This is a genomic window from Haloarcula sp. CBA1129 (assembly GCF_008729015.1).
Taxonomy (GTDB): domain Archaea; phylum Halobacteriota; class Halobacteria; order Halobacteriales; family Haloarculaceae; genus Haloarcula.
The window spans coordinates 2,465,522-2,521,980 of record NZ_RKSM01000001.1 but is presented as its reverse complement, the minus strand read 5'-3'; the positions used below and the strand labels follow the sequence as shown (position 1 = coordinate 2,521,980).

General features: G+C 63.3%; 54 protein-coding genes and 1 tRNA gene (2 of these 55 running past the window's edge). 23 read left to right on the top strand and 32 right to left on the bottom strand.

Annotation, left to right across the window (positions count from 1 at the left end):
* Both pepF and Har1129_RS12695 read left to right on the top strand, forming a co-directional pair.
* Positions 1–1,546, top strand: partial view of an oligoendopeptidase F gene (gene pepF, locus Har1129_RS12700; protein WP_151100997.1) — the 3' portion only. 245 nt of this gene lie to the left of the window's left edge; only the last 1,546 of its 1,791 coding nucleotides appear in the window; the start codon falls outside the window, past its left edge; the stop codon is at positions 1,544–1,546.
* A 139-nt stretch (positions 1,547–1,685) separates the two neighbouring features.
* Complete coding sequence (locus Har1129_RS12695) at positions 1,686–2,906, top strand: proteasome-activating nucleotidase (RefSeq protein WP_151100996.1); 1,221 nt, start codon at positions 1,686–1,688, stop codon at positions 2,904–2,906.
* A 30-nt stretch (positions 2,907–2,936) separates the two neighbouring features.
* Here the strand turns inward: Har1129_RS12695 and glpR are convergent, their stop codons facing one another.
* From glpR to Har1129_RS12670, 6 genes are all read right to left on the bottom strand, one after another.
* A complete protein-coding gene (gene glpR / locus Har1129_RS12690; protein ID WP_151100995.1) occupies positions 2,937–3,710 on the bottom strand; it encodes an HTH-type transcriptional regulator GlpR in 774 nt (257 codons plus the stop codon).
* Between the two features lie 199 nt (positions 3,711–3,909).
* Positions 3,910–4,083 carry a hypothetical protein gene (locus Har1129_RS20620; RefSeq protein ID WP_191906165.1) on the bottom strand — a complete coding sequence of 58 codons (174 nt, stop codon included), beginning with the start codon at positions 4,081–4,083 and terminating at the stop codon, positions 3,910–3,912.
* 2 nt (positions 4,084–4,085) lie between these two features.
* Complete coding sequence (locus tag Har1129_RS12685) at positions 4,086–5,216, bottom strand: ABC transporter ATP-binding protein (RefSeq protein WP_151100994.1); 1,131 nt, start codon at positions 5,214–5,216, stop codon at positions 4,086–4,088.
* A 6-nt stretch (positions 5,217–5,222) separates the two neighbouring features.
* Positions 5,223–6,143, bottom strand: coding sequence for a carbohydrate ABC transporter permease (locus Har1129_RS12680; protein ID WP_151100993.1), 921 nt, complete (start codon positions 6,141–6,143; stop codon positions 5,223–5,225).
* On the bottom strand, positions 6,140–7,078 hold the full coding sequence (locus tag Har1129_RS12675) for a carbohydrate ABC transporter permease (RefSeq protein WP_151100992.1): 939 nt from the start codon (positions 7,076–7,078) through the stop codon (positions 6,140–6,142). Before Har1129_RS12675 ends, Har1129_RS12680 begins: the two co-directional genes overlap by 4 nt.
* A 26-nt stretch (positions 7,079–7,104) precedes the next feature.
* A complete protein-coding gene (locus tag Har1129_RS12670; protein ID WP_151100991.1) occupies positions 7,105–8,445 on the bottom strand; it encodes an extracellular solute-binding protein in 1,341 nt (446 codons plus the stop codon).
* Positions 8,446–8,802: 357 nt separating this feature from the next.
* Between Har1129_RS12670 and Har1129_RS12665 the strand changes: the two genes are divergently transcribed.
* From Har1129_RS12665 to Har1129_RS12655, 3 genes are all read left to right on the top strand, one after another.
* Positions 8,803–10,017, top strand: a complete 1,215-nt coding sequence (locus Har1129_RS12665; RefSeq protein WP_151100990.1) for a PQQ-binding-like beta-propeller repeat protein — start codon at positions 8,803–8,805, stop codon at positions 10,015–10,017.
* A 42-nt stretch (positions 10,018–10,059) separates the two neighbouring features.
* Positions 10,060–10,530: a pyruvoyl-dependent arginine decarboxylase gene (locus Har1129_RS12660; RefSeq protein ID WP_151100989.1), complete on the top strand. Its 471-nt coding sequence runs from the start codon at positions 10,060–10,062 to the stop codon at positions 10,528–10,530.
* An 84-nt stretch (positions 10,531–10,614) separates the two neighbouring features.
* Positions 10,615–10,968 carry a DUF5811 family protein gene (locus Har1129_RS12655; protein ID WP_151100988.1) on the top strand — a complete coding sequence of 118 codons (354 nt, stop codon included), beginning with the start codon at positions 10,615–10,617 and terminating at the stop codon, positions 10,966–10,968.
* A 55-nt stretch (positions 10,969–11,023) separates the two neighbouring features.
* Here the strand turns inward: Har1129_RS12655 and Har1129_RS12650 are convergent, their stop codons facing one another.
* The 3 genes from Har1129_RS12650 to Har1129_RS12640 form a co-directional block, all read right to left on the bottom strand.
* Positions 11,024–11,218, bottom strand: coding sequence for a hypothetical protein (locus tag Har1129_RS12650; RefSeq protein ID WP_151100987.1), 195 nt, complete (start codon positions 11,216–11,218; stop codon positions 11,024–11,026).
* A gap of 70 nt (positions 11,219–11,288) precedes the next feature.
* Positions 11,289–13,094, bottom strand: a complete 1,806-nt coding sequence (gene infB, locus Har1129_RS12645) for a translation initiation factor IF-2 (RefSeq protein WP_151100986.1) — start codon at positions 13,092–13,094, stop codon at positions 11,289–11,291.
* A 94-nt stretch (positions 13,095–13,188) separates the two neighbouring features.
* Positions 13,189–13,725, bottom strand: coding sequence for a plastocyanin/azurin family copper-binding protein (locus tag Har1129_RS12640; RefSeq protein WP_151100985.1), 537 nt, complete (start codon positions 13,723–13,725; stop codon positions 13,189–13,191).
* 198 nt (positions 13,726–13,923) lie between these two features.
* Between Har1129_RS12640 and Har1129_RS12635 the strand changes: the two genes are divergently transcribed.
* Positions 13,924–14,163, top strand: coding sequence for a PRC-barrel domain-containing protein (locus Har1129_RS12635; RefSeq protein ID WP_004518435.1), 240 nt, complete (start codon positions 13,924–13,926; stop codon positions 14,161–14,163).
* On the top strand, positions 14,164–14,622 hold the full coding sequence (locus Har1129_RS12630; RefSeq protein ID WP_004518436.1) for an NOB1 family endonuclease: 459 nt from the start codon (positions 14,164–14,166) through the stop codon (positions 14,620–14,622).
* Here Har1129_RS12630 and Har1129_RS12625 read toward each other — a convergent pair.
* Genes Har1129_RS12625 through Har1129_RS12615 form a run of 3 tightly spaced genes read right to left on the bottom strand, consistent with a single transcriptional unit; the run spans position 14,619 to position 17,298 of the window.
* A complete protein-coding gene (locus Har1129_RS12625) occupies positions 14,619–14,765 on the bottom strand; it encodes a CopG family transcriptional regulator (RefSeq protein WP_151100984.1) in 147 nt (48 codons plus the stop codon). The two genes, Har1129_RS12630 and Har1129_RS12625, sit on opposite strands and share 4 nt — an antisense overlap.
* A gap of 56 nt (positions 14,766–14,821) precedes the next feature.
* Positions 14,822–15,964: a CPBP family intramembrane glutamic endopeptidase gene (locus Har1129_RS12620; protein WP_151100983.1), complete on the bottom strand. Its 1,143-nt coding sequence runs from the start codon at positions 15,962–15,964 to the stop codon at positions 14,822–14,824.
* Between the two features lie 23 nt (positions 15,965–15,987).
* Positions 15,988–17,298, bottom strand: a complete 1,311-nt coding sequence (locus tag Har1129_RS12615) for a glucose-6-phosphate isomerase (RefSeq protein ID WP_151100982.1) — start codon at positions 17,296–17,298, stop codon at positions 15,988–15,990.
* Positions 17,299–17,423: 125 nt separating this feature from the next.
* On the opposite strand from Har1129_RS12615, the gene Har1129_RS12610 reads away from it, so the two are divergent.
* Both Har1129_RS12610 and Har1129_RS12605 read left to right on the top strand, forming a co-directional pair.
* Entirely contained in the window at positions 17,424–17,966 is a 543-nt protein-coding gene (locus Har1129_RS12610) for a hypothetical protein (protein ID WP_151100981.1), read from the top strand.
* Between the two features lie 95 nt (positions 17,967–18,061).
* The gene (locus tag Har1129_RS12605) at positions 18,062–18,529 is read left to right on the top strand and encodes a DUF5812 family protein (protein ID WP_151100980.1); all 468 of its coding nucleotides are present in this window, start codon (positions 18,062–18,064) and stop codon (positions 18,527–18,529) included.
* Positions 18,530–18,555: 26 nt separating this feature from the next.
* On the opposite strand, the gene Har1129_RS12600 is transcribed toward Har1129_RS12605, so the two are convergent.
* Positions 18,556–18,870 carry a hypothetical protein gene (locus tag Har1129_RS12600; RefSeq protein WP_151100979.1) on the bottom strand — a complete coding sequence of 105 codons (315 nt, stop codon included), beginning with the start codon at positions 18,868–18,870 and terminating at the stop codon, positions 18,556–18,558.
* 101 nt (positions 18,871–18,971) lie between these two features.
* On the opposite strand from Har1129_RS12600, the gene secF reads away from it, so the two are divergent.
* The gene (gene secF, locus Har1129_RS12595) at positions 18,972–19,859 is read left to right on the top strand and encodes a protein translocase subunit SecF (RefSeq protein WP_151100978.1); all 888 of its coding nucleotides are present in this window, start codon (positions 18,972–18,974) and stop codon (positions 19,857–19,859) included.
* Positions 19,856–21,490 carry a preprotein translocase subunit SecD gene (locus tag Har1129_RS12590; protein WP_151100977.1) on the top strand — a complete coding sequence of 545 codons (1,635 nt, stop codon included), beginning with the start codon at positions 19,856–19,858 and terminating at the stop codon, positions 21,488–21,490. Before secF ends, Har1129_RS12590 begins: the two co-directional genes overlap by 4 nt.
* Positions 21,491–21,523: 33 nt before the next feature.
* Here the strand turns inward: Har1129_RS12590 and rnhB are convergent, their stop codons facing one another.
* From rnhB to Har1129_RS12575, 3 genes are all read right to left on the bottom strand, one after another.
* Positions 21,524–22,159: a ribonuclease HII gene (rnhB, locus tag Har1129_RS12585; protein WP_151100976.1), complete on the bottom strand. Its 636-nt coding sequence runs from the start codon at positions 22,157–22,159 to the stop codon at positions 21,524–21,526.
* Between the two features lie 58 nt (positions 22,160–22,217).
* Positions 22,218–23,495, bottom strand: a complete 1,278-nt coding sequence (locus tag Har1129_RS12580; RefSeq protein ID WP_151100975.1) for a tRNA pseudouridine(54/55) synthase Pus10 — start codon at positions 23,493–23,495, stop codon at positions 22,218–22,220.
* Positions 23,496–23,578: 83 nt separating this feature from the next.
* On the bottom strand, positions 23,579–24,691 hold the full coding sequence (locus Har1129_RS12575) for a mechanosensitive ion channel family protein (RefSeq protein ID WP_151100974.1): 1,113 nt from the start codon (positions 24,689–24,691) through the stop codon (positions 23,579–23,581).
* A gap of 89 nt (positions 24,692–24,780) precedes the next feature.
* On the opposite strand from Har1129_RS12575, the gene Har1129_RS12570 reads away from it, so the two are divergent.
* Both Har1129_RS12570 and Har1129_RS12565 read left to right on the top strand, forming a co-directional pair.
* Entirely contained in the window at positions 24,781–25,593 is an 813-nt protein-coding gene (locus Har1129_RS12570) for an undecaprenyl-diphosphate phosphatase (protein ID WP_151100973.1), read from the top strand.
* Between the two features lie 55 nt (positions 25,594–25,648).
* The gene (locus Har1129_RS12565) at positions 25,649–26,515 is read left to right on the top strand and encodes a CheF family chemotaxis protein (RefSeq protein WP_151100972.1); all 867 of its coding nucleotides are present in this window, start codon (positions 25,649–25,651) and stop codon (positions 26,513–26,515) included.
* Positions 26,516–26,884: 369 nt separating this feature from the next.
* Here Har1129_RS12565 and Har1129_RS12560 read toward each other — a convergent pair whose 3' ends face one another.
* The 8 genes from Har1129_RS12560 to acs (Har1129_RS12525) form a co-directional block, all read right to left on the bottom strand.
* Entirely contained in the window at positions 26,885–27,109 is a 225-nt protein-coding gene (locus tag Har1129_RS12560; protein ID WP_151100971.1) for a hypothetical protein, read from the bottom strand.
* Positions 27,110–27,321: 212 nt separating this feature from the next.
* Positions 27,322–27,537 carry a hypothetical protein gene (locus Har1129_RS12555; protein WP_151100970.1) on the bottom strand — a complete coding sequence of 72 codons (216 nt, stop codon included), beginning with the start codon at positions 27,535–27,537 and terminating at the stop codon, positions 27,322–27,324.
* A 48-nt stretch (positions 27,538–27,585) separates the two neighbouring features.
* Positions 27,586–28,059, bottom strand: coding sequence for a universal stress protein (locus Har1129_RS12550; protein ID WP_151100969.1), 474 nt, complete (start codon positions 28,057–28,059; stop codon positions 27,586–27,588).
* A gap of 4 nt (positions 28,060–28,063) precedes the next feature.
* Positions 28,064–29,737, bottom strand: a complete 1,674-nt coding sequence (locus tag Har1129_RS12545; protein ID WP_151100968.1) for a cation acetate symporter — start codon at positions 29,735–29,737, stop codon at positions 28,064–28,066.
* Positions 29,734–30,195, bottom strand: coding sequence for a DUF4212 domain-containing protein (locus tag Har1129_RS12540; protein WP_151100967.1), 462 nt, complete (start codon positions 30,193–30,195; stop codon positions 29,734–29,736). The genes Har1129_RS12545 and Har1129_RS12540 overlap by 4 nt, the downstream gene beginning before the upstream one ends.
* 51 nt (positions 30,196–30,246) lie before the next feature.
* Positions 30,247–32,241 (bottom strand): acetate--CoA ligase, encoded by a 1,995-nt coding sequence (gene acs, locus Har1129_RS12535; RefSeq protein ID WP_151100966.1) that lies wholly within the window; start codon positions 32,239–32,241, stop codon positions 30,247–30,249.
* Positions 32,242–32,311: 70 nt separating this feature from the next.
* Positions 32,312–34,003 (bottom strand): bacterio-opsin activator domain-containing protein, encoded by a 1,692-nt coding sequence (locus Har1129_RS12530; protein ID WP_151100965.1) that lies wholly within the window; start codon positions 34,001–34,003, stop codon positions 32,312–32,314.
* Positions 34,004–34,142: 139 nt separating this feature from the next.
* Positions 34,143–36,086, bottom strand: coding sequence for an acetate--CoA ligase (gene acs, locus Har1129_RS12525; RefSeq protein ID WP_151100964.1), 1,944 nt, complete (start codon positions 36,084–36,086; stop codon positions 34,143–34,145).
* Between the two features lie 165 nt (positions 36,087–36,251).
* Here acs (Har1129_RS12525) and Har1129_RS12520 point away from each other — a divergent pair, with 165 nt between their 5' ends.
* The 3 genes from Har1129_RS12520 (at position 36,252) to glmS (ending at position 40,240) form a co-directional block, all read left to right on the top strand.
* Entirely contained in the window at positions 36,252–37,112 is an 861-nt protein-coding gene (locus tag Har1129_RS12520) for a CheF family chemotaxis protein (RefSeq protein WP_151100963.1), read from the top strand.
* A gap of 147 nt (positions 37,113–37,259) precedes the next feature.
* A complete protein-coding gene (gene glmU, locus Har1129_RS12515; RefSeq protein WP_151100962.1) occupies positions 37,260–38,450 on the top strand; it encodes a bifunctional sugar-1-phosphate nucleotidylyltransferase/acetyltransferase in 1,191 nt (396 codons plus the stop codon).
* Complete coding sequence (gene glmS, locus Har1129_RS12510) at positions 38,450–40,240, top strand: glutamine--fructose-6-phosphate transaminase (isomerizing) (protein WP_151100961.1); 1,791 nt, start codon at positions 38,450–38,452, stop codon at positions 40,238–40,240. The genes glmU and glmS overlap by 1 nt, the downstream gene beginning before the upstream one ends.
* A 320-nt stretch (positions 40,241–40,560) precedes the next feature.
* On the opposite strand, the gene aglF is transcribed toward glmS, so the two are convergent.
* Positions 40,561–41,316 carry a UTP--glucose-1-phosphate uridylyltransferase AglF gene (aglF, locus tag Har1129_RS12505; RefSeq protein ID WP_151100960.1) on the bottom strand — a complete coding sequence of 252 codons (756 nt, stop codon included), beginning with the start codon at positions 41,314–41,316 and terminating at the stop codon, positions 40,561–40,563.
* An 88-nt stretch (positions 41,317–41,404) separates the two neighbouring features.
* Between aglF and aglM the strand changes: the two genes are divergently transcribed.
* On the top strand, positions 41,405–42,712 hold the full coding sequence (gene aglM, locus Har1129_RS12500; RefSeq protein ID WP_151100959.1) for a UDP-glucose 6-dehydrogenase AglM: 1,308 nt from the start codon (positions 41,405–41,407) through the stop codon (positions 42,710–42,712).
* A gap of 5 nt (positions 42,713–42,717) precedes the next feature.
* Here the strand turns inward: aglM and Har1129_RS12495 are convergent, their stop codons facing one another.
* The 6 genes from Har1129_RS12495 to Har1129_RS12470 form a co-directional block, all read right to left on the bottom strand.
* Positions 42,718–43,212, bottom strand: a complete 495-nt coding sequence (locus Har1129_RS12495; protein ID WP_151100958.1) for a hypothetical protein — start codon at positions 43,210–43,212, stop codon at positions 42,718–42,720.
* Positions 43,205–43,678, bottom strand: a complete 474-nt coding sequence (locus Har1129_RS12490) for a hypothetical protein (protein WP_151100957.1) — start codon at positions 43,676–43,678, stop codon at positions 43,205–43,207. The genes Har1129_RS12495 and Har1129_RS12490 overlap by 8 nt, the downstream gene beginning before the upstream one ends.
* 82 nt (positions 43,679–43,760) lie before the next feature.
* Complete coding sequence (locus Har1129_RS12485) at positions 43,761–46,094, bottom strand: STT3 domain-containing protein (protein ID WP_151100956.1); 2,334 nt, start codon at positions 46,092–46,094, stop codon at positions 43,761–43,763.
* 48 nt (positions 46,095–46,142) lie between these two features.
* Complete coding sequence (locus tag Har1129_RS12480; RefSeq protein WP_151100955.1) at positions 46,143–47,138, bottom strand: NAD(P)-dependent oxidoreductase; 996 nt, start codon at positions 47,136–47,138, stop codon at positions 46,143–46,145.
* Positions 47,131–48,063 carry an NAD(P)-dependent oxidoreductase gene (locus Har1129_RS12475; RefSeq protein ID WP_151100954.1) on the bottom strand — a complete coding sequence of 311 codons (933 nt, stop codon included), beginning with the start codon at positions 48,061–48,063 and terminating at the stop codon, positions 47,131–47,133. Before Har1129_RS12475 ends, Har1129_RS12480 begins: the two co-directional genes overlap by 8 nt.
* A 2-nt stretch (positions 48,064–48,065) precedes the next feature.
* Positions 48,066–49,238 (bottom strand): NAD-dependent epimerase/dehydratase family protein, encoded by a 1,173-nt coding sequence (locus Har1129_RS12470; protein ID WP_151100953.1) that lies wholly within the window; start codon positions 49,236–49,238, stop codon positions 48,066–48,068.
* Positions 49,239–49,531: 293 nt separating this feature from the next.
* Between Har1129_RS12470 and Har1129_RS12465 the strand changes: the two genes are divergently transcribed.
* Positions 49,532–49,604, top strand: a tRNA-Pro gene (locus Har1129_RS12465).
* A 51-nt stretch (positions 49,605–49,655) separates the two neighbouring features.
* On the opposite strand, the gene Har1129_RS12460 is transcribed toward Har1129_RS12465, so the two are convergent.
* A complete protein-coding gene (locus Har1129_RS12460; RefSeq protein WP_151100952.1) occupies positions 49,656–51,176 on the bottom strand; it encodes a hypothetical protein in 1,521 nt (506 codons plus the stop codon).
* A 126-nt stretch (positions 51,177–51,302) separates the two neighbouring features.
* Here Har1129_RS12460 and trmY point away from each other — a divergent pair, with 126 nt between their 5' ends.
* From trmY to tgtA, 5 genes are all read left to right on the top strand, one after another.
* Positions 51,303–51,899: a tRNA (pseudouridine(54)-N(1))-methyltransferase TrmY gene (gene trmY, locus Har1129_RS12455; RefSeq protein WP_151100951.1), complete on the top strand. Its 597-nt coding sequence runs from the start codon at positions 51,303–51,305 to the stop codon at positions 51,897–51,899.
* Between the two features lie 127 nt (positions 51,900–52,026).
* On the top strand, positions 52,027–54,135 hold the full coding sequence (locus tag Har1129_RS12450; RefSeq protein WP_191906164.1) for a hypothetical protein: 2,109 nt from the start codon (positions 52,027–52,029) through the stop codon (positions 54,133–54,135).
* 241 nt (positions 54,136–54,376) lie between these two features.
* On the top strand, positions 54,377–54,922 hold the full coding sequence (locus Har1129_RS12445) for an NUDIX hydrolase (protein WP_151100949.1): 546 nt from the start codon (positions 54,377–54,379) through the stop codon (positions 54,920–54,922).
* 44 nt (positions 54,923–54,966) lie between these two features.
* Entirely contained in the window at positions 54,967–55,224 is a 258-nt protein-coding gene (locus tag Har1129_RS12440; protein WP_151100948.1) for a hypothetical protein, read from the top strand.
* Between the two features lie 42 nt (positions 55,225–55,266).
* Positions 55,267–56,459, top strand: partial view of a tRNA guanosine(15) transglycosylase TgtA gene (gene tgtA / locus Har1129_RS12435; RefSeq protein WP_151100947.1) — the 5' portion only. 280 nt of this gene lie beyond the right edge of the window; only the first 1,193 of its 1,473 coding nucleotides appear in the window; its start codon is at positions 55,267–55,269; its stop codon lies off the right edge, out of view.

The following is a 56,459-nucleotide window of genomic DNA, read 5'->3' as shown; positions in this document are numbered from 1 at the left end:
CGAGGACACGACCGACGACACCTATCAGGCGCTGACCGCTCGCTCGCAGTCCCTCTCCTCGGAGGCCAGTTCGGCCGCCTCGTTCCTCGACCCGGAACTGCAGGACTTGGACTACGACGACATCGAGGCCATGATCGACGAGGAGCCGGGGCTGGAACCGTACGAGCACTACTTCGACGACGTGCTCCGGATGAAAGACCACACCCGCTCGGCCGAGGTAGAGAACCTGCTTGCCGAACTCGGCGAGGTCACCGGCGCGCCCGGCGAGGTGTACAACATGCTGGCCAACGCCGACATGGAGTTCCCGACCGTCGAGGACCCCGACGGCGACCAGCAGCCGATCACGCTCAACAACTTCACGACGCTGCAGAAACACCCCGACCGCGACTTCCGCCAGCGCGTCTACGAGGCCTTCTACGACGAGTGGGGGACCGTCCGAAATGCGGTTGGGACGGCCTACAAGAACGCCGTCAAGACGGACGTGAAGATGGCCAGCGCCCGGAACTACGACACCGCCCGCGAGGCCGCGCTTGACGGCCCCAACGTCCCCGTCGAGGTGTACGATACGCTCGTCGACACCGTCCACGACAACCTCGACACGTTGCACCGCCACGCCGACCTCAAGCGCCAGTCTATCGGGGCCGACGACCTCCGTATGTGGGACCTCTACGTCCCGCTCGTCCAAGAGGAATCCCCCGAAATCGAGTACGAACAGGCCTGCGAGTACGTCACCGAGGCCGTTGCCCCGCTGGGCGAGGACTACCAGTCCCGGCTCGCTGAAGGGCTGGACTCTCGCTGGGTCGACGTCTACGAAACCGAGCACAAGCAATCGGGCGCGTACTCCGGTGGCACCTACGACTCCCAGCCGTTCATTCTGATGAACTACCAAGACGACGTGGAGTCGATGTACACGCTGGCTCACGAACTCGGCCACTCGATGCATTCCGAGTACACCAGCGAGGAGCAGCCCTTCGTCTACTCCGGCTACGAGATATTCGTCGCCGAGGTCGCAAGCACCGTCAACGAGACGCTGCTGACCCACCACCTGCTGGACACTGTCGAGGACGCTACCCTGCGCCGACACATCCTCAACGAGTACCTCGAACGGTTCCGGTCGACTCTCTATCGGCAGACGATGTTTGCCGAGTTCGAGCACCGGACCCACGAGATGTCAGAGGCCGGCGAGCCGCTGACGCCGGACCGGCTAGACGACCTCTACGCCGACCTCAAGGGCGACTACTACGAGCCGGCAGTGCTAGACGACCGCATCGCCCGCGAGTGGATGCGTATTCCACACTTCTACCGGGCCTTTTACGTCTACCAGTATGCGACCGGCATCTCGGCGGCCGTCGCGCTCGTCGATGGTATCCTCGAAGAGGGCGAACCAGCCGCACAGCGGTACATCGACTTCCTCCGGAGCGGGTCGCGCCAGTATCCACTGGAACTGCTTCGCGACGCTGGTGTCGATATGGCCAGCCCGGACCCGGTTGAGTCCGCCCTTTCGACGTACGGTGAGTACCTCGACGAGTTCGCCGAGCTGCTGTAGGCTGGCCAGTCGCTATCTGTCTGGCTGTGTGTCCCCTGTCTAACCGAACGCTACAGCCCCGTCTCGACACGGATAACCCTTTCACCCCCTGTGACCCGAAGGCACTTTGTGTCTCAACCGTATAGTACCGACCATCCAAATGTCGCGCAGTCCCTCGCTTCCGGAACGACCACGGTTGGAACTTGATCCCGATATGACGCCTGACGAGCGTCTGGAGGCACTCCGGGAACATTTCAAGGAGATAGTACAGGTCAACGAACAGCTGACCGAGCAACTGGACGCCGCCCGTGACCGACAGCACGACCTCACGGACGAGGTCGACCAGTTGGAACGGGAAAACGAGACGCTCAAGACCTCGTCGCTGTACATCGCGACGGCCGAGGAGCTGACCGACGACGGCGTTGTCGTCAAACAGCACGGCAACAATCAGGAAGTCCTGACCGAAGTCTCGCCGTCTATCCGTGACAATCTGGAGGCCGGTGACCGCGTCGCGATCAACGACTCCTTCGGCGTCAAGCAGATTCTCGACCCAGAGACCGACGCTCGCGCGCAGGCGATGCAGGTCGACGGCTCGCCCGATGTTTCATACTCGGACATCGGCGGCCTCGAAGAGCAGATCCGCGAGGTCAGGGAGGCCGTCGAGGAGCCGCTCGTCAACGCCGACCAGTTCCGCGAGGTCGGTATCGAACCGCCGAGCGGCGTCCTGCTACACGGGCCGCCCGGCACCGGGAAAACGATGCTGGCGAAGGCCGTCGCCAACGAGACCGACGCGACGTTCATCAAGATGGCCGGCTCCGAACTGGTCCGGAAGTTCATCGGCGAGGGGGCGCGACTGGTCCGGGACCTGTTCGAACTCGCCGCCGAGCGCGAACCGGCTATCATCTTCATCGACGAAATCGACGCTATCGCGGCTAAGCGAACGGAATCAAAGACTTCGGGCGACGCCGAGGTCCAGCGGACGATGATGCAACTGCTGTCGGAGATGGACGGCTTCGACGAGCGCGGCGAAATCCGCATCATCGCGGCGACGAACCGCTTCGACATGCTCGACCGCGCCATCCTCCGTCCCGGCCGCTTCGACCGCCTCATCGAAGTCCCGAACCCCGACGTTGCGGGCCGCGAGCGCATCCTCGAAATCCACACGCAGGAGATGAACCTCGACGACGACGTGGATCTGGGTGCGTTTGCCACCGAGACCGACGGCCTCTCCGGCGCGGAACTGGCGTCACTGGCGACCGAAGCCGGCATGTTCGCCATCCGCGACGGCCGAACGACGGTCCAGCAGTCGGACCTCCACGACGCTCTAGAGAAGATCGAAGCCGACGACGACGCAAGTAGCGTGCCGGTCGCGTTCGCGTAGCGTCGGCACGGAAAGGCGATTTTAGAGGACTTACGGGACGGCCAGTAGATTGTCGACCACGATGACGTTGGCCTGTTCGAACACCCTCCGCATCTCGTCGCTCAGCGACACGTCTGTGATGAGCATATCAACGTCGTCGACAGTCGCGAACTCTCTGAAGCTCTGACTGTCCAGTTTGCTGCCGTCAGCCACTAGGATGACGTGTCGACCGCCTTCACAGAGCAGTGTCTTGATGCGCGCTTCGTCTTCGTTCGAGACGGAGAGGCCGCCGTCGCTCTGGACCGCGTCAGTTTCGAGAAACACGATGTCGAAGTTCGTCTTCCGGAGGTACGACTCGGCACTGGGTCCGACAAGCGCGTCCGATGTCTGGCGCAGCGAGTCGCCGACGACCTTGACTTCGCCGCAGGTCTTGCGAAGTTCGAATGCGCTTTCCGGTGAGTTCGTCGCGGCGAGCAGCGACACCTGCTCCGGGATCGCTTTCGCCACTTCGCGTGCTGTCGGCCCCGTATCGAAGAAGACGGCGTCGCCGTCACTCAGCTCGTCGACGGCCCGCTCAGCGATTGCCTGCTTCCCGCTCGGGTTGTCGATACTATCGGCTGTGCTGGACCCGTTGGCCTCTTCTTTCGACGCCGGGAGGGCACCGCCGTGAAACCGTTCGATGAGCCCGTCCTCCGCAAGCGAGGAGAGGTCTCGCCGGATTGTCGCCTCGGAGACGCCGAACTCTTCGGTGAGCTCTTCGACCGTGACCCGATCTGATTTGTTTACTTGTCGAACGATTTCCTTCCGTCGTTCATCAGGTATCATGTTCTATTACAGCAGGCCCAGACCCTACGAGTGAGTGTGGCCTCCGACTGATGTATTCTAGTTGGTGTCATCACTCTCGATAGAATCGGCCCCGTTCTCAGGGCCGGCGTCGCAGTCTAGTGATTTGCGAGATTGCTCGATGGCGTTCAGTGGTATATCACTTCGTATGCAGACGTTCATGAAAAACTCTCTCCTAATACTATTCGCTGAAGACGCCAAACAGCGTCGCAACGACCGTCCCGACACTGCTAACGATTGCACCGCCGTAGACGCCGGTCGCGTAGTTGACTGCTGCCAGCCCTGCTAATCCGAATGCAACTCCGAACGCGAGCAGGCCGGCGGGTGTCATTCTGTCGGTAATTCCAGTTGCCATCGTCAGATTGTCGCCTGCTGTTCGATCTTCGCATCGTACGTCAGTGATTCGCCCGTGGCTGGGTCGAAGTACTGGAGCGAGTCCCTGTCGAACCGGAGGTTCACCGAATCGCCCATCTCGACCGTCGTGTCCGGGTCGACCGCGGCCTTGATGCTCTGGCCGGTGTCGAGTTCGAGTTCGAGCACGGTCTTTTCGCCCTGCGGTTCGACGACTTCCACCGCCGCCGGGTGGACGTTCGCCGGGACGCCGTCCTGATTGAGTGCAATGTTCTCCGGGCGGATGCCCAGCGTCACCCGGTCGCCGAGATACGGTTCGAGCGCGTCGGTGAACTCGTCGGGGACGTTGTGGATCGCGCCGCCGAGGTCCAGTTCGAACTTGCCGGCAGAGGACTCTTCGAGCGTGCCTTCGAGGAAGTTCATGCTTGGCGAGCCGAGGAACCCGGCGACGAACATGTTTCGCGGGTTCGAGTACACGTGTGTCGGTTCGCCGACCTGCTGGATTTGGCCGTTGTCCATGACCGCGATCTGGTCGGCCAGCGTCATCGCCTCTACTTGGTCGTGGGTGACGTAGACCGTCGTCGTCGACAGTTCCTCGTGGAGTTTGTTCAGTTCGGCGCGCATCTGGACGCGGAGCTTCGCGTCGAGATTCGACAGCGGTTCGTCCATCAGGAACACTGCGGGGTCGCGAACGATTGCGCGGCCGAGCGCCACCCGTTGTTGCTGTCCGCCGGACAGTTCCGATGGTCGGCGCTCCAGCAGCTCTTCGATCTGTAACAGCTCCGCGGTCTCCTGTACCCGTTCGGTGATGATCTCCTCATCCGTGTCGTGTTGCTCCAGCCCGAACCGCATATTGTCTCGCACCGTCTTGTGCGGATACAGCGCGTAGTTCTGGAACACCATCGCGATGTCGCGCTCGTACGCGCGGGCGTCGTTGACGATGTTCTCGCCGATGCGGATTTCGCCGTCGGTCGCCCGTTCGAGTCCCGCGATGAGGCGCAGGGTCGTGGTCTTGCCACATCCTGACGGGCCGACGAGGACGGTGAAGCTTTCGTCGGGGATGTCGAGTGAGATGCCGTCGACTGCGGTGACGTCGTCGAATTCCTTTACGAGGTCGGTGAGTTCTACGTGTGCCATAGTTAGTTACTCCTTGACTGCTCCTTGTGTGAGTCCGCTCACGATGTACTGCTGGAAGAACAGGCCGAACAGGATGCCGGGCAACGCGGCGATCATGCCGCCGGCTGCAAGGTGTGCCCAGTCCACGAAGTCGTCAGCCACGAACAGCGAGACGGCAATCGGCAGCGTCTGGGCCTGTTCCGAGGACGTGAGAACGAGCGCGAAGACGAACTCGTTCCACGAGAAAATAAAGGCGAGGATGGCGGTGGCTGCGATGCCCGGCTTCGCCATCGGCAGGATTATTTTGACGAACCCCTCCCAGCGGGAACAGCCGTCGATTCGGGCCTGTTCGTCCAACGATTCGGGGATGCCGTCGAAGTAGTTCTTCATGATCCAGACGGCAAACGGGAGGTTGAAGAACGTGTACGTGAGGATAAGCGTGATACGCGTATCGTACAGACTTCCGGTGAACCCGCCGATGAGCGGTGGGTTCGACATAATCTGGAAGAACGGAACGATGAGCGCGATGGGGGGAATCATCCGCGCCCCGACAATCGACAGCAGCAGCGACTTGTTCCCCATGAAGTCAAAGCGGGAGAAACTGTACCCGGTAACCGTCCCCAAGGTGATACAGATGAGCGTCGTCGTCGTCGCGACAATCATGCTGTTGAAGGTGTAGCTGTCGAACGGTCGGTTCGTGAAGATGTCGACGTAGTTCTGTGCCGTCGGGTTCTGTGGAAGGAACGTGATCGGTAGCGACAACACTTCACTCGACGGTTTGATGCTCGTGATGAAGATGTAGTAGATCGGGAACCAGATGATGAGGACGTACGCGGCAAGCAGTCCGTAGGCCAGCAGTCGCTCGCGGGCGACGGACGGCCACTCGTTCTGTGTCTCCAGTCCCAGCGACCGACGCAGTCGGTTGAGTGGTGATTTCTTCGTGCTCATGCTTCGTAGGGTGATTCGCCGAATATCTTGTACAGACTGGCCACGATGGCGAAGGTCACGGCCAGCAGGACGACTCCGAGCGCAGCGCCGGAGCCGGGTTCGTTGAACACCTGTGCGGTCCGGTACAGCCACGAGGCCCACACTTCAGTCGACTTCCCGGGGCCGCCTTGGGTCATCACCCAGACTAGGTCCAGTGCTCGGATGTCGAAGATGATACGGATGGTCAGTGCGACCAGTATCGACGGTTTCAGGAACGGATACGTGACGTTCCAGAACCGGGACCACCGACTCGCGCCGTCGACTTCGGCGGCGTCGTACAGTTGCTCGGGGACGTTCTGGAGGCCCGCGAGCAGGATGATGATAATGAAGGGAGTGAACACCCAGACGTCGGCGATGATAAGCGCCATCATCGCGAGTGCGCCGTCCGAGAGGAACGGAATGTTCCCCGAGATGATTCCGAGTCGTTGGAGTGCGCCGTTGATTGCGCCGAAATCGGACTGGAACATCCAGCGCCACATCAGTCCGCTCATCACGTACGGGAGAATCCACGGGACGATGACCGCCGTTCGGAACCAGCCCCGCCCTTTCAGGTCCTTATCGAGCAACAGCGCGATGCCCAGCCCCAGCAGGAACGAAATAGAGACGCTGAAACCGACGTAAATGACCGTATTTGTCGTGATCGAAACGAAACTGGGGTTGAACACGCCGAGAGCGGCCTCGCTCCCTTCACGCGCGAAAATCAACCGCCGGAAGTTCCGCAGGCCGACAAACTCCATCTCGTTCGTTATCGGGTTCCGGAACTGGAGGCTGCTGAAAAGCAACTTCGCAGTCGGATAGACGATTATGGCGGCGATCCACAGCAGCGTCGGCCCGACAGTTAACGGGACGAACAGTTTGTCGAGTTTGCGACGCAGTGGGCTCTTTTCGATTGACATAATATGTGAATATTGAGCCGCGTCGATCAGAGCAGGCCGATATCCTGATAGAGGCGCTCGATGTTGTTGTAGGCGTCGTTGAGTGCTGCCTCAGGGTCCTTGTTCCCGAGCAGCGCCGGCGTGAGCTGTTCGTTCAGGTAGTCGTCGACCTGTGGCTGTGCCATGTAGGTCTCGCTCTGTGCGTTTTCGAGGTTGAACCGCATATCTTCGAGCAGCCATGACGGGTACTCGCTCTGGACCTCGTCGTCTTCGTACACCTCGGGGACGACAGCTGGGTTCCCCTCGACGAGCATGTTGTTCTTCGACGACGCGCGGGTCGTCATGAAGCGGGCGAACTCCTTGGCCGCGTCCTTGCGCTCTGAGAACGCGGAGACGCTGATGCCGTTCGTGTCTTGGAAGGTTGCGCGGCTCTCCGGCCCCTTCGGCGGCTTGGCACTGCCGATGCGGTTCTCGTCCCATTCGTCGATGGCGCGTGCCCCGAGCGGCGTCCAGGACTCGACGGTCGCGTACTGGCCGGCGATGAAGTTGTCACCGATACCGCCCTCACCCAGACTGGACATTCCGTCAGGTGTGATGCCGCGCTCGCGGAGTCCGTTGAAGAACTCCAGCACTTCCATACCCTCCTCGACGAACACGGGCTCGTAGCTGTCGTTGAACAGTTGGCCGCCTGCTTGATAGAGGAACTGCTTGAAACTGAACACCGACTTGCCGGACCACGTGAACGCGAAGCCGGACTTCTCGCCCTGTGAGAGCTGCTCGCCTTGGCTAAGCACCTCGTCCCACGTGTCCGGCGGCGCGTCGAAGCCCTGTTCGTTCAGGTACTGCTGGTCGTAGAGGTAGCTCCCCCACTTCCCGAACTCGGGAGCCATGTAGGTCTGCCCGTCGAACTGGACGAGATCGGTCAGTGCGCTGGGGAACTTCCCCATGTGGTCACTCCCGAGACCGAGCGGTTCGAGCCAGTCGGAGCTGACGAAGTCGGCCAGCCACCATGTCGGTCCGTTGAACGCGTCGACGGTGCTGTCTTGGTTCCGCCAAATCGTCGTCAGACTGGTCTTGAGGTTGCTCCACGGGACCTCGTTGACCTCCACGGAGATGCCCGTCTCCTCCTCGAACCGCTCGATGTTGGCTTCCGTTCCGGGGTCGAACTCCAACGACCCTGCGTTGTAAAACACGATTTCGTCTGCCATTGTCTCCGAGCCCGTCCCGGTCGTGGCACCGTCTGCACTCTCTCCGTCGGAGCTCTCGCCGCCGGAGCTACCATCCGTACTTGAATTGGAGTCGCCGCTGCAGCCAGCGAGCGCTGCTGTCCCGATGACACCGGCGCTTTTAATAAACGTTCGACGAGTGCGCTTTGAGTTTTCCTGCATACAAACGCTCACGAGACAGCCATGGATTATAAATTATGGGGGTAATTAAAAATGAAGAATCATCTCATAAGAAGTAAAATAGGCGGCTGAGAACTATTTTGAAAGATTGTAGGCGATTTTGAGACACTAAGAACACTCATATACTATAATTTATGTATAAAAACACTCACTTTCCTGTGATTGATTTCAATCACAAATCTGAATTTGGGTGCGTTTTGAACGACCCGTTCACCGAATCGTGCAGACTCACCGACCGGACTGAGTCGGACTTCAGTCACTCGGTATCGAGATGCCCGACGTTTGTCTTGGCCCGCATGGCCCGCCCGATTTAAGCCACCCGGCCCGGTATCGGTGTGCGTGACAGAACGCGGACGGACGCGGCGAGCGTTTCTGGGGACGCTCGCGGCGACGACGGTCGGGTCGGTCGCGGGGTGTCAGTCGCAGTTCGATCCGCTCGCATCGACGGCCTTGGACGAACACGCCGCGACGCAGTTCCGGCGGGGGCTCCTGAACCATGGGTATCAGGACGCCTCGATTCCGGACGCTGTCGAACGGGTCTGGGAACTATCGACCAATCGCGGGGACCACACTGCGGCAAAGGGAAGTCCCGTGCTGGCACCGACGGGTGACCTGATTCTGGCGGACGATACCGGCCGCGTGCGAGCCATCGCACCGGACGGCGACATCCAGTGGTCGACGGCGATTACGCAGGCGACGCGCGGGAGCCACGGGACGCCGGCCATCGCCAACGACACCATCTACATCGGGGCCTACGACGGCGCGCTGTCGGCGCTGGACCTCGAAACCGGGAAGCGGCGCTGGCGGACGGAACTGGGCGATGCCATCGGCGCGAGTCCGACCTACTACAACGGATCGTTGTACGTCGCTGTCGAGCACGCCGCCCCGAGCGGGAGTGTCGTCGCCGTCAACGCCGCCACCGGGGACGTGCAGTGGCGCGACAGTCGGCCGACCGACCACCCTCATTCGACAGTGGCACTGGACCGCGAACACGGTCGCCTGCTGTTTGGCTCCAACGACGGCTACTGCTACGCGTGGTCGTTCCCGGGCCTAGAGCGGGTCTGGCGCTACGACACCGCTGGCGACGTGAAGTCCCCTATCGCCGTCGCTGACGGGACCGCTATCGTCCCGTCGTGGGCCGAGACAGTCACCGGCGTCGACGTAACTGACGGCACAGAACAGTGGACGTTCGAGGCCGACGCCGACGTGATGTGCGCGCCGGCGGTCCACGACGGCACTGTCTACGTCGGGAGCCACGACGACCGAGTGTACGCAATCGACCTCGCCAGCGGCGAGGAACAGTGGCGGTACGACACCGGCGGCTGGATTATCGGGAGCGTCGTCGCCACTCGGGACCACGTACTCGTCGGGTCTTACGACGGCCGACTGTACGCACTGGAGCGGGACACCGGTGCGGTAGCGTGGACCACGGAAAACCGCGGCCACGTGACGAGCGCGCCACTGGTGACCGCTGACGGTATCTACTACGCGGAGCGTGCAGTCGGCGGCGACCCGAACCGACCGGGGATGCTGTACAAACTCACCCCGACGTAGCGAAACGAAACCCCTTACCCCGCGGACCGTCGACTGTCGGCTATGAGTACCATCCGGGTCGTATGGGGGACTGCGACCGGCCCGACTGCGCTGGCCGCGTACGACGCGGCACTCGCCGAGGCGGGCGTCCACAACTACAACCTCATCTCGCTCTCGTCGGTCATCCCCGATGGACCGGCCATCGAGGTGACCGGGACAGCGCCGGATCTGGGGCCGCCCGGCGAAGCGCTGGAGGTCGTCCAGTCTTCGGCGACTGTCCCGCCGGGCGAGCGCGGTGCGGCGGGTATCGGCTGGGCCCGTAGCGAGGACGGGCCGGGTATCTTCTACGAGGTCGACGGGACCAGCGAGGACGCGGTTCGGATGGAAATCCGCGAGGGACTGGCCGCTGGCCGGGACCTTCGGGACTGGGAGTTCGTCGAGGAGAACGTGTCCGTCGAGTCGGCGTCCGATGACGCCGAGTACGCCAGCGCTGTCGTCCTTGCTACGTACGGCGAGAGCCACCCCGTCGTGTAAGCCACGCGCTTCGACCAGTCCCGGACAGATGTGTGCTGGCCCACGGGTTTTTAGTCCTCCCCCGCATAGAAACAGAGAACGTTCATGTACGGTAATACGTCGTTTGGTGGGGAGACGGAAGAAGTGACGCTGACCACGGAACAGCGCGAGGAACTCCGACGGGACCTCTCAAGCGTCGCCGCCCGGACCCGCGAACTCCTGCCCGGCGAGTTCGTCGTCGGGTCAGAAATCAGCAACAGTACGACGGGGCCGCGGGCCACAATTGCTGTCCAGCCCCCCGTCGGGTCGGTCGTCAGCGCCGACTACACGCCCGAGGACCCGGAAAGCGCGAGCATCTCCGATGCCGAACGCGACGACCTCGCGCAGGGCATCGCCGCCTCCGCCGCCCTGCAGGTCAAGCAGGTGATGGGCGACGACACGTCGCCGACAGCGCAGTAACAGTCGCCGCTCTCAGTTTTCGTCGGTATCGTTCGGTGATCGCTGACTGCCGAGATCAGGCGTGGCCACCGCTGGAGACTGGCGGATTATAGAACAGCGCATAGCCGATGGAGCCGCTGGCCGGGAGACTGCCGGCACTCAGCGCAGTCACGAAGCTAACGGACGTGACAACCGCGCCGAGGAACGCCAGCAGCATTGAGAGGGCAATACTGGCGAGCACGAGGTCGGGCATCGACGGCGGGCCGGACATTCGTGTCTCTACAGAGACATGCCTACTAATTAAATATTATTACTCGCACAAACGGTGCACTGATACCCGCCTACTTCCCCCAGAAGGGGTCGCGGTTTCGGTGCTTCTCCAGATACATCGACAGCGCCTCGCGCTCGTCGACGGAGATGTCTTCTTTGAGTTCCTGCTCCAGAATCTTCGCGTGCTTCTCCGGGATTTCGACCCAGAGGTCGTCGCCTTCCTCGATCTGGCGGCCGACGGTCGGTCCCTGAATCGAGACGGCCATGCGCTCGCCGGCGCGGGCCGAGTCGACATCCTCTCCCTCGTCTTGAATCGTCTTGAGGGTCCCGACGCGGTTTGCCTCGCCGTTCTCCCATCTGACGACGTTGACGTTCCGGCGGAGTTCGCCCGAGAGGATTTCGACGCCGACGACGGCGGGGTCAGACTGGCGGAACGTGTGGTCCTGCAGAATCCGGAACTTCGCGGGTCGGGTGATGTTCTCCAGAATCTGCTCCTGCTGGGCCTCCTCGATGGCGGTGACGTGGTCGTCGTAGGACTCGACGAGCTGGTAGATAACGTCGTCTTCGAACAGCTCCACGTCCTCCTGTTCGGCGAGGTCGCGTGCGTCGTCGAGCACCTCGACGCTGAAGGCCAGAATCGCCTGATTCGTCGGCTCGCCAGCCGTCTCAGCGACCCGAACGTCCCGCGGCGCGACCGCGCCGACCTCGGCGCGCATGACCGGGATCTCTTCCTCTTCGAGCGTGCTGGAGAGCGCTTCCAGCGAGCCGAGCGTGTCGGCCTTGATGACGACCCCTTCTTCTTGGGTCGTCACCTCGATTTCTGCGAGTTCCTCCTCGACTTCGGCGATGACCTCGCTGCGGTCGCGGTCGCGGACGACGCGGATCGGTGCGCCGGCCATCGCGTCACCGAGGTCCGGAGCGGCGATTTTGACGCCGTCGGCGGCGGCGACCTGCTCGACCTGTTCGAACTCCTGTTCGGTCCGGATCTCTTCGAGCGGGCGGGGGCGAAGCAGCGCGCGCACGTCGGTGACGATCGACCCCTGCAGGCCGCCGACGACGATGGTGTCGTCGTTGCGGATGGTCCCGTCGTAGATGATTGCGTCGAGCGTTGTCCCGAACCCTTGGGTGTCTTTCACTTCGAGGACAGTCCCGACACCGGGGCCGGTGGTGTCGATCTCCATCTCCTCTTTCATGTACCGCTGGGACAGTCCCATCATCACGGTCAGTAGGTCCGGGATACCCTCGCTGGTCTCGGCCGAGACCGGCACGACGCCGATGTTGGCCTGGAAGTTCTGGACGCGCCAGTACATGTCCGCCGAGAAGCCGTTATCGGAGAGTTCGCCGATGATCTCGTACAGTTTCTCGTTGAGGTCGGACTGCACGCGGTCGGACTGGGCGTCCATCGTCTGCTGGACCGGCTGGCCCTCGTTGGGGTTCCAGCCCGGAACCGTATCGATCTTGTTCGCGGCGACGATAAACGGCGTCTGCGTTCGCTTGAGTATGTCGATGGCCTCCAGCGTCTGTGGCTGGAAGCCGTCGTTGACGTCGACGACGAGGATGGCGATGTCGGCGAGCGCGCCACCCCGGGAGCGAAGCGTCGAGAAGGAGTGGTGGCCCGGCGTGTCGATGAACAGCAGGCCCGGCAGGTCGAAGTCTGTCGGGTCGACGAGATCACCGGCAATCTCCGAAATTACGTCCAGTGGGACGGCTGTCGCGCCGATGTGCTGGGTGATCGCGCCCGATTCGCCGGCGGTGACGGCCGACCCGCGGATCTTGTCGAGCAGGCTTGTCTTCCCGTGGTCGACGTGGCCCAGAACGGCGACGATGGGCGTCCGCAGGGTGTCGTCGGTGGCTGTGGTGGGGTCCGTGTCAGACATAAATGACTCCAGAAGTTGTCAGAACCGAGTCGGCGGTGGCAGTTAAGTTCGTCGTCATGGGACGCACATGACCGAGCGCGGGGCTAAGCGGGCATCACTCGGTTACAGTGAACGACCCCGTCATGCCGACGCTCTGGTGGGGGACACAGTGGTACTCGTACTCGCCGACGGCCTCGAACGTATAGGCGTACTCGTATCCCGAACTGTACGTCGTTCCCTCATCTCCGGGCGTCCCCGACCAGTCGCTGTCTTCCGGCGTCGCGGTCGGTTTGACGTTGTGGCCGCCGGCTTCCCAGACCCACAGCACGGTGCTTCTGACCGGGACTTCGAACGATTCCGGCTCGAAACTGAAGCTTCCCGGCGCGACGGCGACTTGCTGGTCGGCATCGACTGGCGTTCCGGTGGGTGTCGGTGTGGCAGTCGGTGTCGGCGTTTCGGTCGGAGTGGCCGTCTCCGCTGGTGCCGTCACCGAGTCAGTCGGTGTCGCTGTCGCAGTACGGGTCGGTGCTCGCGTCGTGGTGGCTGTCTCTGTTTGGGTCGACCCACCGCTATCGCCACCACTACAGCCCGCAACGACTCCGGTGACGGCGGCCGTGAGTGTGCCGAGAAACTGACGCCTGTTCCGGTCCATGCGTACCTGTTGGGGGCCTGTCGCTTAGGGCTGCTGCCTGCTGTGAATGGACCGATCCCAGTCACGGGACGGCTCTACCGGTGGTTTCAGCAGTTGTTGACGCATGGTCTCTATCCGTGGCCGTCGCCGTCGGCGACCACTGTTCTCTCGCCGGACATCCCCGTGGCGTTTATGTAACCTCGTTCGGAACAAGGGGGTATGGCTGCAATACTCGCAGAAAACCTGTCGGGGAAAGACGTGATGGGGACTGACGGCGCGGAGATCGGCAGTCTCTACAACATCACGATGGACTTCTCCTCGGGCGCGCTGCACAACCTCGTCATCGACCCCGCGGAGTCGCTCCGCAACACGAACTTCGAGTACAGCGACCAAGGCCGCCTGCTTGTCCCGGTTGAGCGGGTCAAGGCGGTGAAAGACCACATGATCGTCAAACGCTAGATGTACGTTCTTGACTCTTCGGCATTTATCAACGAGTATCACACTGACGAGCAGATAGCGACGATTCCACTCGTCAGAGAGGAACTGGAGGACGAGGCAGCCTACCGCTTCGACGCCCTCGAAGGCTCGGGGATGCACCTTCACATTCCAGAGGACAACACCGTCGAGCGCATCGAGCGCGCCGCCAGCGAAACCGGCGACCTCGCGGAGCTCTCGGAAACCGATATCCGGCTGATTGCGGCCGCGTTCGAACTCGACAGCCGACTCGTCACTGACGACTACGCGATGCAAAACGTCGCGGAGAAACTCGACGTGGCGGTCGAAGTCATCGCCCGCGAGGGAATCTCAGAACAGCGCGAGTGGCTGTTCCAGTGTGCTGGCTGTGGGCGTGAGTTCGACGAGAACCGCGACCGCTGTCCTATCTGCGGTAGCTCGCTATCGCGGAAAAACCCAGCTTAAACGGTCTGTTCGTCCCGGGCTTCGAGCCCGAGATCGACCAGCTGTGACAGTACTTCTTCCTCCGTGATGCCGTAGCGCCGCGCAAGCGTTTCGATAATCCGCGCTTGGTCGTCATCACAGACGATGGTGAACCGCCGGCCCATGCCATCGCCTACAGCGGTAGTTCGCATAAATACCCGTCAGACAGCAGTCAGACGGCTCAAATTGCCGGATTTCCTGTAATCTCGATGTACAATGTGAGGAACTGAATTGCGTTGAACGCTCCGTGAATAAAGATCGGAACGAGGAGATTCTCAGTCTTGAGATAGCTCAGGCCCAGCAGCGTCGAGAGGACGAACACCAGCAGCAGGGAGAGGACAGTCTGTGTCGGCGTCCCGGCAGCGTACTGCCCGAAGTGGACGACGCCGAAGACGGCGCTGGTGAGCACGATTGCCCGAATCTCGCTGAAATCGTCGTAGAGGTACTTCTGAATGATATTCCGGTAGATGAACTCCTCGCTTGGCGCGATAGTGAGAAACGCCAGTGGAATCATCACGAGCAGGAACGACGGGTCCTCGCGGGCCAGTTCTTCGACGCTGCTCCGGGCGGCTTCGAGGCCGAGGGCCTGAATGATGTAACTGAAACCAAAGAGCGCGACCATGAGGACGACGACGCCGCCGACGCTGTAGCCGATGTCGCGGAGTCCGGGTCGACGGAGGTCGAGGTCGTCCCAGCTCCGACCTAGCCGGCCGGCGACGGCTGCTCCGAAGCCGACGAAGCCGACACCGATACCGATAGTGAGCGTGACGTATGCCGGCCCGGTGACGGTCCCGCCGTCAAGCGCCCCGGCGCTGACGAGCCCCGCAAGCGCGGCTCCGAGCACGACGAACTGGGCAAACAGCGTGCCGACGAGAAAGCCGGCCAGACCGATGCCAGTCGCGACCGAGAGCGCTCTGGCGACCGTGTACAGCCGGTCGTTCGGGACGCCAGTCGAAAGCGCCCAGCCCAGCGCGACCGTCACGCCCCCGGCCAGCACTGTGAGATACACGGCGATTCCGACGGTCGCCTCGACGCCGGGACGGAACTCAGGTCCGAAGAAAGCGACGAGCGTCGCGAGCATCGCGATGGCGCTTGCTCCGACCGCGCCGAGACCTGCCTGCCGTCGGTCGAGAGCGCCGTGACGGACAAGTGAGAAGGCAAGCGCGGCGATGACGAACCCGGCGGCAGCGATCTGTCGAGCGGTGACCGGGCCGACCGTCGTCCCCGGTGTCATCCAGCTAACGACGCCGGTTTCCGTGGCGACGAGTACGACGAGACCGATGCCAGCGGCGAGGACACCCCAGTTCGCGGCAGTGTCGTCCATTATCGGCAGTCCGTTGTGCCGGCCTAAAGGGACTCCGTTTCACCGATCCGCAGCCGCTCACGGTCGTCGATAACTGCCGTCTCCTCGGTGTCTTCGCCGCGGATGAGCGCTCGCGTGGCGTTTTTGCCCCACTCGACGGCCGGCTGCGTAAACGTCTCCACCTCCGCGAGTTCGCCGACGAGGACGCAGGCGGCCTCCATCGCGTACAGCAGCTCGCCGAGGTTCTCGGCGTCGAGCCGGTCGATTTCCACTTCCAGCGCCGGCCGGTCGGCCGCGGGCAGGCTCGCCACTGTCGCCTCGTACTCCGCGTCGATGAGGCCGCCGAGGTCGGTCCCGGCGAGATACGACAGGTCCTCGTGGTCCGGGTCGGGAATCGCCACGTCGGCCCGCTCGCGCGGCCGGACGAACGTGACGACCTTGTCGCGGTGGCCGGCGCGGTACAGCTGGAGCTGGGAGTGCTGGTCAGTCGCGCCCAGCGCCCGCGCCGGTGTCTGGCCCCGGCCGTCCTTGCCCAGACTCTCGGCCCAGAGCTGTGCGAACCACTCGCCGAAGGACTCCAGTCGCTCGGCGTAGGGCATGACAGCGTTGACTATCGCGCCCTCCTCTTCGAGTGCATAGGCCATCGCGCCGTAGGCGTAGGCCGGCGAGTCGTACAGCGATGGTGCGAGGTCGTCGGCCGCTGCCCGGCCGCCGGCAAGCAGTCCCTCGATGTCGATGCCGAGGATAGCCGGCGGGACGAGCCCGACCGACGAGAGCGCGCTGAAACGGCCCGGGACGCCCTTCGGCACCGGCAGCGTCGGTAGGTCGTGCTGGTCGGCGAGCGCCCGGAGCGGGCCGGACTCGCCCGTCGTCACGACGATACGCTCGGTCCAGTCGACGCCGCGGTCCTCGTAGGCCTCGCGGACGACGAGGAAGTTCGCCAGCGTCTCCGCCGTCGTCCCCGAACGCGAGACGACGTTGATGGCTGTGTCGGCGAGCGAGAGGCCGTCGAGCGTCCGCCGGACGTGCTCCGGGTCGACGTTGTCCAGCACGACGTGACTGCCCGGGTCGTCGGCCAGCGCCTCGGTGATGGTTTTCGCCCCCAGCGCGGAGCCACCGATACCGACGGTGATGACCGACTCGGCGTCGGCGACCGGGGCGACAGCGTCCCGGATGGTCTCGGCGTCAGTTGCTTCGGGGAGGTTCAGCGACGCGTAGCCGAACTCGTCGTCGTCCCGCCCCTGTTCGATTCGGTCGTGGGCCGCGGCCACTCGGTCGTCTAGGTCATCGAGTGTCGCCCGTTCGACGCCCGGGTCGGCAGCACTGGCAAGCGCGGCTCCGATATCGACGTGCATACTGGTGGTGTCGGCGGGCGGGTACAAACAACTCCCGGAGGGCATGGCGGGCCGCGGAAGGAGTCCGCCGTCGCTACTGGCCGGACAACACCGCGCTTAACCACGCGCTCGCCTAACCCACCGGTATGACAGACGCGACGGCAGAGCAGTCCGTCACAGCCGACGACGACCGGCCCGAACCGTACAACGGGCTCCCCGGTGCGTTCCCCTACGCGTTCCGGGCCAGCGACTCGCTGCTGTTCAAGGCCTACGTCCCGGTCGCGCTGTTGCTGTCTGTGGCGATTACACTCGTATTCTCGTTCGGCCTGATCACGCAACTCGCCGAAACTGGGAGCGTCCGCGGCGGGACGTTCACCTTCTCCCGGAGCTTCTTCCTGTTCATCGGACTGTTACTCGTCGCACCGCTTCTGGCTCCGGTCCTTTCTGTCGCACGCCGCCACCGACGGACTGAATCTTCGGTCGCTTATGACCGTGCCATCGGCCTCTCCGCGTTCCTGTTCATCGGGTCGATATACCTCGCACTGTTGACCTCTGCACCGGCGGAGCTTCGCGAGCCGACACAGAGTGCCGTCGTCGGGTTCTTCTACTCGCTGCCACCGCTTGCCGGCATCGTCCCGCCGCTGCTCGCGACGCTGGGGATTTATCTGACCCACCGGCTGCTGAAGTAGCGCTGCAGGCCCACAGCTGTCAGGTCCCGCGGGACGACACTGGAAGCCGTTCCCGGGTCGAAACGGGCAAGAACGCCCGTCACGAATGTGCGTCTATGACAGAGATCGAAGGAACGTTTCTGGTCACGAACGCCGACGATGCATCGGCGACGCTTCGGAACGTCGCGGACTCGCAGGTACTGACACTGTCGGACAACCCCGGCGTCGAGGCCGGCGAGGTAGTTGAGGGAACGGTCGAACCAGAGCCGCCGATGGAGGTCACCTACACCGTCACCGAGGTTGCCGAGCGGCGACGGATTCCTGTCGAGACGGTCGACCTCGCGCCGACAGCGCAGACGACGGAAATCGCGGCCGAGCAGGCCTCAGGAGAGCTAACGACCGTCGAACGCGCCGGCGAGGGCGAAGTCCATGTCTTGACCGTCCCGGAGGATGAGACGGCCGAGGCTGCGACCGAGGTCGTCGAGGACGAGGCGACCCTCTCGCGGGCGGCTAGGCTCGGCGTCGACCGCGTCGAGGTTCGGACCGCAGAGGGCGTCGTCAGTGTGCGCTATCTGCCGGACTGACGCGCTCTCTCATACGCCCCCGCTTCTTATTCGGTCGGTCCGGCGGCGCTCTGGACCTGCCAGCCACCGGCGATCCCGCAGGCCTCGCGCTCGGTGTAGACGAACGCGGTGTCTTCGGTCACCGCGGACCCGCCCTCGACGGATTCGACTCGCAGCGGGAAATCAAGCGTGTCGCCACAGCAGCCGACGCCGACGAACTCCGTCCACACGTCGCCTGCCGCGGCGGTGTCGTGTGTCTTCCGGAGGTACGCACGGAACGGCGAGCCGTCGATCTTGTCGCGACCCCAGCCGCTGAGGTCCGCCGGATAGGAGAGTTCGATTCGTGTTGCGCTCTCGGGCATAGCTGGATATACGTGATAAACTGCCATAGATGTACGCTATAGCGGGTGTCAGCGACAGTGATTGAGAAGGCTTATTCGCCCCCGTCTCACACCGTTCCGTCATGTTCGAGTTCGAGGTCCCGGAAGTCGATTACACCCAGTACTCGAACCGCCAGCTGGTGGCGGTTCCGCTGGTGGTGCTTGTGCTTTCGCTCGCAATCATCGGTGGATGGTGGGCGGTCACCGGGGCACCAGTCGACCGGGGCATCGACTTCACTGGCGGGACGGAATTAACGATCGGGACAAACGCGACGCTCACAAACGAGGAAATCGAAGCCACATTCGATGAGCCGGTGGTTTCGGTGCAGGGTATCACGACGACTTCGGAGTCCACGTACGAGAACCAGTACGTCGTTACCTTCGACAATTCGACCAACGTGACTTCGGTTCGGTCCTCTGTCCAGTCGGCAGAGCAACTGTCACTGCTGGGGAGCGGAACGACATCACCGCTGTTTGGCGGACAAAACCAGCGTCTTGCAGTCATCGGTATCGGGGTCGCATTCCTCGGGATGAGCCTGCTCGCCTTCGCCTTCTTCCGCACATTCATCCCGAGTATCGCCATTGTTATCTCGGCGTTTTCGGACATCATGATTCCGCTCGCGATAATGAACCTCCTTGGAATCAAGCTCTCACTGGGAATCGTCGCAGCATTTCTCATGCTGATCGGATACTCCGTTGACTCGGATATTCTGTTGAACAATCACGTTCTCAGACGTTCCGGTGGCTTTTACGAATCGACGTATCGTGCGATGCGAACCGGTGTGACGATGACGTTGACCTCTATTGCAGCGATGACAGTGATGGCGGTTGCAGCCACACTATTCGGGATCGGCCTGATGGCCGACATTGGCCTGATACTAGTTCTTGGACTGACAGCAGACCTAATGAACACGTACTTGCTTAACGTTACGTTGCTTCGCTGGTACAAGTACGAGGGGGTAAACCGATGAGCACCCTTCGAGAAAATTGGCGAGTCGCTTTGCTGGTCGTGCTTCTCTTGACCAGTGCTATCGCGCTGTTCGTTCCCGGTGTCCCGCCGGGAACGAGTGCCGATGGACCGACCGGCGAATCTGGTCCAGCAGCGAGTGGATCCGAACCGTTGACGAACCTCAACTACGGTATTCAGCTCAGCGGTGGGACCCGTCTTCGCGCCCCCATCGTCGGCATCACTGCCGAGAACGTCAACGTGACACAGGCGGATTCGACCCAGCTTGAGCAAACAGTGGCCGACGAACTTGACCTCGACACGGTAGACGTCCGGGTCCGACCGATCACCTCTGAACGAAGCGCGGGGGCTGTCGAGGTTGTTACAAAAGACGTCACGCACCAAGAACTCCGAACGGCACTTGAGAACAACGGGTATCAGCCGACCAACGTCCGTGACGGCGTGACCCCGGAGACGCGCCAACAAATGGTTGACGCCGTTGATGAGAAGCTCCGGACCTCAGCGCTCAGCGGTGCGTCAGTTCAAATAGTGAACGTTCCCGGTGGCCAACATTTCATCAGTATTACTGCCCCGGACCGGGATCGAGAGGAACTCGTCGACCTACTGAACGAGCGTGGGACTGTCAAAATATACGCTGTGTATCCCGGCGGTGAAAACGGGACCTTCGTCCGCGAGGAAGTGCTCAAGCGCTCTCAGATGAGTGACATATCAGCTGCTGATAGAGAGGGAATCGGCTGGGCAGTGTATATCACAGTCAGCCCGGATGCTGCCGACGAGTTCGCACAGCGAATGGTCGATGCCGGATTCGGTGACGGAGCTCCGTGTGGAAACTACAACCATTCGGATATTCAGCAAACGACCGCCAGTGGATCAGCCGACCCTGCATTTTCCAACGACGAACCCGGCTGTCTGGTCCATACGTTAAACGGCGAGGTTGTTACGGCCCGGGGCGTGACGCCGGATCTCGGTCAGAGCTTCGCTAACGGCGAGTTCGCCAACGACCCCGTGTACGTGATGCAAACCGGAAGCTCGGAAGACCCCGCTGCAACGGCCAATGAAATCGAACTGAACCTTCGAGCCGGGCAGCTTCCAGCGCCCCTTGACCTCTCCGAAGACTCCGGTTCATCGCTCGACCCGGCGCTTGCCGAACAGTTCAAGCAGAATTCGCTACTGACCGGACTACTGGCAGTCCTTGCGGTCAGTCTTGTGGTCTATGTGCGATACAAACGGGTTGAGGTCGTCGTCCCGATGGTCGTCACGGCGCTGTCGGAGGTGTTCATCCTCCTCGGGTTCGTCGCCTTCGTGCAGTATCCGCTGAACCTCTCACATCTGGCCGGGTTCATTGCGGTCATCGGCACGGGGGTCGACGACCTCATCATCATCGCCGACGAAATCCTCCAGCAGGGAGAAGTCGAGACGGGTCGCGTGTTCCAGAGCCGCTTCCGCAAGGCGTTCTGGGTCATTGGAGCGGCCGCGGCGACGACTATCATGGCGATGAGTCCGCTAATGGTCCTCCCGCTCGGCGACCTCTCCGGGTTCGCTATCATCACCATCGTGGGCGTCCTCATCGGCGTGCTCGTGACGCGCCCGGCCTACGGTGACATCCTTCGGAACCTCGTACTGGACGAGGACTGAACTGTCGGTCGCCGTTTCCGAGACTTACGCGGACTAAAAATCGCCCAGCGTCGCCTGTGACGCCGCCGCCAAGACGTCGTCACACGTCGACCACGACCGGCGAGCACACGCCGGCAATTCGCCGTGATGGTCGACGTAGTCCGCGAGAAACGCCCGCGTCGTCGGATCGCTGGGGTAGCCCGACCCAACGTCGCCGTATTCGTCGGCCAGTTCCCTGACGTGTGCGTCGCGGGCGACCTTCGCGATAATTGAGGCCGCACCGACCAGCGGGTTCGTCTCGTCGGCCCCGTGCTCCGCGGTCACTGTCAGGTCGGTGTCGACCGCGTCCGCGACCCGCCGGCCGAACCGCTCTGCGTCCGTGTCGCCGGCGTCGACCGTGCCCGACAGGCCGTCACGGGCCACCGCCGAGAGCGCCGTTGCCTGCGCGTCGACGGTCAGCGTGTTCATGTCCGTCCCGTCGGCGTCGATGCGGTCGACCGGAATCTCGGCAAGGCCGACAGCGTCGGCCGACTCACGGATTTCGCCGGCGAGTCGCTCACGGCGCTCCGGCTTGATGTCCTTCGAGTCACCGACGCCATCAGGCAGGGCCACGGGGTCGGCTCGGACGGCGGCGGCGAACATCGACCCCAGAACTGGTCCTTTCCCGGCTTCGTCGACGCCAAATCGCATGGCTGTCTTCTGGGTGGCACTGCAAAAACAGCTTCCGGTTGGGCGGCGACCCTGCGCGCTACTCTTTGAGATACTCGGCTTTCGCGAACGGTTCGTCCTCGCCCTGTACGTCGATTACGTCGAGCGCCGTCACCACGGCGTCGGTGTCCAGCAGGCCGGCCAAGCTCGGCTCGGTGCGGCCTTCGTCGCTGGAGACGAGTTCCTTCACGTACAGACCGCCCTCGCCGTGAATGCGGAGTTCGGCGTGGCGGTCGTCGGTCAGTTCTCCCTCGGCGTCGTACACCGTCCGCGTCCGGGTGATGTCGGCCCGGCGGTGGGTCACCCGCTGGGGCGTCTCCTGCTGGATGGTCGCCCCATCCAGTTCCGATAGCGCGTCCTGCAGGGCGTCGGCGTCGACCACGTCTCCGAACTCAACGTCCATCCGGTAGGTTTTCGAAGCGTCCAGTTCCTTGACGCGTTCGACCATATCGTGTGTCGCCAGGTGGAGGTCCGTCACTTCGACCTTCCCGTCGGCGAAGGCGTTGATGTCGGCTTCGAGTTCGTCGGCAGCCACGTCGCGTTTGCGCGGCTCCAGCACCTCGATGACGAACGGCCGACCCGAATCGAGCATCAGGGCGTCCACGTCCTCGCGGCCGGCACCGTGGAACACCGCCTCCTCGCCGTCCATCGCCTCTAGCACGACGGGTGCGGACAGTTGCTCGACGCTCTCGTCGTAGCGGTAGCCGCTGCCGTCACAGCCGTCACAGGGCTCGCCCTGCCACAGCCCAGTTCCGTTGCAGTCGTTGCAGGGCCACTTCGTCTGGGGGATGTCGCGTTCGAGCTTCCGGTAGCGGCCGTAGACGAACGCCGAATTGACGTGTGTCTCCACCTCGTCCGTCGAGAGATTGAGCGTGAGCTGGACCGCCGGGCGACCGAACTCCACCTCCGCGCCGGTCAGGTCACCGATCCGCTTGCCGACTTCGCGGTTGAGTTCGGTCTTCAGCGCCTCGCCAGCATCGGGTTCAAGCCCAACGTCCTCCCGGAGCAGTTCGTCGTTCTCCTCCAGCAGCGGCGGCACTTTCGTCCCGACTTGGTAGGTGTCGAACTCGTAGCCGCGGACGGCGCTTGCGGCCTGTTCGGCCCACCAGTCGAACCGGTCGCACTCGTTTTCACAGACCCAGCAGTCTTCGCTCTCCTCGAAGGGATCGTCGTCTGCGAGTGCAACCGTCACCCGCAGGGCGTGGCCCCGTTCGGCGTTGGCCAGCCCGAAACTCCGGTCGGCGAAGAGTCGGCCGAGACAGGAATCACATAGCGGCCCGGTGGCAAGCGCCGCACGGGCGTCCTCGAGTATGCTCATTGCCTGAGCCGACGCGTCGGCCCCGTAACTCAGTTTCGACCTCTCGGTCACCCGGGTCGTCACTCTCGCGACCCTGCTCGTACTCACTCACCAGTCACGCCGTCGTCTGTGCCCTTGCCCTTCGACTGCGCTTGCTCGAACAGTTCGCCCGGAACCTCCGCGGCCGAGATGGAAACCGACCGCTGGGGAAACGGGATCTCGATGTCCTCTGTCTGGAACCGCTTGTAAATCGCGCTGTTGAGTTCGTGCGTCGCACGGGCTGTCAGGGCCGGATTGCTGACCCAGCACAGGAGTTCGAAGTTCAGCGCGGAGTCGCCGAATTCCCGGAACCGGACCCGCGGATTCGGCCGGTCCTGAACGAGATCCTCGGCTTCAGCCAGTTCTAGGAGGATCTCTTCGACGCGGTCGATGTCCGTCCCGTAGGCGACGCCGACAGGGACGCGGATTCGGCGCTTGCGTCTCGGCGTCGACTCGTTGATGATGGCGGCGTTGTTGAGCTTCGAGTTCGGGACGGTGACGCGGATATCGTCGCGGGTACGGATGACTGTCGAGCGGACGGAGATGTCCTCGACGCGGCCGCGTTCGCCGGTCTCCAGCACGACGAAATCGCCGACTGCGTACGTCCCGTCGAGATACAGCGACAGCGAGCCGAAGAAGTTCGCCAGCGTATCCCGGGCCGCCAGCCCAACGATGATGCCCATAATCCCCGCGGAGGCCAGCAGCGGCGTCACGTCGATATCCCAGAGTAGCAGCAGGAGCAGGATACCACCGCCGGAGATGAGCGCGCTCCAGACGTTCTGGAGGATGGGGACCATCTGCCGGTCGATGTACGCTGAATCCGTCGCGATAGTAGACGCCCGGCGGCCGATACGCAGCAAAATCACCATCCAGACGATGACGACCAGCGAGAGCGTCCCGGCTTCCAGCGAGACAGCGACGGCTGGGCGGATGTCGTATATCTGTGCGCCGGCGTACGCGCCGCCGAGGCCGACCGTGACGTACACGGCGGTGTGGATCCCGCGGAAGACGATGTCGTCGATGTCGCCCTCGATGTGTGGTGTGACCCGTCTGAGCAGTCGGTCACCGAAGACACGGATGACCAGCGCGAGCGCTATCCCACTGCCGACGAGCACGAGAAACCCTTGCCAAGCCGGCAGCCCCGACAGCAGGTCCAGCACCCCACTTCCCAGTTGCATACCCCCGCTTGGACACCGGTGCTATATATACTCCAGCGTCGACGGGTCGAACCGAACGGCCTTTGTCCCGCGGCGTCCGCTCCGTGGGTATGAACCCGATTCTCGTCGCTATCCTGCTGGGCCTGCTGCAAGGGGTGCTGGAGTGGATTCCGGTCTCTAGCGAGGGCGGCGTCGCGCTCGCCTCGACAGTAGTCACGGGCGTCTCGCCCGCCGCCGCGACTCGCCTCGCGCTCTTTCTCCACGCCGGGACGGCCGTCGCGGCGACGGCTTACTACCGAACCGAGGTCCGAACCATCCTCCGTTCGATTCGGCAACTCTCGCGCCGCCCGTTCGCCGACGAGACGGCAGACCTCTCCTTTATCGTCATCGCGACGGCGGCGACCGCTGTCACCGGTCTCCCTGCATATCTGGTGCTCGACGCAGCCGTTTCGGGGCTAGAGGGCGGGCTCTTTCTGGCGCTGGTCGGTGGGCTCCTCGTCATCACTGGCCTGCTCCAGCGCTTCGCCTCGGCGCTGTCGCTGGGCGAGCGCGAGGTTCCCGACTGGCTTGACGCCGTTCTCGTCGGGGTGTTGCAGGGACTGGCTATTCTTCCCGGTGTCTCCCGGTCCGGGACGACAGTGAGTGCGCTGTTGCTCCGGGGCCACGAGGGCGAGTCGTCGCTTCGGCTCTCGTTTCTGCTGTCGATTCCAGCCGCACTCGCCGCAAACGCACTGGTCCTCATCGACGACGGCGTGCCGGCGATTGACCCGCTACCGGCCGTCGTCGCCCTCGTCGTGAGCGCCGTCGTCGGCTATCTCACCGTCGACGCGCTGGTCCGACTGGTGCGGCAGGTCCCGTTTTGGGCGGTCTGTACGGTGTTTGGCGGTCTTGGCGTCGTCGGCGGGCTGCTCGTCGCGCTGTGAGAACGGTGCTGGAACTTATTTACCCTTCGGCGTCAAATCTCTACTATCAGCGGCCATGAGTGGTGACGAACGCAAGCTAGTCGACACGTCGGGGGACTTCCAGTACGTCGTCCGCGATGGCAATCAGGTGTCCGACCCGAAGTGGCGCTCCTGTCGACTCATCGTCACCAACAAGCGGCTCATTCTCGCGACGAACGGCTCGAAACAGCCCATTCCACATTCTAACATTACCCTCCCGTCGAACCCAGACGACCTGATTCCTGACGGTGGCACCGGCGGCGCGACGGCGCTTGAGGTAGGCAACAACGTCCTGCTCGTCGACACGCCGAACATGGACGACTTTGAGACGGAGTACGTCCGCGCGACGCTACAGGGTGAGGTCATCCTTGCGCGACAGCAGGCGGTCGTCGGCGGCGTCGTGCAAGAGGACGCCGAGTGGAGCAAGGCTCGGTTTCAACTGGACGATGACATCATCCGCCTCCAGTTCCCCGGAGGCAAGAGCACGTCCTTCGAAATCGAGGATGTCGGAACTATCGAGACCGGGACCAGCACCGTGATGGGTCAGGAGCGGGAGGTCATCGAGGTCGAACACACCGACGAGCAGGGCCGCAGCGTCGAAACCCACGTTTCGGGGATGGACCACCACACGCGGGCGCTGAAGACGCTGTTCACTCGTGTTATCGAGGGTCGCGAGGACGATTACGAGCTTTCGGAGATGGAGAGTCAGGTGCTGATGGCGCTGTACTCCGGCGTCTCACCCTTCGAGATGTCTGATTTCGTCGGAACCAGTCCGGACGAGGTCGAGGAAATCTACCAGAAATTGCTCGATATCGGGGCCGTCGACGAGGTCCGGGTCCGCACCGAAGTCGCGCTGAACGCGCAGGGCCGGAATATGGCGAGTGAAGCGATGAGTGAGAAGTAGCGAGAGCCTGAGCGAAGCGAAGGGTCTCGAAACACGAACGAGGAACGTAGTGACTCGTGAGCAGCGTGGCGTTCCGCGCCACGAACGAACGGCGAAGCCGTGAGTAGCGAGGGACGCGAACGTAGTGAGAGGCCCTCGAACAGCGAGCGGGGAGCGGTAGCGACCCGTGACCAGTAACGTGACGCTGCGCCACTGTGACCGATCTCGTTTCACTCTGACTTTAACAGGTAGAGACCGAGACCGACCGGCGAACGGTGGAGCGTGCTGCCGCCGGCGGCAGTTTGATGCCACCCACAGTGACGCGGCTCACGGTAGCGGTGCTCGGTTCATGCGGCGTGGCCCACGGAATCCGGCTTCCGCGAATCCCCATCACTCACTCAGGTACGCAACGTCCGCAGCCTCCGTCACCGACACTCCGTCCGGGAGGTCGGACTCCGGGACCGGCGTCAGGGTGAGGACTTCACCCGCCTCAGTCTGCACCCACTCCTGTCCGGTCGCTTGACTCCAATCGTGTGGTTCCCAGAACCCCGACTCGAAGCGCATCCAGATGTCGAGACCACTGTAGTACTCTCCCGTCGAACTTTCGTATATCATTGCTGACTCCACAGCGTCTGCTGCCGTCGAAAGAGTCAATGGAGCTACATTGTCTTATTAGTACCGGCGGGACCGAAATTCGCCGCGCTTGAGTATAGAGGGGTGCTTGGATAGGCCGGGTGAAGCGATGATTTGGCTGTCTGTGCGGGTGTTACACATAGACGCACTGAGCAGGTGGCGAATCTGCAGTCCACCGACAAACCGATGGTGGACTACTGCTGTTCCATCGCGATCTCCAGCGACCAGAAGAAGCCGTAGTACGCGACGACGCCGGCGGCGAGTGTGAGGTAGTGGGCCCACTGGGGGGCCGACAGCAGGTCGAAGATGACACTCACGGCGGTCACCCAAGCGATGGCGAACACGAGGTCGACGAACATCCCTCGTTTGTGGTTGCCCACGTGGTCACGGAGGGTGTCGACGACGCTCATCGGGGGTCCCGTGCCGTCCGTCGCGGTCGTGATCGGTTCAGTTCCATGTTAGACTTCCACGTCCGTTTCGCCGTGGACGTCAACGACGAGCACCGGGAGTCGCGTCCGTCGGAGTACTTTTTCCGTGACGCTGCCGAGGATGACGCGTTTGAGGCCCGAACGGCCGTGTGACCCCATTACGACGAGGTCGATGTCGTTGTCCTCGACGAACTTCCGGATGGCCCGAGCCGGCTCGCCGGCGGTGACGTGCTCCTCGACGGCGATGCCGTGTTCGGCGGCCCGGTCGCGGACGTAGCCGGTCGCTTCGTCTGCGTCTGCTTTCACCTCGGTCATCTCGTCGAGGTGACCCTGACGGATGCGGTCGACTTGCTCCGTGCCCAGCGAGTAGCTGGTGGCGTCGACGTCAACGACGTAGAGCGCGTGAACCGTCGCGCCGTACTTCGAGGCGATGTCTATCGCCTGATCGACCGCGTTCTCCGCGGTTTCGCTACCGTCCGTCGGAACGAGGATGTGTTCGTACATTGGTTTAGTCGTCTGCGGGGGTGCCACCGCTGCCGCCGCTCTCGCTCACGATGTCTTCGGCGGTCTGTTGCTGGCCCATCGGTTCGGGACTGTGACACTGCCGGACCATCCGCTTGGTCTCCATCGGAGGCTCATCGGTCAGCAGCGACACGCCGATGGTGACGAGGAACACGAGCGGCGTGCCGATGAGTGCCGCACCTATCGGCGGGACGTACTGGGCGTAGATGGGCACGAGCGCGCCGCTCTCGCCCGTCGCCGCGCCGAGTGCGCCGATATAGCTCGGCAGGACGCTGTTGACGACGGAGCCGATCCACAGCAGCAGGCCGACCGTCATCCCGGCAAGCGCGCCCTCCCGGTTGGTGTTCTCCCACCAGAGTCCGAGGAAGAACATCGGGAACAGAACGACACCGGCCAGTGAGAACGCGTAGGCGACCAGTTCACCGATGAGCGCCGGCGGGTTGAACGCGGTCACGGTCACCAGTGCGCCGATGGCGACGATGGTCGCGCGGCCGATGAGCACCTGCTGGCGCTGGGTCGCGTCAGGGTTGATAAGCTCGGTGTAGATGTCGTGGGCGACCGCCGAGGAGGCCGTAATGAACAGCCCCGCGGTGGTCGCAATCGCCGCGGCCATCGCGCCGGCTGCGACGAGGCCGACGAACCACGTCGGGAGGTTCGCGAACTGCGCGGCGAGCACGACGATAACGTCGCCCTCGGCACCGGACATACCGCCTTGTGCGGCGTAGGCGTTCGTGCCGGTCACTGATCCGAAGAGGTCGACGCCGAAGGCCGCCATCGCGGGCGCGGCCCAGTACAGCAGGAGGATAAAGAACATCCCCCAGACGCAGGACCAGCGGGCGGTCCGCTCGTTTTCGACGGTGTAGAACCGCACGAGGACGTGGGGCAGACCACAGGTACCGAAGATAAGCGAGAACGCTGTCGCGACCCAGATGTAGTAGGAACTACTCCGGAACGGGGCCGAGAACTGGCGGCCGAGCTCGCTGAACAGCGCGCCGTACTCGATCTGTGGCAGAATCGTCGAGTACCCCTGCGAGAAGCCGACGACGTAGACGCCAGCGAGGAACGCGACGATGAGGATGACGTACTGGACCGCCATGTTCTTCGTCGCGCCCAGCATCCCCGAGAGCGCCAGATAGCCGACGGTTATCGTCATCATCACGACGATCATCGGGATGATGTCCAGCCCGAAGACGTACTGGCCGACGAGGCCCATGCCGCGGGCCTGCCCGACGGAGTAGACGTACGCGATGAGCAGCGTGGTGAACGCCCCCAACGCGCGAGCGGTCGGCGAATTGAACCGGTCGCCGACGAAGTCCGGCGCGGTGTACTTCCCGAACCGGCGCATCTGCGCGGCGAGGAAGATGAGCAACACGAAGTAGCCGGTCGTCCAGCCGACGATGAACGCCAGACCGTAAAAGCCTGACAGCGCGACCAGCCCGGCCAGCCCGAGATACGAGGCGGCGGACATCCAGTTCGCGCCGATGGCCATCCCGTTCTCGATGTTGCCGATGCCGCGGCCAGCGACCCACATCCCCTCGGTGTCGGCCACCTTGAACACGTAGCCGATGACGAGGAACGAGGCCATCATCAGGAAGACGAGGATGGCCGGGACGAGCTTGAACGAGATATCGAGCGCTTCGGCCTGCAGCGGGACCGTCACTGCTCGACACCCCCGTCAGTGGCCGCCGCCTCGCCCCGTTCACCGCTGTCGGACGCGGTGTCAGTCCCGACGCCACTGTGGTCGATACCGTACTTCTCGTCGAGCGCGTCGCGCTTGCGGGCGTACCAGAACGCGAGTAGCAGCGCCCCGGTCGGGCCGCCCAAGGCCACTGTGAAGTAATGCAGCGGGAAGCCCGGCGGCACCGTTATCGACGTCATCGTTTCGGGTGCGATGGCCGTCAGCGTCACGGGGCCGAAGACGATGAGCGCCCAGACGATGAAACCGGACCAGACGATGCGCAGATGGTCGCGCATGTACGCCGTACTGGGGTTCAGGAGGTTCACCTCCTCGTCGAGGTAGTTCGTGTTCTGGTGTTTCCGTGCCGCATCGGTCGCCGTCCCGCCGTCGGGAGCGACAGAGCGGTCGCTACTGCCGTCGTGAATGTCGTTGTCTGTCATGGTCAGCGTCGGAGTCTGGTATGTTTAAATTGTAATTCGAAAAGGGCGCGTTCAGTCCCCTTGGACCTTCTTCTCGATGTCGCTCACGACATCGGGGTTTCGCAGCGTGCTCGTATCACCCAGTTCCTCGCCGTTGGCGATATCTTCCAGCAGGCGGCGCATGATTTTCCCGGAGCGAGTCTTCGGCAGTTCCGGCGTGAAGATGACTGCCTCCGGCCGGGCGATTGGGCCGATAGCGTCCTCGACGCCTTCGATTATCGCACTGCTGAGCTCCTCGTTCTCTTCGTAGCCGTCCTCGGTGATGACGTAGGCGTACACCGCCTCGCCCTTGATATCGTGGTCGCCGCCGACGACGGCGGCCTCGGCGACGCCCTCGACGCCGACGATGGCGCTCTCGATCTCCATTGTCCCGAGGCGGTGCCCGGAGACGTTGATGACGTCATCGACGCGGCCGAGAACGGTGATGTAGCCGTCATCGTCGATTTTGGCCCCGTCCTCGGGGAAGTACACCCAGTCGTCGGAATCGTCGCTGTCAGTGTCGGAGTACTCGGCCCAGTACTCGTTGATAAATCGCTCGTCGTTCTTATACAGCGTCCGGAGCATACCGGGCCACGGCTTATCGACTGTGAGGTAGCCGGCGCGGCCGGGTTCGACCTCCTCGCCCTCGGTGTCGACGATGCGGACGTCGTTGCCCGGCAGCGGCGGCCCGGCCGACCCGGGCTTCATGTCCTTGACGCCCGGCAGCGTCGTTATCATCATCCCACCGGTCTCGGTCTGCCACCAAGTGTCGACCACTGGGCACTCCTCGTTGCCGATGTGCTTGTAGTACCATTTCCAGGCGCGGGGGTTGATTGGCTCGCCGACCGTTCCCAGCAGGCGAAGGCTGGAGAGGTCGTGCTGCTCGGGGTACTCCTTGCCCCACTTCATGAACGCGCGGATGGCCGTCGGTGCGGTGTACAGCTGGTCGGCCTCGTACTCCTCGACGATGTCCCAGAGGCGGTCCTTGTCGGGGTAGTCCGGCGTGCCCTCGTACATCATCGTCGTCGTGCCGAGCGCGAGTGGCCCGTAGACGATGTAGGAGTGGCCAGTAATCCAGCCGATGTCGGCCGAGCAGAAGTACGTGTCTTCGGGTTTGATGTCGAGCACTGCCTGCGAGGTCCAAGCCGCCCACGCGAGGTAGCCGCCGGTGGAGTGTTTGACGCCCTTCGGTTTCCCGGTCGTTCCGGAGGTGTACATGAGAAACAGCATGTCCTCGGCGTCGCGGTCGACCGGTTCGACCGTTTCGCCCTCGTTGTCGGCGACGACGTCCTCGAAGGCGATCTGGTTGTCCGCGTAGTCGTGGTCGAAGCCGTCGCCGTCCATCAGCCGCTCGGCGACGATGGCGCGTTCGACCTCGTGGTCGACACCGCCCAGCCCCTCGTTGGCTTTGTCGAGGTGGTCGAGCGGGTCGCCGCGGCGGTAGTAGCCGTCGCAGGTGACCAGATACTCCGAATCGGCGGAGTTCATCCGCGTCGCCAGCGCGTCCGCGGAGAAGCCGGCGAACACGACGGAGTGGGGCGCGCCGATGCGGGCACAGGCCAGCATCGCAATCGGCAGCTGCGGGATCATCGGCATGTACATCGTCACGACGTCGTCCTCGCCGACGCCCATCTCTCGCAGGCCGGCCGCGAACTCGTTGACCTTCTGGTGGAGTTCCTCGTAGGTGTAGGTGATGTTGTCTTCCTCGACCGGCTCACCGACCCACTCGATAGCGGCCTCGTCGCCACGCTCCTCTAGATGGCGGTCGAGGCAGTTCGCCGATGCGTTCAGTGTGCCGTCGGTGAACCACTCGTAGAACGGCGGGTTCGAATCGTCGAGTACCTGATCGTAGTCCTCGTCCCAGTCGAGGAGGTCGGCGGCCCCCTCCCAGCACTCCGGCCAGTTCTCGGTAAACTCGTCGTAGATTCCCTCGTCTGTGACGTTTGCCTGCTCGACGAATGACTCCGGTGGCTCGAAAACCTCCTGCTCTTCGAGCCGCGCTTCTAGCTGGACATCTTCATCTGACATGGTCTATCATCGATATTTCATAGCGGCCATATAAACGGGGGGTCTAACTACGATAACGTGAAACAGGGTTTCAGTTGTCGGCCGGCTGTCGTGGCTCCGCCGGCCTGTCGTCGAAAAACGCCGTCAGTACCTTTTGCTGGGCTTTCCTGAGGTGGTTGTGTAATGTCGGGGACGACACGTCCAGCGAGTCAGCTAGCTCCTCGGCAGTCGATCCGCGCGGCCACTCAAAGTACCCGCTGTGATAGGCCGCTTGGAGGACCGTCTCCTGCTGGTCTGAGAGAGTGTCAGTCAGGCGGTCGCGGAACCCGCTGTCGGTCTCGGCCGGCCGTTCAGTCTCTCGTTTCGCCGCCAACGATGTCTCCGGGTAGGCATCAGTCACGGCGTTGACCGTCGGTCTGATGTCGGCTTCACTGGCGAGTTCGACTGCGATAGTCGCGACGCCATTGGTGGCCGTCACCGAGCGGATGCGGCCGCCGCTCTCGACCAGTTGGAGCGCGGGCGTGTCGGTCACGACGACCTCTAGCAACGCGCCGTCGCTGTGCTCTTCGAGGAGTCTGGCGTCAGCCACGCTGTCGTCGTCGTCGGCATATGAGAGTATCGCGTCGGCCGAGGCACCGTCGACCATCAGGTAGTACAGCAGCGACTGGTCCGCAACGGGAACGACGCCGGACAGCTCGACCGTACAGCCCAACGCCCCGGATACTCCGGCGGTAAACGTCCGCTCGTCCCCACAGTGGAACTCCAGTTCGGTCACGGTGTCGGCAAGCAGGAGGCGCTTGCGTTCGGCGGCGGCCTGCGCGTGGCCGACCTGAACGCCGAGCGCGGACAGGACGGCGCGGTCCGCGTCTGTGACCCCCTCGCTGGCACCGATACCGATGACACCGGCAACGGCGTTTTCTCTTACGAGCGGGGCCAGCACAACCGGTGCGGTGCTGTCGTCGACGACGCGAACGTCGCCCACGTCGAGCGGAGCGGTGACCGACTCGACGTGGTCGTCGATCTGTCGCTCGACGACCGTCTCACCGACTTCTGCCGTTGCACGCGGTGTCAGTCCGTCGCCCGTTCGTTCGGCGAGCCATGCGAATTCGAATCCTGCTGTCTTCGTCAGATGATCGCAGACCGTCGTCGCAATCGCTTCACCAGTTGCAGCGGCTGCAAGCGCCTCGCTGACAGTCGTAATCCAGTCGACAGCTCGCTGGGACTCACTTGAGACCGCCCGCTTCCCGGACCCGCCAACGGCCCCAACGATCGTTTCCCGGTCCGGTTCATCGAGCAGGGGATCGAGCCGGTCGAGCCGGTCCCAGCCGCCGAGCGCGCAGACGATGTCCGGCGGGACGCCGTCGTCAAGCAGGCTCGCCGCGAACCGCCACCGGAGGTCGCGAGTGGAAACTTCACGCAGCTGCGGTACCGCGTCGGCGGCGCGGTCGGCCACTTCGCTGACGAGCATCTGGAGTCGCCGCGGGGAGACAGAAAACAGCGGTTCGTCGTCGGCGCTTCCGGCCGCGTTCGCGTATTTCCGTATGTCGTGCTCGACTGACTCCGGGAGGTACGTCTCGCGTACGACCGCATCGTCCTCGCGGACGGACAGCAGATGATGGCCCTCGAACCCGGTGATATCGGTCAGCCGAACGCCCGTCATCTCCGCCGGACGGAGCCCGACTTCCGCACCGAGCCGGAGTACGAGGTCGGACCGATGTGTCTCAGCCGCGCGCCGGAGCTGTTCGTACCCTTGTTCACCGATCCGGTCCGCTGCGCTGTCCATATATTTCGGGAAATCGAATAATAGCGAAATAAGTATTCCGGTCAAAGCGGCGATATAGTACTAATTGAACGAAGTAGGGTTTCAAAGGAGGTGAGTACTCCGACAACTGTTTCGGAAAAACCAGACTATACGAAACAGATCACTTCCTGCTCGTCGTCGACTGAATCTCGCCGAGAATTTCGGGGTTACGCAGCGCGCTGGTGTCGCCCAGCTCCTCGTCGTTTGCCACTGCGGTCAGCAGGCGGCGCATAACCTTGCCCGAACGTGTCTTCGGGAGATCCGGCGTGAACACGATTTCTTTGGGGCGGGCAATACCGCCGATGGCGTCGACGATAGCCGCTTCGATGGCCGTCCGGAGTTCGCTGTCCGTGTAGCCGTCTTCCGGGGATGCGAACGCGTACACCGCCGTCCCGGTCCTCTTGTCGTCGCCACCAACGACGGCGGCTTCGGCGACGCCGGTGACGCCGGCGACTGTCGACTCCAGTTCCTTGGTGCTGAACCGCCGGCCGGCGACGTTGATCGCGTCGTCGATCCGACCGAGGAACGTGATGTAGCCGTCGTCGTCGGCCGAGACGCTGTCCTCCGGGTAGTACCGCCAATCTTCGGCACCGTCGGGGACGCTGCCCCAGTCCGTTCCGTCGAGCAGCGCGCGCGGCATCCCCGGCCAAGGGCGCGTCACGACGAGTTCACCGGCTGTGTTCGGCTCGGCTGCCGCACCTTCGCGGTCGACGACGGACGCCTCGATTCCCGGCAGCGGCGTTCCAGCGGCTCCGGGCTTCATGGTGTCGACACCGGGCAACGTCGACACGAGCACCGCACCGGTTTCGGTCTGCCACCAAGTGTCGACGATGGGGCACTCGCCACCGCCGATGTGTTCGCGATACCACTTCCAAGCGCTAGCGTCCATTGGCTCGCCGACGGTGCCCAGCAGCCGCAGGCTGGAGAGGTCGTGCTTCTCGGGGTACTCTTTGCCCCACTTCATGAACGCCCGGACAGCCGTCGGCGCGGTGTAGAACACGTCGACGGCGTACTTTTCAATGAGTTCCCAAAGCTGGTCCTTCTTGGGATGGTCCGCTGTGCCGTTGTACAGTACTGTCGTCGTGCCGAGCGCGAGCGGGCCGTAGACGATGTAGGAGTGGCCGGTAATCCAGCCGATGTCGGCCGAACACCAGTAGGTGTCTTCGGGCTTGATATCAAGGACCGACCGGGCGGTCCAAGCGACGTGTGCGAGATACCCACCCGTCGTGTGCGTGACCGCTTTGGGCTGGCCAGTCGTTCCCGAAGTGTAGATGCGAAAGAGCGGGTCGTCGGCCGCCCGTGGAACGGGCTCGACTTCGTCTCCATCGTGTGCTGCCAGCAGGTCGTGATAGTCGTCGTAGTCGTCGCCTAAGTGCACGTCACGGCCCAGTCTGTCGAGCACCACGACCGATACGTCGTGGTCGACGGCGATGCGCGCGTTATCGGCCTTGTTCTTTTGTGCGACGGCACTACCGCGGCGGTAGTACCCGTCACAAGTGATGAGATACGCCGACTCGGCCCGCTCCATGCGCGTCGCCAGTGCGTCCGCTGAGAACCCTGCAAAAACGACGTTGTGTGGGACACCCAAGCGGGCACAGGCCAGCATCGCGACCGGGAGTTCGGGCACCATCGGCAGGTACAGCGTCACCACGTCGTCCGGTCCGACGCCGCGGTCGCGCAACGCCGCGGCGAAGGCGTTGACCTCCCGGTACAGTTCGAGGTAGGTGTATGTCCGTGCCTCGCCGAGGTTTCCTTCCCAGACCAGTGCAAGCTGGTTCTTCCGTTCGGGGAGGTGCCGGTCGATGCAGTTGTAGGCAGCGTTTAATCGGCCATCGGGAAACCATTCGAACGGCGGGCCGTCCGTGCCACTGAACACCGTCTCGAACGGCTCCTCCCAGTCGAGCAACTCGGCAGCCTCACGCCAGCAATCGGGCCACTCCCGTTCGAAGCGGTCGTAGACGGCCGGATCCGTCACGTTCGCCTGTTCGACGAACCAGTCCGGTGGTTCGACTGTCTCTCGCCCCGTGTGGGACTGTCCCCGATCCGGTTCGTCACCCCGTGTCATCAATTGACAGTACATCGCCGCACGCAAAAAATATCCTATCTAATTGTGTACGATTCTGCTGTAAGAGAACTACCAGCACGGTCGGCCGTTCTCACTTTCGACACTGGCGACGGAACTTATATTGAGTCCTGCGGACAACGAGTGTACGAGAGGCCGGTACGGGGTATGAGCGACACCGAAAAGAAGATCGCCGATACGAAGGGGAAGTTCCTTCAGGCGGTCTCACAGGGCCAGCGCCTCACCGACGCCGAGTGGCGAAACTGTCGTATTGTCCTCACTACAGAGCGGGTCGCCCTGCTGGGCGACGACAAACGGCAGATCTCATTGACCGATATCGACCGTATTGCCGACCGATTCGACGTGAATCAGCAGAGCGCCGGCGTCTCAGACTACGTCGCGCTCTATGTCGGCGAGGACGTTATTCTCGTGTCGGCATCGGATCATGGGACATTCGAGACCGATTTCTACCGGGCGAGTCTCGACGGTGCAATCGTGCTGGTTCAACATCCAGCGCTGAAAGGCGGCGTCGTCCAGTCCGCCGAGTGGACGAAAGGCCGACTCAAAGTGACTGACGAGGCGCTGAAACTCGCGATGGCCGACGGGCAAGCGGTTGTCATCGACCGCGCTGACATCGGCGACCTCGCCGTCGAAGAGAAACAGGTCAGCGGCGAGGAGCGAACGGTCATTCAGGTCGAGCACAGCGAGGACGACATCAGCGTCGAAACACATCTCGCGGGCGAGGAGTTTCACGCGACTGTTCTCCGGACGATGCTCGAAGAGAGTGCCGAACAGAATCAAGCCGATCTGGACCTGAGCTCGACGGAGAAGCGGGTCATAATGGCGCTGCACTCCGGCGTATCGCCGTTCGACATCCCCAATTTTGTCGGCATTGACGTCGAGAAAACCGAGGAGATCTTCGACCGGTTGATCGAACTTGACGTGATCAGCGTGCTCCGGGAACGGACTGAAGTGAATCTGACGACGAAGGGGCGTCGGGTCGCCGGCGAGCGGATGGGCGAACAGTAGTCGCAGTCTGGAACCGGACGCGTTGCGACGACCGGACGCCTGCCTCGTCTGATTTTGGCATCATAAACTGGACATGCGTGGCGAGTAGACACCGACCAATCTCGGTAAGGCCGCCATATTGAAGCCCCTCCTCCGTCTGCAACAGGTATGTACATCGATACGGCTGTGGTCCTCGCCGCGGGTGAGGGAACTCGCCTCCGGCCGTTGACGCGAAACCGGCCAAAACCTATGTTACCGGCCGCGAACCGCCCGATCCTCGAACACGTCTTCGACGCGCTGGTCGAGGCAGGTATCGAGAAACTGGTTGTCGTCGTCGGCTACAAGCGCGACCGCGTTCAGGACCACTTCGGTCCGACGTACCGTGGCGTCCCTATTTCCTACGTGAGCCAGACGAAACAGCTCGGTAGCGGGCACGCGCTCCTTCAGGCCCGGAGCGTCGTCGACGGCCCGGTTCTGGTGATGAACGGTGACCGTCTCGTCGACGCAGCCACTATCGAGGCGGTAGATGACTCCTACGCTGAGACTGGGCACACGAGCATCGCCGTGATCGAACGACAGGACACCAGCCGGTACGGTGCTGTCGAGATACAGGACGGTGACATCGTCGACATCGTCGAAAAGCCACAACATGACGAGTTCAGGCTCATCAACGGCGGCGTCTACGCCTTCGACGGTGACATCTTCGAGGCTATCGACGAAACGACGCGTCACGCCGGCGAGCTGGCACTGACCGACACAATCGAACTCCTGTTGGAATCTGACCGCGTCCGAGCTGTCGAAGTCGACGGGATGTGGGTCGACGCGACCTACCCGTGGGACTTGCTAACCGTCGCTCGCGAGGTGCTGGCGCGGGGCCGGGTCGTCGAATCGGCCCGCGACGAGCAGGTCTGGGTCGACAACTCCGCACGCGTCCACGACGAGGCGACCCTCCAGTCACCGGTCGTCATCGGCCCGGACTGCGAAGTCGGGCCGGACGCTGTCATCGGTCCGAATGTCGCGCTTGGCCGTAACACCACCATCGGGGCCAATAGCGTCATACAGCACACTGTCCTCGACGCCGACACGCGCGTCGACCCGAGTTCGACCCTCGTCGACACCGTCACCGGTCAAGACGTAAATCTGGGCGTCAATACTGTCGTCCCCGGCGGCCCGGCAGATGTTCAGGTCGGCACAGAGGTGTTCGAGGACCAGCGGCTCGGCGCTGTCATTGCCGACCGTGCTGTCGCACTCGGTGACGTGAGTTTCGTCTCTGGGTCTCTCGTTGGGCCTAACGCCCGACTCACCACCGGCGTCACGGTCGATGGAACTGTCCGTGAAGGCGCGGAGGTGGTCCGCTGATGTGTGGGATCATCGGCTGCGTCGGTCGCGGCGATGAGACGCTCGACACGCTCGTCCACGGCCTCTCGAAGCTGGAGTATCGCGGCTACGACTCAGCCGGCGTCGCGCTCGCGAACAGTCATATCGACCTGTGCAAACACTCCGGCAAAATCGCCGACCTACGCGAAGCGCTGTCCGACCGGACGCTCTCGGGCTCAGTCGGCATCGGCCACACCCGCTGGAGCACGCACGGGCCGCCGACCGACGAGAACGCTCACCCGCACCAAGACTGTACCGGCGATGTCGCAGTCGTCCACAACGGGATCATCGAGAACTACCAGTCCCTACGAGACGAACTCGTCACCGCCGGCCACACCTTCACGTCCGACACTGATACCGAGGTCGTCCCCCACCTTATCGAGGACGCGCTGGACGCTGGGGCCGACCCCGAAGACGCTGTCAGAGAGACGATCAGTCGACTTGAAGGCAGCTACGCCGTCGCCGTCGTCGTTGCCGGCTGTGATTCGGTGTTTGCCGCGCGAAACGACTCGCCGCTCGTGTTAGGCATCGACGACAACGCGACTTACTTAGCCAGTGACGTGCCCGCCTTCCGTGATTTCACCGACAAAGTCGTCTACCTCGCCGACGGCGAGTTCGCCCGGCTCAACGGTGATGGATGGACCGTCACCGACACCGACGGCACAGTAATCGACAAAGACATCGACACCGTCCAGTGGGACCCCGAGGAGACGGGCAAGAGTGGCTACGACCACTTCATGCTCAAGGAGATTCACGAACAGCCCCGTGCGCTCCGGCAGTGCTTGCGGGGCCGCGTCGACGAACTCGCCGGCACGGTCGACATCGGTGACCTCGGTGACCTCTCCCCGACCGGTGTCCAGTTCGTCGCCTGCGGGACCTCCTATCACGCCGCCCTGCACGGTGCGCAACTGTTCCGCGAAGCGGGTATCCCCGCTCAGGCGTTCCTCGCCAGCGAATATGCGACCGCGACGCCACCCATCGGCGATGCGCTCGTCGTCGGGGTTACACAGAGCGGCGAAACCGCGGACACGCTATCGGCGCTTCGGGCGGCTCGCCGCCGCGGCGCACGCACATTAGCTGTGACAAACGTCGTCGGCTCCACCGCGGCCCGCGAATGCGACCACGCACTGTACATCCGCGCCGGGCCGGAAATCGGCGTCGCCGCGACCAAGACCTTCGCCTCACAACTGGCCGCGCTGAACCTGCTTGCGCTTGGAACGTCCACGACCGACGACGCCCGGCAGGTCATCAGCGCACTCCGTGACCTCCCCGGCCACGTTCAGGCGGTTCTTGATGAATCTGCCGCGCAGGAAGTCGCTGAGTTGTATCAGGACGCCAGCGCCTACTTCTTTATCGGCCGTGGGTACCAGAACCCCGTGGCGCTCGAAGGCGCACTGAAGATGAAGGAAATCACCTACAAGCACGCCGAGGGCTTTGCCGCCGGCGAGCTGAAACACGGCCCGTTGGCGCTGGTGACCGAGAATACGCCAGTGTTCGCTATCGTGACCGGAGACGACGAGCGCGCCCGGAAGACTATCGGGAACGTCAAAGAGGTCGAAGCGCGGGACGCCCCGGTGGTCGCGATTACGGATGGACAGAGCGACGTTGAACGATACGCCGACCATGTGCTTCACATTCCGGAGACACACCCGCGGGCCGCTGCCGTGCTGGCGAATACGCACCTGCAGTTGGTATCGTATCACACTGCCGCGTTGCTGGGGCGGAACATCGACAAGCCACGGAATCTGGCCAAAAGTGTGACAGTAGAGTAAACAGCGCGTCGCTGGCCAGTTGCGTTGCTGACGGTCTTCTGGCGACTCCGGCGGCTTGAGCAGCGCTGCCGCTAGTTTGGCTGTTGTTGAAGCCGAGAGGAGTCTTTGGGTGGACTGGCCACTGAGGCGAGGCTGGAATTTCGTCAGAGTTGTATCGCAACGTTGCACCCGACTCCTTCCCAGTCACATCATCGACTGATCAGGAGCAGTTAGCCCGGCTTTCACCAACCATCCGCCAGTCAACGACATCGTTTTCTCGTCGCGTCGGCTTCGTTTGGCGGCGTCCGGTGGAGAGTATTCCGGTTACCCGGTCTCCCTCTTCACTCGCCTGCAGCGACGTTCTCAGCGGCCATCTCCGGATCAATCTCGCCCTGCAGCCGCTTCTCGGCCTGATCGCGGTCCTCGGGATAGCCGATATCGTTCCGCCAGCCATCCATGCGGATTGCGTCGATCGTTCGTCCGGAGTGCAACAGGAGGTCAATCGCATCACTGATTTCGTACTCGCCGCGGTTCGAGGGCTGGACCAGATGGCAGGCGTGGAAGATGGCCGGCGTGAACGTGTAGAACCCGGTCATTACCAGATTCGACGGCGGGTCCTCTGGCTTCTCGACGACTTCGGTGATCTCGCCGTACTTGTTGGTGTCACAGACGCCGTACCGCCCGGCCTCTTCCCACGGGACTTCTTCAACGAGGAACGCGGCGTCAGCACGTTCCTCCGCCTGACGGTTGACGACATCTCGGAGGTTCGCTTCGAAAATGTTGTCGCCGAGCATCAGCATGAAGTCGTCGTCGACGTGTTCCTCGACGGTCAGGAGTGCGTGTGCAAGGCCGTTCTGCTCGCGCTGATGGGTGTAGGTGATCGGGACACCCTCGAATTCGTCCTCATAGTGATTAATAATAGCTTGCTTCTTGTAGCCGACAACTACTAAGAGTTCGTCAGCACCCAGTTCGATCAACTGCTCGAAGCAGTGGGTCAGAATCGGTTTTCCAGCGACTTCTACCATCCCCTTTGGCTTGTTTTCAGTCAGCGGGCGGAGACGGGTCCCCTCACCAGCAGCGAGTACGACAGCTTTCATACTCCTCAATTCATTGACCATCCGATAAAACTCTTGTCGAATTATAAGACCCGAATTATAATATCCGCTCCTCGACTACTGCCGCTCGATGAACGTCAGTATTGTCGGAAGCGGATACGTCGGGACGACGGTCGCTGCGTGTCTCGCTGATCTCGGGCACGAAGTCGTAACGATAGATATCGACGAAGACATCGTCGACGCAATCAACGACGGCGAGTCGCCGATACACGAACCCGGGCTCGACGAACTCGTCGCCGAGCATGGCGGTGGGCGACTCCGAGCAAGTACCGACTACGAGGAGATACTCGACACCGAGTTGACAATGCTGGCGCTCCCGACGCCCTCGAACGACGACGGGAGCATTGACCTCCAGTTCATGGAGGCCGGTGCGGCATCCATCGGCGAAGCGCTGACTGGCGCTGAGAACACGACAGCGGACCCGCATCTCGTCGTCACGAAGTCGACAGTCGTCCCGAACACGACCGAGAACCGACTCGCTCCCCGGATCGCCGAGGCCGGCCTCGAACGCGGGACGGACTTCCTCGTGGCCTCTAACCCCGAGTTCCAGCGTGAGGGGACGGCCGTCACGGACTTTCTGAATCCGGACAAGCTCGTCTTCGGGACGGACGACGACCGCGCGACGACTCTTCTCCATGACCTCTACGCGCCGCTGCGCGAGGGCGCTGACGGCGACGTGCCGGTCGTCGAGACCGGCATTGCCGAGGCCGAGATGATCAAGTACGCCAACAACACGTTCCTCGCAACGAAGGTCAGCCTCATCAACGACATCGGGAACATCTGCAAGGAGTTCGGCGTCGACGCCTACGAAGTCGCTGACGCCATCGGGCTCGACGACCGAATCGGCGAACAGTTCCTCCGGAGCGGCGTCGGCTGGGGCGGCAGTTGCTTCCCGAAGGACACCGATGCCATCATCGCCGCGGCGCGGGAGCAGGGTTATGACCCCGCTGTCCTTTCAGCGGCTGTGGAACTGAACGATGCCCAACCCGAGCGCCTCCTCTCCCTGCTCGACGACCACGTCGACGTGTCCGACAAACGAATCGCCGTCCTAGGGCTGGCGTTCAAGCCCGGGACAGACGACATCCGGAACACGCGAGCAGTTCCGGTCATCGAAGGGTTACAGGAACGCGGGGCCGATATCGTCGCTTACGACCCCGTGGCGACCGAAAACATGCGCGAGCGATATCCCGATATCGAGTACGCCGATTCGGCGGCGGCCGCACTTGAGGATGCATCCGGCGCTGTGGTTGTCACCGACTGGGACGAGTTCGCGGCGCTCGATGTAGAATTCGACGAGATGACCGACCCCGTTGTCGTTGACGGTCGACGCATCATCGAACGGCGCGACGGCATCACCTACGAAGGGTTGACTTGGTAGCGGAGTCAGCTACGCGCCCGTACTCGTCTGTCGAGAACGGCGACCGTACCAGCAGTGAGTAGCGCCACCACGAGCACGGTTGGGTCCGAAGACACGTACAGGCTCGGTGTCGGCGGCCGCCAGTTCGTAAACGGATACAGCCAAGCGCTCGCCCGCCCATCAGCGTATACTCGCATCCCATCGAGGAACAGCGACGTGAGGCCACCGACCGTCACGAGGCTGAACACTTGTTTCCAGTGTCGTTGCTCGAATGCGACGGTGATAATACCGGCCAGTAGCAGTACTCCGCCGAGCGTGGAGAGCGGATCGTAGGAAAACGGGAGCCCAATCATCGACTCTACCGTGTTTTCCGCAAGAACAATGTCTATCTTTATGAGGTCTGGAATCGCCGCACCGCCCATCCCGACGACGACCCAGCGCTGATCGAGCCAGCCGACACCCCAGCTCGCGACCGTGAGAAGGATGTATGGGACGAGCAGGTGGGTCAGCAAGTCAGCCATCGCGCGCCTCCAGCGTCCACGTCTCACGGTCGATCCGCCAATACCGGACGAACAGAAGCAGGAATCCGAGTGCGCCGATAGCCGAAGCGCCGTACTTGTAGAACTCGGCCCACTGGCTGCTGTTGACGACTTCGACGCGCTCAGCCGCTATTGTCTGATCTGGTTCAAGCATTCCGTACACTTGGACGACGCCACCGGGTTCGACGGCCGCTCTCGTCCCAGTAACCCTGAGTATAATTGTCGTCCCATCGCTCTCGGCCCTGATCTCCATCCCGTCTTCGCTGGTCTCTGTCACCGTGCCAAACACCATGAGCTGTTGTCCGATGTACGAGTCGTACCCGGACGAGAGCTCCGCAGCATCTGGATACGGCGACCGCTGGTCTTCTGTAACCGCCGCGTGGACGAACAGTCCCCCGAGTGTCAGACACAGGCCAAGCACGATGACGACACGAACCCAGACGCGCACACCCTCTGTTCTCTTGGTAGGTACAATGGTCGTTTCGCTTCTGTCGTTCACGGAGTTGGACGACCGGCCCGGTCCCGGAAGTTCACTTGACCGTCACGTTGCCGCCGTCGTACACCGTCTGTTCCGGGACTTCGACGGTCGTTTCATTTCCGCTATCGGTTGTCACAGTGTATGCTCCGGGGTTTGCGACGGTAACCGTGAACACACCCTTCTGGTTGGCTGTCGTCTGGCGCTCGTAGGTGACTTCTCGGTCCGAAACAGTGACTGTCGTCGTTACAGAGACGGTCGCATTCGGGGCTGCTGTCCCCTCTATGGCACCACCGGGAACGACGGCGAATGCCTTGTGGCTCCCGTCTGCGCTCACAAAGAGCGGCCGGTAGTGGGCCAATCCTGATACGCCGCCGCTCTGACTACCGAACTGCTGATGGAGTCGAACGTACATCGTGGTCGGCTCTTCGACCTCGGTCTCTGTCGTCACGACGTATCCGACTCGATCCGAAATCCGATTGTGGGCCTCCTCGGGGTCCGTCGCTGCGACGAACGGCGCGTACGTCTGGCGAGCGTAGCTGTAGCTCCGTGATTCGCCGCTGACGAAGTAGTTGTGCACGCGGTTCTGTCCCCAGCGGCTGAGGACGTAGTTTTCGGGGTATTCGAGGCCGTTCTCGGCGGCGTCAGCTTCGATTGCAGTCGCCGCGCCGTACGTTCCGTCCTCGACGAGTACCTGACTCGTTTTCACCGGAACCTGCACCATCCCGAGGGCTCCGAACAGCAGGAACAGGACGAACAGTGACCCGAGGGCTCGGGAGTCCGGAACGAGCGCGTCCCGCAGGTCCCTGTCACCGGTCGTTAGCACCGGTCTAGCAAGATCAACCCACGAGGCGGCCCAGACGAACGCGAGGCCGGCGAACAGCGCAAGAAACGGGGCCAGCTCGCCGACGAAACGGACCTGAATTACGGCGAGGACGAACAGCACCCAGACGTAGCTACTGACGACGAGCCAGCCGCTCCGGTCGCTCCGAGCGAGGTTGATGCCCCACACCATTGCCGGGAGCGCCAGAAACAGCGTTAGGCCGAGCAGGAACAGGAAGCCAAAGGCATCTGTGCTGAACAGTCCGTACGTTTCAGCGATCGCGTCGGACCGAAACAGCGTATCGAGCCGGCTACTGAACGTGCCCCATTGTTCTGTGAAGCCAAAGCGAAAGACAGCGAGGCCGACGACGCCAAGCCCGATATCGACCGCAGCCAGTTGCGTGACGGTACCACCGAGGCGTCTGGCTGCCTCTGCTGTTGCAATGACGACGACAGTGCCCACCGTCAGCAGTGTCGGCGCGCTAGCCACAAGCGCAGTTTGCCAGCCAGTGACAGTATGGACACTGCCAGCGAGTATCGCACCGAGGCTGACGCCGGCAAGGACTGGCACGTTCCTGACGAGTGCCGACCGGTCGTTAGACACGTCGAGGAGTGTCTGTCCCAGTACCACCAGACTGACTGGCAAGACGAGTAATGGTCCGGCTTCCCACGCAAGCACCTGTCCGGCAGTCCCGACGCCGATACCGACCGCGGCAATCCACGGCTGTGGTCGCCGAAGCGACCCTCGATTCCTGACCGCCGCTAGCGCGACCACGAGCGCAAGTGCGGTGAGGCCCAGCCACGGATAGTCGAAGGCATGGTGGTCAGCGAAACCGAGGCTCGTCCGGAAGGCGTGGCCGGGAATGAACGCCAGAAACAGGACCGACGCGAGAGCGACACGCCGGTCGCTGGACACCCGAACTGCGAGCAGATAGAGCAGGACAGCCGTGACGAGTGCTGATACGACAGGATACCAAGCGAGAACGTGGCCGATGGCTTCTTTGCTCCCGCCGAAGAGGCTGGCGACCCACCAGAGCGTCGCGACCATGAGTGGCTCTCCTTTTGTTACGCTGCCCGGAAGTACGGAGAGGGCCCCGGCGTCGGCAACGCTGCCGGCGTTCGCCGCGACCTGCTCGACGTGATACCTGTAGTAGTAGGGATCGTTGCTCGATAAGACGATGTCGCCGCCGCGGTAGACCGATCCGATGACGTACGTTCGAGCGACAAACACGACCGCTAGAGCGGCGGCGAGCAGGCCGGTTGCTCGAGCGTCGAAATCAAAACTCAGGGCGTCCCCGATAGCCAGATCGGACCCGCTATCGCCACTGGCCTCGGTTTCGCCATCGAGCGCGGCCCGCACCGCGTCAGGGTCGGCGACGCGGTACTGCTCCCCGTCCTTCTCGACGATGCCTGCGGAGACGAGTTCGCCGAACTGGCCCGAATCGACGGGGATGTCGTCGAACGTCCAGCCGTCCTGTTCGTCGTCGACGGCCAGAACTGCCGTCGTCGCATCTCGTAGCTCGGGCCGGTCATCGAGTACCGCTCCCGTCCCGGGCGTATCGCTCATGTATTTGCTCTTTCCGGTCTGGCGAATAAATCCATCGGGACTCGTTGTCTACGTGTTCGCCGACTCCAGTGCCGTCCGAATCGCCGACTCGACGTTGTGTTCCGGCGTCCAGCCCAGCGCGTCGGCCGTTCGCTCGGTATCGACCGGGAACGAATCGACGAGCGTCTCGTCGTCGCCCCGTGGGTTCTCGACTAGAGCCACGTCGGCATCGATGTCTGCAACCTCAGCGGCGACGTCTGTGACGAGTTCAGCGACGGCGTGGACGCTCGGGTCCTCGTCGCTGGCGATCTCGTATTTCTCGACGCCTGTCTCGCCACGCTCTAACTGCTCTAGCAGCCGCTCGCAGCTGTCCACGTACGCCCGGGCCACGTCTTTGACGTGGATGAAGTTCCGGGACTGCGTGCCGGGCTCGTAGACTGTCAGCGTCTCGCCGGCGAGCGCGCGGTTCACGAAGAAGTTGATGACGGTCCCCTTCGAAACCGTCTGGCCGTCTATCTCGTGACTGCCGTAGAGGTTCGAGATCATGAACTGGTGGGCCGGGAACGCGCCGTCGGCGTACGTCTCGATATCGCGCTCGTTGAGCAGTTTCGTTCGGCCGTACCAGTTCAGCGGGTCCCGCGGGTGATCGACCGTGATGGGGAACTCCTGTGGGTCGCCGATCACGGCCATCGAGAACGGGAAAATCAGTGCTGCGCCTGTCTTGCGGCAGAACCATGCGACGTTGTCGGTCCCTTGGACGTTGACCTCGTAGGCCAGATCCTGCTTTTCCTCGCAGTCGTCGACGCCCGAGACCGCAGCGAGGTGCATCACCACGTCTGCGCCCGACAGCGCCGCTTCCAGCCGGTCTCGATTCCGGATGTCGACGTGGTCGATGTCGACATCGCCAACAGACCGCACGGTGCCGAGATAGAAGTTGTCGATGGCGGTGATCTCCCAGTCGGGGTGGGCCTGCTGTAGTTCGTAGATGACGCGGCTGCCGATGTAGCCCGCACCGCCGGTGACGGCGATGTGGGGCGACTCGTTCGTGGGTTCTGTCTCAGTCATTGGTTGTGAATTTCTCCGCGAGGTCGCGGACGCCCTCGCGCAGCGTCCACGATGGTTCGAAACCAGTCTCGCTCAGTCGGTCGAAGTTGACGTGATACGACGGGCCGGGGTGTTCGTCTTCGAGGTAGGTCACGTCGACTGGCGCGACCTCGTCGGCGACGATATCAGCGATTTCGGCTATCTGGTAGTTCGACTCCATCGACCCGACGTTGTACACCGGTTCGTCCCAAGACTCGGGGTCGCACGCCGCTTCCGCGTAGGCGCGGGCGGCGTCGCGGACGTGGATGAACGGTCGCCAGTTCGAGCCGTCGCCGTAGACGGTGAGCGGGCGGCCGGTGAGCGCGCGGAACACGAAGTAGTTCACGACGAGGTTGAACCGGATGCCCGGCGAGTGGCCGAAGTTGGTGGCCATCCGCAGGGCGGTGCCGGTCATGTCGAACTCCTCGCAGTATTCTCGCAGCAGCGTCTCGGACTCCAGTTTTGTCTCCGCGTAGGGGTTGATCGGATCGGGGTCGACGGTCTCGTTGATGTCGGTGCTGGTCGCGCGGCCGTAGACGTTACACGAGGAGGCGAAGACGACGTGGTCGACGCCGAGCTTCCCGGCCGCGGTCAGGACGTTCTCGGTGCCATCGTAGTTGATGGCGAACGTCTCCTCGCGCCGCTCGTGGGTGCTTGACGCGCCCGTGATGGCAGCGAGGTGGATGACGCGGTCGACGCCGCGCATGGCGCTCTCCACGTCGCCGTACTCCCGGACATCGCCGCGGCGAAATTCGAGGCCGTCTCCGAGCGTGCCGAGCAGTGCCCGCGGCGACCCTGAGGAGAGGTCGTCGAAGACGACGACGCTGTCGACGCGGTCGTCAGCTCGCAAGAGCGGGACCAAGGCGCTGCCGATGTAGCCACAGGCCCCGGTGACCAGCACGTCCATCGTCAGTCCTCGCTCAGAACGCCCGGCAGGAAGCGGTCCTCGTGGGCTTCGATGGTGTCGGCGTAGCGGGTCAGCGTCTCGAAGATGTCGGCGACGCCGTCCTCGAAGGACTGTGACTGGCCACCGATGAGGTCGGCGTAGCGGTCGTTTTCGATCTCCATCTTGTGGGTCTCGTCCTCGTCGCGGGGGTTTTCGAAGTGCTCGACAGCCACGTCGAGGTCGAACTCGCTGCCCACGTCTGCAATCGTCTCGGCGATCTCGACGATGCTGATGGCGCGCGTAACCTGATTGTACACCGTCAGTCCCTCGGGGCGCTCGTCGGGGTCGGTCAGGGCCACCTCGGCCAGTCCTTCGACGGCGTCCTCAAGCGAAATGAACGGCTTGCGCTGCTCGCCCTTGCCGTAGACGGTGACTGGGTAGCCCGCGACAGCCTGTGCACAGAAGCGGTGTGTGACCGTGCCGAAGTAGTAGTCGAAGTCGAAGCGGGTCTTGAGCCGGTCGTCCGCGCGGGTCTCCTCGGTCTCGGTCCCGTAAACGATGGCCGTCCGCACGTCCGAGATCGGGATGTCGAACTGCGTGTGGGCCAGCCGCATGTTCTGTGCGTCGAAGCCCTTCGTCGCGTGGTACCAGCTCCCGCCCATGTTGGGGAACGGCACGTCGTCGCGCTCGTCTTGGTTTTCCATCGTCGCACCGCCCTCGGGGATGGGGAACTCAGGCGCGCCGTAGACGCCCGTCGTCGTCGTCTCGACGAAGTGGGTGTGGGTGAGGTCGTGTTCTTCGAGGCCCCACAGGAGGTTCCGCGTCGCCTGCAGGTTGTTGTGCTGAGTGTAGTTCGCCCGCTCGCCGTTGATCTGGGAGTACGGGGCGGAGGGCTGGGCGGCGGTGTGAACGACGACTTCCGGCTCGTGGACCGCCAGCAGTTCGTCCACGAAGGACTTCTCGGCGAGGTCACCCTCGACAAAGGAGAGGTTCGTCAGGCCGTGGACCTCGCGGGCCGCGTCGAGGCGTTCGTCGATGCTTGCGACCGGTGTCGCACTCGTCGCGCCGACGTCCTCGACCCACTCCCGTCGGGCGAAGTTGTCGACGAGTAGCACTCGGTCGTCCGTTCGGTCCGCGATTCGCAGGGCGGCCGGCCACCCGACGTAGCCGTCGCCGCCAGTGATGAGGATCGTCATAGTTACTCAGATAGTGAGTAACTGCGATCCGTGATAAATCTTCTGTTCAGCTACGTGCTCGTCTTGTACTGCATCGGACTTCATGAGTCAGCACTCACAGCTAACACAACAACTGATGGCCTGCTATCGTATGATTTGTACATTCTGAACGACACTGTGCGTACTAGTTTCTCTCTGAGTGGGGCCCTGCGGGTTCACTCTGCCCGCGTCCGCCCCACAGTCAAACCTATCCGCTTCTCGCTGTTTCGCAACCGTTAAAACCGACCCTATCCTCCTATTATTTGCTATCGCACGGGCCGGTGGGGTAGCCTGGTATCCTTCGGCCTTCGGGTGGCCGTAACCGCGATTCGAATTCGCGCCGGCCCACTTTTCCACCACAATTACTGAGGAGAGACATATCTGTCCTCCCCGGCCCCCTCAGTCGCTAGTCTGGCCGCGAGATACCTGATAGGCCTGCCCGCGGAACCGGAACCGCCGACTGTTCGAATCGTAGCCGAGGACGCCGTCCACGGCCTCTTCGTCGGTCTCGACGACAACGTGGCGCACATCAGCGGACAGGAACGGGAGAGCGTTGCGGAGTCCGCCGTCGTACGTGGCGAACCTACCGCTCGCCATCACCTGTTCGGCGATAACCCGCTCGTCTGCGCTGTCGGCGCGCGTCAGTGTAAACGTCGCGTCGGCCGTGCGCTCATCGTCACCGTATCGTCCAGTCGTCACCGTGACAGTACCGCCGTCACGCGCTGTCGACACGTCGTCGGTCGGCGTCACTGGCACGCTGTCACCGACTAGCTCAACTAGGGCAGCGCTCTCCTTGGTCGCGTGTCCGTAGCCGGCAACGACGGCGTATTCGCCGCCGCCGAGGTAGCCCTGTGTGAGGCCGTCGCAATGGCAGTCGCCGGTACCACAACCGACAGCCTGTCCGTTGAACGCTCGGAGTCCCCACTGCTCCCGGCCGCCCGGAACCAGAAGTCGACAGTCGGCGGTGTGGCCCGTCGGCGCGATGTGGAACCACTCGCTGTCGACGAGTTTGTAGAGGTCCCAGTGGCCACATTGCAGTCGCTTGTGGCTGTTGTTGACCATCTCGAAGCCGAGCTGGGTGTCCAGTTCCGCGCGTTCGGTCGTGGGTCGAACGAAGGCTGGGGTCGTTTTCGTTGCGTCGTGGAACCACTGGACGCTGCCGTCGCCGGGAAACGCCGGGAGCGAGCGGCTAGCGAATCGGGACTCCGTCTCGGGGCCGGGGCTTTGCGTGTCCCAGACGGTGACCGAGAGGGACCTGTCCCCGCCACGGAACTCGTAGGTCCCGGTGGGACGACCGGACAGACCCGGCTCGCCGACGAGTGCGTACTCCAGTTGGACCCATTCACTGGGATTTAGCCGGTGCGTTTCTGGCATCCACGGGCCGACGTCGTCGACGCGCCAGTACCCCTCGTCCGTTCGGCCGAGCGAGGGGACTTCTTCAGCGAGTTCGTTGTTGTCCGTGGGTGCGAGATGGAGGCGGGCTTCGTGGTCGTAGCCGTCTGGCTGACGGCTATATGGTTGTCCGATTCCCGGAATCCCACCGATCCGAAACGTATTCTCGAACTCGTTTCCGTTCTGGAGCCAGCCGCGAAGCGTGGCCGGATGGTCGGCTGTCGCCGTCTGGTCGAACCAGAGCGCGACTCGCGCCCTGTCGTCGGTGTGGAACCCCGGGGTGCTGAGGGCGTAGGTCCGTGGCCCCGTCTCAAGTTCGATGACGGTCGTCGGCTCCGCTGGTTTGGGCGGATCGCCGGTAGCTGTCGGTGTCTCTGTCCCGCTGTCGGTCGCGGCGGACGGTGACTGATCCGGACGCGGAACGGGTGTTACCTCGTCGGACTCGTCGGAGCCGAGAGTACCGACTGAACAGCCGGCGAGCCCGGCCAGCACACCCGGGACTGACGCGAGGAGGGCACGTCTGCGCATGACCGAGCAATTCGCCGCTCCGGATAAACCCTTTCTGGACGCTCAGACGGCGCTTGTAGCGTCCTTTGCGGTCGGCACTCGAACAGCAGTCGACGGACGTAAATCGCCGTGGGGTGACGACTCAGTATGCGCCAGTTCGTCATCATCGGCCACGACGCCCCGACGACGCCGGAGTTTTCCCTCGACGATCTGGCCGGCGCTGCCGGCCGGCTCGATGTGCTCTGTCGATGTGTCACCAGCGCGTTCTTTCTGAGTCACGCCATCCGCGAGGACGTGCGGGTCCACCTGATTCTGGCTGACGAGTACACTGTCACGTTCGAGGGGAGCGACCTCCGCCGGCTGAATCCGGACGAGCGGTCCACGGCGGCACTGATACGGAAGGCCTTGGAAGAGCGCGAGGAAGCTATCGGGCACATCCCGGTCGAAACCTCGCCGGGCGTGTCGCTCACACGACGGGGATTCGAAGGGACACTCGACGACGTGGCACGTCGGGGAACCGTCGTCCAACTGCACGAGGACGGCGACCCCGTCGTCGACGTTGCACCGCCGTCGGACCCGGTGTTCATCCTGTCGGACCATCACGACTTCCGGGACGAGGAAGCGGCGCTCATCGCAGAACGTGCGGACGAGCGCGTCTCGCTGGGGCCGAAGGCGCTCCATGCTGACCACTCGATCACGGTCGCACACAACTATCTGGACACGGCCGGGTTCGAGCAGTACTGACGGGACACCGCGGGGACTGCCAGAAGGGTTTTTATCGGCGATTCGCTGGATGGTGTATGGGATTATTGGGTTCGGCGATAGCGACAGGTCGCGCTGTCCGACGACGTACCGACGCGACGAGGTATCGATGACTGATCGGGACGCGGTGTCTCGTCGCGCGGTCCTGCAGACGGTCGCCGGGGCCGGCCTCGCGTCTGTTGCCGGCTGTTCGGCGTTCGAGGGCGGGAGCGACGACGCGGCCTCGACAGTTGAGGGCGAGCGGGCCGCGGAACTCGCACGCCGGTTCGCGCCGACGCTGTACTTCGACGAGGCGGAACCGTGGTTTCCGACGGACCCGCGCCCCTACACCAGCGAGCAGGACGGCGAGACCGTCGTTGACGGATTCGACGCGTTCGACGGGTATCACGAGCGGATGACTGACGGGGAGCCGCCGGACCCGACAACGTTCTACCACGTCGTCGAGTACGAGAACTCACCACTGGCCGTCGTCCAGTTCTGGTTCTACTCGGCGTTCGACCAGTTCACGACAAACTTCCACTGGCACGACTGGGAGGTCCTGCACGTGTTCGTCGACACGGAGACGGACGACCCACAGCTGTACGTCGCCAGTTCGCACTCCCGGAAGGTGCCCAACAACGAGTTCCTCGATCCTGACCCGGAGATGGTACCACGCATCCTTTCGGAACTTGGCTCGCACTCCAGCGCCCTGTCGGTCAATGACGTCCGCGACCGGTTCACCCGGCTGCCGGAGGGCGAGCGGTTCGCGGACATCACGAACAGCGCTGTCGAGACCATCGAGGACCTCGCTGAGATTCCGGTCGCCTACGGCCTTCCGCGCGACGAGGGCTCGCGGCTCCCCTATCTCGTCCCAGAGTACGAGGGCGCGCCGCTGTACGAACACGAGCGGCTGCCGTCGGTCAGCCGCAAGGACCTCATCCCCGAGTCGCTCACCATCCGCTCGTTCGACAGTCTCAGCCGACCACCGTCGGACCTGCCGACGAGAGAGACGGGGCTCGTCTTCCAGCACACCGACCGGGGCGAGGCCGACCCGGACATCGAATACGACCTCGTGCCGAGCAGCGAACTGGAACACATCGCCGATTTCACCGGGCCGCAATTGAGCTTCGAGTTCGCCGTGCCCGAGTTCGTCGAGGACGCCGTCGCGGGCCACATCACGACGACAGGCGCGCCGTGGAACCAGCCGCGGTACGAGAACCCCGCCGCGGACATCTCCGAGCTGAACCACCGGGCGGCGCTGGCCGAGCGCTACGACGCCATCGGCGCACCGGCGGAGATACGGACCCTCGTCGCCAGCCTTTCCGAAGCCGTCTCGAACGACGACGCGCCCGAGGGCGACGGAATCACGACCGAGGACACCACCGTCGAATCGGTCGCCCTGTTGGAGAGCGACCCCGAGGCTGTCCCCACCTTCGCGGGACTGGCCGTCGTTCAGGACGTGCCCGCGGGCGACCACCGCTTTACCGTCAACGGGGCCGGCGTCGCGCCACACAGCGAAACGGTGTCTGTGCCAGATTCGGAGACAGCTGACGGGCCGACCAGAGCGGGCGTCGACGGGGAAGTCCCACTTGTCGCCCGGGAGAACGCGACGCGCCTCGAAGTCGACCCGACGGGGGCCGACAGCGACCTGACGGACCTCGCCGTCGAGGACGACTTCGCCGGCCGGCTGTACGACGCACCGCTCTCGGAACCCGACGCCGTCTACGTCCACGGCGGCGGCGCATACACAACCGAGGTTCGGGACAGTGACGACGAGGTCGGCGCGTTCCGTGTCAATCCGGACCCCGCCGCGGACGTCGCCGCTCGAATAGAGGAGCCCCGGACCGGCAAAGCCTCACTGGCGTCGTTCCTCGCCGACATCGCCGAGGAGACGCGCCAGTCGGTACTTGCGCAGATGGAAGCTGACGGTGGCACCGATGTCGACGATGACGAGACCTCCGGGAGTCGCGGTGGCTCCGAGAACGCTATCAAGGGCCTCGAACGGGCACTCGCCGCCGTCGTCGAGGCCGCGAGACGAGCGACAGAACGCGCCGAGGCCGGCGACCGCGGGAACGCCGACAAGCAACTCCAAGCTGTCGCCGACCGACTCCAGCGCGTTGCGGCCCGTATCGAGGCGGCAAGCGACGCCCTCTCGGACCCGTTATCGAACGCGGCCCGTAAGCGTCTCGAACAGGCGGACCGTCGGGTCGAGCAGGCACAGGCCGCCGATAAACTGTAGCTCCGTATCGCCGACCTCCGTCCCAGAGCCCGAACCACCGAGCCAGTCCGCCGGCCACGAGCACCAGACCACCAGCGATGAGCGTGCCGGGGACCGGGAGGACGAACAATACGACGCCGAGCAGGAGAACGATACTCGAAATCACCATCCCGCTGTCACGTACACGACACGTCGTCTCGGTCTGGTATCTGCATTTACGTGGACCCGTGCCGGTTTTGCCCGTCGGGGTCACACGACCGGTATGGACGAGGAACTCATCTGGGAAACGCTCGGTGCCGAAACCGCCTACGCCTGTCCGGGGTTCGATGTCGTCCGCGAGGACGTGCGCCTTCCCGACGGAACTGAGGAGGCGTTTGATTACGTACAACACGGCGAGAGCGTCATCATACTCCCGTTCACCGCCGACGGCGACGTGGTCGTTATCGAGGAATGGCGACAGCCGGTTCGGCGAGTCAATCGCGGCCTGCCGGCTGGGACGATGGAGTCGGAGGACGACGACCCAAGGGCCGCCGCCGCCCGCGAACTCCGCGAGGAGACGGGCTACGAAGCCGGCACCCTCGACCATCTCTACACGGGTGAACCGGCCAACGGTAACACCGACTACGTGTTCCACTACTACGTCGCGCGGGACTGCGAGGCGACGAGCGACCAGAACCTCGACCACAACGAATCGATCCGAGTCGACACCGCCGACTTCGATTCGCTGGTCCAGTCGGTACGCGACGGGGCACTCCGTGACAGTCGGTCTGCCGTAGGTATCATGTACTATGCCCTGTTCGAGCGATAACCCGACGATAGCTTGAAACCCTGTGGGGTGGTATCGTATAACATATGGGCTCGATACCACTCGACGAACAGACGGAACGTCGGCTGGACAAACTGCGTGCCGCCGTCCGCCGCCGGACCGGTCAACCGATTTCGCGGGCGGAGTTGCTCGAACGGCTCGTCGAGGACGCCTACGGGTCCCGCGGCGAGGTGGTCGACATGTTTCGGACCACACAGGCGTACGTCGCCGACGAGGAATCCGGAACCGTCTATCGGCCCGAGCGAAAACTGGTCCCCGGCGGGCCGGAGCGACCCGACGAATAGGGGAACACAACTCTTAGGCGCGCTGGCCGACGACGGGGTGTAATGACGAATTTCGAGGTCCGCCAGTACGACGCAGCGGGCCGGCTGGGCGAGCTGACCGTGCCGCGGGCCGGCGTCACCGTCGAGACGCCGACTATCCTGCCCGTGGTCAATCCCCACGTCCAGACGGTCGCGCCGTCGACGCTGGCGTCGGAGTTCGGTGCGGAGATACTCATCACGAACAGCTACATCCTGCACGGCTCTGATGACCTCCGCGAGCCGGTGCTGGAACAGGGCCTCCATGACCTGCTCGGGTTCGACGGGGCCATCATGACCGATTCCGGCTCGTTCCAACTCGCCGAGTACGGCGACATCGACGTGACCACCGAGGAGATACTGGAGTTCCAGCACGAGATTGGCTCCGACATCGGCACACCTGTTGACATTCCGACGCCGCCGGACGTAGACCGCGAACGGGCGACCGAGGAACTCAAAACGACCCAGGAGCGACTCGAACACGCCACGACTGTCGACACCGGCGAGATGCTCGTCAGCGCGCCGGTCCAGGGGTCGACCTATCCAGACCTGCGAGAGCGCGCCGCCGCGGACGCCGTCACCACCGGGCTGGACGTGTTCCCGCTGGGGGCCGTCGTCCCGCTGATGAACGAGTACCGCTACGCCGACCTCGCCGACGTCGTCGCGGCCTGCAAGCGCGGGCTGGGGGAGGTCGGCCCGGTCCACCTGTTCGGCGCGGGCCATCCGATGATGTTCGCGATGGCGGCGGCGCTGGGTTGTGACCTGTTCGACTCGGCGGCGTACGCACTGTACGCCCGCGACGACCGCTATCTCACGGTGCAGGGGACGGAACTGCTCGACGAACTGACCTACTTCCCGTGTCACTGTCCCGTCTGTACCGACCACACGCCGGCGGAACTCGACGGAATGGACGCCGACCAGCGCGAGGAACTGCTCGCCCGGCACAACCTCCACGTCACCTACGGCGAAATCCGGACGGTCAAGCAGGCGATTCGCTCGGGCAACCTCATGGAACTGGTCGACAACCGCACACGCGGCCACCCAGCGATGCTCGACGGCTACCGCGCGCTGCTTGACCACGCCGCGCAACTCGAACGAACGGACCCCGTCTCGAAAGACGCCTTCTTTTACACTTCGAATGAGAGCGCTCGCCGGCCCGAAGTCCGCCGGCATCAGGACCGACTCGAACGGCTTCCGGTCGAGGGCGACGACGTCTTGCT

Coding starts and splice junctions, on each gene's coding strand:
- Har1129_RS12600 (WP_151100979.1), bottom strand. CDS start 18,870: ATGCCCGAGAGCGCAACACGAATCGAACTCTCCTATCCGGCGGACCTC.
- Har1129_RS12560 (WP_151100971.1), bottom strand. CDS start 27,109: ATGATATACGAAAGTTCGACGGGAGAGTACTACAGTGGTCTCGACATC.
- glmU (WP_151100962.1), top strand. CDS start 37,260: ATGTACATCGATACGGCTGTGGTCCTCGCCGCGGGTGAGGGAACTCGC.
- aglF (WP_151100960.1), bottom strand. CDS start 41,316: ATGAAAGCTGTCGTACTCGCTGCTGGTGAGGGGACCCGTCTCCGCCCG.
- Har1129_RS12625 (WP_151100984.1), bottom strand. CDS start 14,765: ATGGGCCGGCGGTTCACCATCGTCTGTGATGACGACCAAGCGCGGATT.
- glpR (WP_151100995.1), bottom strand. CDS start 3,710: ATGATACCTGATGAACGACGGAAGGAAATCGTTCGACAAGTAAACAAA.
- glmS (WP_151100961.1), top strand. CDS start 38,450: ATGTGTGGGATCATCGGCTGCGTCGGTCGCGGCGATGAGACGCTCGAC.
- Har1129_RS12495 (WP_151100958.1), bottom strand. CDS start 43,212: ATGGCTGACTTGCTGACCCACCTGCTCGTCCCATACATCCTTCTCACG.
- acs (WP_151100966.1), bottom strand. CDS start 32,241: ATGTCAGATGAAGATGTCCAGCTAGAAGCGCGGCTCGAAGAGCAGGAG.
- Har1129_RS12650 (WP_151100987.1), bottom strand. CDS start 11,218: ATGTCCGGCCCGCCGTCGATGCCCGACCTCGTGCTCGCCAGTATTGCC.
- Har1129_RS12445 (WP_151100949.1), top strand. CDS start 54,377: ATGGACGAGGAACTCATCTGGGAAACGCTCGGTGCCGAAACCGCCTAC.
- Har1129_RS12520 (WP_151100963.1), top strand. CDS start 36,252: ATGAGCGACACCGAAAAGAAGATCGCCGATACGAAGGGGAAGTTCCTT.
- Har1129_RS12460 (WP_151100952.1), bottom strand. CDS start 51,176: ATGCGCAGACGTGCCCTCCTCGCGTCAGTCCCGGGTGTGCTGGCCGGG.
- Har1129_RS12615 (WP_151100982.1), bottom strand. CDS start 17,298: ATGCACGTCGATATCGGAGCCGCGCTTGCCAGTGCTGCCGACCCGGGC.
- trmY (WP_151100951.1), top strand. CDS start 51,303: ATGCGCCAGTTCGTCATCATCGGCCACGACGCCCCGACGACGCCGGAG.
- Har1129_RS12605 (WP_151100980.1), top strand. CDS start 18,062: ATGACAGAGATCGAAGGAACGTTTCTGGTCACGAACGCCGACGATGCA.
- secF (WP_151100978.1), top strand. CDS start 18,972: ATGTTCGAGTTCGAGGTCCCGGAAGTCGATTACACCCAGTACTCGAAC.
- aglM (WP_151100959.1), top strand. CDS start 41,405: ATGAACGTCAGTATTGTCGGAAGCGGATACGTCGGGACGACGGTCGCT.
- Har1129_RS12440 (WP_151100948.1), top strand. CDS start 54,967: ATGGGCTCGATACCACTCGACGAACAGACGGAACGTCGGCTGGACAAA.
- Har1129_RS12530 (WP_151100965.1), bottom strand. CDS start 34,003: ATGGACAGCGCAGCGGACCGGATCGGTGAACAAGGGTACGAACAGCTC.
- Har1129_RS12550 (WP_151100969.1), bottom strand. CDS start 28,059: ATGTACGAACACATCCTCGTTCCGACGGACGGTAGCGAAACCGCGGAG.
- Har1129_RS12610 (WP_151100981.1), top strand. CDS start 17,424: ATGACAGACGCGACGGCAGAGCAGTCCGTCACAGCCGACGACGACCGG.
- Har1129_RS12540 (WP_151100967.1), bottom strand. CDS start 30,195: ATGACAGACAACGACATTCACGACGGCAGTAGCGACCGCTCTGTCGCT.
- Har1129_RS12695 (WP_151100996.1), top strand. CDS start 1,686: ATGTCGCGCAGTCCCTCGCTTCCGGAACGACCACGGTTGGAACTTGAT.
- Har1129_RS12620 (WP_151100983.1), bottom strand. CDS start 15,964: ATGGACGACACTGCCGCGAACTGGGGTGTCCTCGCCGCTGGCATCGGT.
- Har1129_RS12555 (WP_151100970.1), bottom strand. CDS start 27,537: ATGAGCGTCGTCGACACCCTCCGTGACCACGTGGGCAACCACAAACGA.
- Har1129_RS12480 (WP_151100955.1), bottom strand. CDS start 47,138: ATGACTGAGACAGAACCCACGAACGAGTCGCCCCACATCGCCGTCACC.
- Har1129_RS12680 (WP_151100993.1), bottom strand. CDS start 6,143: ATGAGCACGAAGAAATCACCACTCAACCGACTGCGTCGGTCGCTGGGA.
- Har1129_RS12685 (WP_151100994.1), bottom strand. CDS start 5,216: ATGGCACACGTAGAACTCACCGACCTCGTAAAGGAATTCGACGACGTC.
- Har1129_RS12485 (WP_151100956.1), bottom strand. CDS start 46,094: ATGAGCGATACGCCCGGGACGGGAGCGGTACTCGATGACCGGCCCGAG.
- acs (WP_151100964.1), bottom strand. CDS start 36,086: ATGACACGGGGTGACGAACCGGATCGGGGACAGTCCCACACGGGGCGA.
- Har1129_RS12660 (WP_151100989.1), top strand. CDS start 10,060: ATGAGTACCATCCGGGTCGTATGGGGGACTGCGACCGGCCCGACTGCG.
- Har1129_RS12590 (WP_151100977.1), top strand. CDS start 19,856: ATGAGCACCCTTCGAGAAAATTGGCGAGTCGCTTTGCTGGTCGTGCTT.
- Har1129_RS12655 (WP_151100988.1), top strand. CDS start 10,615: ATGTACGGTAATACGTCGTTTGGTGGGGAGACGGAAGAAGTGACGCTG.
- Har1129_RS12635 (WP_004518435.1), top strand. CDS start 13,924: ATGGCTGCAATACTCGCAGAAAACCTGTCGGGGAAAGACGTGATGGGG.
- Har1129_RS12580 (WP_151100975.1), bottom strand. CDS start 23,495: ATGAGCATACTCGAGGACGCCCGTGCGGCGCTTGCCACCGGGCCGCTA.
- Har1129_RS12630 (WP_004518436.1), top strand. CDS start 14,164: ATGTACGTTCTTGACTCTTCGGCATTTATCAACGAGTATCACACTGAC.
- rnhB (WP_151100976.1), bottom strand. CDS start 22,159: ATGCGATTTGGCGTCGACGAAGCCGGGAAAGGACCAGTTCTGGGGTCG.
- Har1129_RS12675 (WP_151100992.1), bottom strand. CDS start 7,078: ATGTCAATCGAAAAGAGCCCACTGCGTCGCAAACTCGACAAACTGTTC.
- Har1129_RS12450 (WP_191906164.1), top strand. CDS start 52,027: ATGACTGATCGGGACGCGGTGTCTCGTCGCGCGGTCCTGCAGACGGTC.
- Har1129_RS12475 (WP_151100954.1), bottom strand. CDS start 48,063: ATGGACGTGCTGGTCACCGGGGCCTGTGGCTACATCGGCAGCGCCTTG.
- Har1129_RS12570 (WP_151100973.1), top strand. CDS start 24,781: ATGAACCCGATTCTCGTCGCTATCCTGCTGGGCCTGCTGCAAGGGGTG.
- Har1129_RS12640 (WP_151100985.1), bottom strand. CDS start 13,725: ATGGACCGGAACAGGCGTCAGTTTCTCGGCACACTCACGGCCGCCGTC.
- Har1129_RS20620 (WP_191906165.1), bottom strand. CDS start 4,083: ATGGCAACTGGAATTACCGACAGAATGACACCCGCCGGCCTGCTCGCG.
- Har1129_RS12470 (WP_151100953.1), bottom strand. CDS start 49,238: ATGACGATCCTCATCACTGGCGGCGACGGCTACGTCGGGTGGCCGGCC.
- Har1129_RS12565 (WP_151100972.1), top strand. CDS start 25,649: ATGAGTGGTGACGAACGCAAGCTAGTCGACACGTCGGGGGACTTCCAG.
- infB (WP_151100986.1), bottom strand. CDS start 13,094: ATGTCTGACACGGACCCCACCACAGCCACCGACGACACCCTGCGGACG.
- Har1129_RS12575 (WP_151100974.1), bottom strand. CDS start 24,691: ATGCAACTGGGAAGTGGGGTGCTGGACCTGCTGTCGGGGCTGCCGGCT.
- Har1129_RS12670 (WP_151100991.1), bottom strand. CDS start 8,445: ATGCAGGAAAACTCAAAGCGCACTCGTCGAACGTTTATTAAAAGCGCC.